Source organism: Pseudomonas sp. F-14 TE3623, assembly GCF_053629015.1.
Genome location: NZ_JBRJHM010000001.1, coordinates 2,988,206 through 3,045,876, shown reverse-complemented (window position 1 = coordinate 3,045,876; position 57,671 = coordinate 2,988,206). Strand labels below are relative to the sequence as shown.

Below are 57,671 nucleotides of genomic sequence, written 5' to 3'. Positions count from 1 at the left end.
AATGGAGGTGGCGACAGGGCCATACGGGAAAATCGAACGAACGGAGAGTAGAACTGGCCCAGTCAGTTGATAGCTGGGCCAGATGAAACAACTACAGCACTACGGTTGAGAGCATGCCTAAAGCCCCCAGGCAAAGCCCGATGAGTGCGCCACGTCCCGGCGCCTCATGAAACAAGTACCAAACCACTATCGGTTCAAGGAGCAATAGCGACGTGACTGAAATCACCGTAACAATCCAGATATCACCCTGTCCCGTCCTGAATAAGGTTTACACCTCCTGAAAAACAGATCAGAAGGTGTAAACCTTATTCAGGACGGGACACAGACAACAAAAAAGGGCCCACCTTTCGGTGAGCCCTTCCAGACCGCCCAGCAGAGCGGATTTTGTTTGGTAGGCGCGATTGGACTCGAACCAACGACCCCCACCATGTCAAGGTGGTGCTCTAACCAACTGAGCTACGTGCCTGCTGTGAGGCGGCATTCTACGGAATTCCGGAGGGGTGTCAACACCTTTTTTTCACCTAACCCTATGAATATGCAAAATATTTAATTTTGCTGCGGCAAAGAAGATTTTCCGCTGGCTGGCGGTCGTTTTTTAACTCGGGTAGGATCGATGCACTCGTAAAATATATTAAACAGAGGCTGCAGGATGGCGAACACTCCCTACCCAGAGTCCTATTACGCCGCATCGGCTAATGGAGCGCCGCCGCGCCCGGCCTTGCAGGATGATGTAGAGACTGATGTCTGTGTCATCGGTGCTGGTTATACCGGCCTGTCCTCTGCCCTGTTTCTGCTGGAGAACGGTTTTCGGGTAACGGTCCTGGAAGCGGCCAAAGTGGGTTTTGGCGCATCGGGGCGCAACGGTGGCCAGATCGTAAACAGCTACAGCCGTGATATCGATGTGATCGAGCGCAGTGTCGGCCCCAAGCAAGCTCAGCTGCTGGGGCAAATGGCGTTCGAGGGTGGACGGATCATTCGTGAGCGGGTGGCCAAATACAACATCCAGTGCGACCTGAAGGACGGCGGTGTGTTCGCCGCCATTACCGCCAAGCAGATGGGCCATCTGGAATCCCAAAAGCGCCTTTGGGAGCGCTTCGGTCACACGCAACTTGAGCTATTGGATCAGCGACGCATCCGTGAAGTGGTGGCTTGCGATCAATACGTCGGCGGCATGCTCGATATGAGCGGCGGGCATATTCATCCGCTCAACCTTGTCTTGGGCGAGGCAGCCGCCGTGGAGTCGCTGGGCGGCATCATCCACGAGCAGTCGCCAGCGGTGCGCATCGAGCGCGGCGCCAATCCGGTGGTGCATACGCCTCAGGGCAAGGTCAGGGCCAAATTCATCATCGTCGCCGGCAACGCTTACATCGGCAATCTGGTGCCGGAGCTGGCAGCCAAGTCGATGCCCTGCGGGACTCAAGTGATCGCCACCGAGCCCTTGGGCGATGAATTGGCCAAGCGCCTGTTGCCTCAGGACTACTGCGTCGAAGACTGTAACTACCTGCTCGACTACTACCGCCTGAGCGCTGACAAACGCCTGATTTTCGGCGGCGGCGTGGTCTATGGCGCGCGCGATCCGGCGAACATCGAGGCGATCATTCGACCAAAGATGCTCAAGGCCTTCCCGCAGCTCAAGGACGTGAAAATCGATTACGCCTGGACCGGCAATTTCCTGCTGACGCTATCGCGACTTCCCCAGGTCGGACGGCTAGGCGACAACATCTACTATTCCCAGGGTTGCAGCGGCCATGGCGTAACGTATACGCACCTGGCGGGCAAGGTACTGGCCGAAGCATTGCGCGGTCAGGCCGAACGCTTCGACGCCTTTGCCGACCTGCCCCACTACCCGTTCCCCGGCGGACAATTGCTGCGAACACCGTTCGCTGCGTTGGGCGCCTGGTATTACGGATTGCGGGACAAGTTCGGATACTGACCGATAGAGGTGAAAAGGGGCCGCTGAATGCGGCTCCTGCGAAAAGCGGTTCACTCAGAAGTCGACGGTTGCCGAAAGGAGGTAGGTTCGTGGAGTCGAGAGCGTCAAGCCAGGCTCGCTGTCATCTGAGGCCCCAGCCGAACTCCAATAGCGTTTGTCCGCCACGTTCTCGACATTGGCACGCAGGGTGATGTTCTTTTCGTCGACCTTGAATGCGTAACGCGCACCTACGTCGAAACGCTCCCAGGAGTCAATTTCCTTGTTGTTGGACTGGTCCAGATACTGCGAGCTGGAATAGAGGCCGCGACTGGTCAGGGTCAGGCCTTGTACGGTCGGCACGTCCCACTCGGCGCCCAGGTTGACGTTGTATTTCGGCGTGGCCGGTGCCCGGTTGCCGTCAAAGGTGCCATTGGTGGTGTCGGTCAACTCGCTGTCGATGTACATGACACCGCCGAGCAGGCGGAAACCATCGAGCGGCTCACCGAACACACTCAGCTCCACACCCGTGTTCTCACGCTTGCCGTTCGGGCCGAAAACCCGCGTCGTGGCGTTGGTCTCATAGGCCGGCTGCTTGATCCGAAACACCGCGGCAGTCACGGCGAATGCACCCGCGTCATACTTGGCGCCGACCTCGACCTGGCGGCTGATGAACGGCGGGAATATCTCGTCCTCGTTCACAGAGGTCGACGGCGCGATCTTGCCCTGGCTCAGGCCTTCCATGTAGTTGGCATACAGCGACAGCTTGTCGGTTGCCTTAAACAGGATCCCGCCCGACGGCGAAACCTTTTCCTCATCGTAGGCTGTGGCGCCTTTGACATTATCCGTCCAGTCGTCAACCTTCACGCGCTGCCAGCGGGCGCCGAGGGTCAGCAGCAGCCGGTCATCGAAGAAACCCAGAGTGTCGGACAACGCCACGCCGCTGAAGCGGTTCTCGGTGTAGACCTTCGAATCGAGTCGAGTGGGTCTCGCAGGTGTTGGTGTTTCCACGGGGTCGTAGAGGTTGCTGCGGGCCGCGGCATAACGGGCGCCGCCATTTTCGAAGTCCATGTAGAAATAGCTGGCGGCCAGATTGACCTCATGGCTCACCGGGCCGGTATGAAACCAGTTGCGCACCCCTGCCGTGGCCGTCCGGACATTTTCGTCACGGGTGAAGTCTCGTGGCTGAACGCTGAAATCGCCAGCATCATTGGTGACCGCAACGGCATGCCGGAGAAAGTCATGGTTGCTTTTACGCGCGCCCACGCCGCCGTACAGCATGACGGAATCGCTGACATCGAATTCGCCGTTCACCGCTCCGAAAGTGTCGTTGGTGCTCGCCTTGCTCCAGGGCTGCGCATAGTTGTCGCGCACATCGTTCGGATTCGGCACCTTCGCATTGGCGCCGACCTGCACGCGCTCCTGCGGGGCGTCGGTATCACGCTCGGTGCGCCCGACGTCCGTTGAGAGTCGCAGACGCTCACCGCGAAAATCCAGGCCCAGCACGGCCATCTCGCGGTCGACACTCTGGTGATCCCATTCGGTGTCGCCGGACTGCTTCACGCCGTTGAAACGAATACCGAACTTGTTGTCTTCACCAAAGCGCCGGCCGACATCCACGGCACCGCCGACCTGATTGTCGGAAGCGTAGTTACCGGTAAACGAAGTGATGGGCTTGTCGGTCGCGCGCTTGGGCACCACGTTGATCCCGCCACCCACACTGCCCCGTGGCGAGATGCCGTTGATGAGCTGGCTCGGGCCTTTGATGATGTCGACGCGGTCGGCCATCTCCATGTCGATCGTATAGGTCGGCAGGACGCCGTAGAGACCGTTGTAGGCGACATCGCTGTTGAACAGGCTGAGCCCGCGAATGGTGAACTGCTCATAACGCCCACCCGCCGGGTTAGTGGCGCGAACCGAGGGATCACTGGCGATCAGGTCGCCCAAGGTACGAGCCTGCAGGTTTTTGACCGACTCGCCGGTATAGGTGGTCATGCTGAATGGCGTTTCCATGAAGTCTTTCGAGCCCAGCAAGCCTTGCGAACCGCGGCGCGCGACCTGGCCGCCGGCATACACCTCACCGCCCGCCTCGCCCGTAGCACCGAGAATCGAAGTGGGGGCCAGTTGCAGGCTGCTACCTTCTGGCGCCGGGGTCAGGATGTAGGCTTGTTCGCCCACCGATTGCAATTGCAGACCGGAACCCTGCAACAGCCGGGCAAAGCCCTCCTCGATCGCGTATTCGCCGGAAAGACCAGGACTGGTGCGACTGCCCACCAGTGCCAGGTCGACCGAGAGATTGACGCCAGACAGACCGGCGAAGCGGGTCAGCGCATCGCTCAGGCTGCCGGCAGGCACCTGATAGCTGCGCCGGGTGGCGTCTTCGGCCCAACTGGCAGTGATGAATAACGGACTGGCACTCAGGCCTAGCATCAGGCTCAGGTGCAACAACGGACGCAGGCGGGAAGAAGCCGGGCGCAGACAGCAAGGTATTACTGCGGGCATTGATAGAGTTCTCTTGATTCGTTCACATGCCTTGAATGACAAGCGAGTCGAAAAAAGGGGACAGGCTTTACACACTATTTTTGCGCGGCAGCAACGTCACCCAATAACGGGTACGTGAATGCACCTCCAGCGGCAGGCTGGCCGCGAGCAACGCGAGGACGCGATCGGTGTCGTCCAGGCGGAAACTGCCGGTGACACGCAACGCTTCAAGTTCCGGCTCCCAACGCAGCACACCCGGTCGATAAGTGCTGAGTTCGCGCAGGAAATCTCCCAGCGGCTGGTTTTTCGCCATCAGCACGCCCTCTCGCCAACCCGGCGCAAGCACATCGAATGGGCTGATCGGCCCGACACCGGCTGCTTGAAGACTGACTTGTTGACCACTGCGCAAAGCCAACACGGGCCCCTGCAAGGGCTGCAATTGCACGGCACCGTTGTACACCGACACGCGGCAACCGCGCGCCTCCTGACGAACACAGACTTCGCCTTGGCTGACGATGATCTGGCCAAACTTCGTTTGGATCGTCAGCGGCGACGCGCTTGGCACCTTCAGCGACAGTTCGCCCTCAATCAGCTTCAAGCGACGGCTCTGCAAATCCACATCGACGGCACTGGCCGTGTTGAGCTGCAAGGAACTGCCATCAGCGAGCTGCAGCTGTTTGCGCTCCCCGGTGGCCGTATGCAGATCGGCTCGCCAGACATCCAGGGGCAATTGTCGGCTAATCAACCAAGCGGCCGGCACCAACGCCACCGCACCCAATGCACGCTTGAGCACCACCCGCCGACCCGGCTCGGGGCGATCCAGACTTTTGAGCGCCAACGCTGAAGGCAGACTGGCAAACCGCTGACGCAAGGCTTGAGCCTTCTGCCAAGCCTGCTCGTGACTGACGCAACTGTCGCGCCAACGCTGCAGATTCGCACGATCCTGCTCACTGGCACTTCCAGATTCCAGCAAGGCAAGCCACTGCGCGGCAGCTCGCACTGCTTGACGGGCATCGGGCACTGGACTGTTCACAGCTCCACCAACAGACAATGCTCATAGGCTTGCGCCATGTAGCGTTTGATCGTGCGCTCCGATACCTGCAGGCGCTCGGCGATTTGCTGATAGTTCAAGCCTTCCAGCTGACTCCAGAGAAAAGCCTTACGCACTGCCGCCGGCAATCCATCGAGCAGTTCATCCAGGGCTTGCAGGGTTTCGAGCAACAACCAGCGCTGCTCGGGCGACGGCACACAGTCTTCCGGCAACGCCGCCAGTGCCGCCAGATAAGCCTGCTCGAGGCTTCGACGCTTATAGAAATTACTCAGCAGGCGTTTGCCCACGGTCAGCAGATAGGCACGGGGCTCTTGCAGATCGGCAATTCGTTGAGAGCTGGCGAGCAAGCGCAGGAACGTATCCTGGCTCAGGTCCGCCGCATCACAGCCATTGCCCATGCGCCTTCTCAACCAGCCTTCAAGCCAGCCACGATGATCGCGGTACAAGTCGTGGAAGGTTTGCTCCTTCGGCATCGCCACATCACTCATCTCAAGAAGCCCTGTGCCAAGGAGTTATCGTAAATGAGAGTGATTCTAATTAATGTCGAAGCTGTGAACCAAGTCCTTTATGCAATTGGGGCGCAGAAAGGTTGGACGGGGAGGACATGAGAGAGGAAAAGCCAAATCGCAGACACAAAAAACCCCGGTCTTTCGACCAGGGTCTTTGCTATCGACTCGAAACAGACACTGGCTTTACCAGCAACTTGCTTCGTAGCTCCAAGGCGTTCAGTGGGCCTTGAGGCAGATATGGCGCAGCGGACGGGACTCGAACCCGCGACCCCCGGCGTGACAGGCCGGTATTCTAACCGACTGAACTACCGCTGCGTATCGCTTTGGACTTTCATCCAAGTAACTCGTCTGACTGGAAAGCTTCGAGGCTTTTCAATCTCGAGGCAGGCAGACCTGACTCGGAAAATATGGCGCAGCGGACGGGACTCGAACCCGCGACCCCCGGCGTGACAGGCCGGTATTCTAACCGACTGAACTACCGCTGCGCGTCGGTGGAGGCTTTTAAAAGCTTCCATCTTGCTTTCGCAAGACTCTCGGAAGTGGTGGGTGATGACGGGATCGAACCGCCGACATTCTGCTTGTAAGGCAGACGCTCTCCCAGCTGAGCTAATCACCCGTTTGCATCTCCGAGGCAGCGAAATTTACGCAGGTACCGAAGCTAAGTCAATACCCCGCTTGAAGTTTTTCTGAAAAAGACAAAATTGTGTCTTAACAGTCAGACCGCTTTCGCGAGCAAGCCCGCTCCCACACTGGATCTGCGGCGGACCACAGGTTTGTGATCGAGATAAATTCAGTGTGGGAGCGGGCTTGCTCGCGAAGACGGCGGCACATTCAACATCAATGCTGGCTATATCCATCGCAGCCACGCTTGGATTTACTCGCTGTAAATCATCTTCTTGGTCATGCCACCATCGACCACGAACTCCTGGCCTGTGACGAACCCCGCGTTCCTCGACAGCAACCACGCCACCATCGCCGCCACGTCCTCGACCGTCCCTACCCTGCCCGCCGGATGCTGCGCATGATCGGCGTCGGTCAGCGGTTCGGCACGCCGTGCCGCCGGGTCTCGCGCGTCGATCCACCCCGGGCTGACCGCGTTGACGCGAATTTCCGGCCCTAAACTGATGGCCAAGGCGTGAGTCAGGGCCAGCAAACCGCCCTTGCTCGCCGCATAAGCCTCTGTGTCGGGTTCCGACTGTGCGGCACGGGTCGAGGCCAGGTTGACGATGGCGCCGCTGTGAGCACGCAGGTACGGCGCACAGTGCTTGGCCAACAGCATCGGCCCGCTGAGGTTCACCGCCAGCACCCGGTTCCAGTAGGCCAGATCGAGGCTTTCCAAGGTGATGTTGTGCGGGTCGGCCACCGCCGCATTGCACACCAGCGCATCCAGACGCCCGAACTGTCCCAGCACCTCGGCCACGCCCAGTGCCACCTGCGCTTCATTCGCGACGTCCATGGCGATGAACCAGGCGTTTTCGCCAAGCACCTTCGCCACTTTCGAACCGCGCTCCCGATCCAGATCGGTCAGCACCACCTGCCAGCCTTCACTGATCAGCCAGGCCGCAATCCCCAGACCGATGCCGCGCGCAGCACCGGTGACCAGCGCGACGCGGCCATGGGTGCCCGTGGTCGGCGTCGACAACTCGATCACAAGGCAGCCAACCCGCGCGCCAGATCGGCCTGCAGGTCTGCCACGTCCTCCAGACCAACCGCTACGCGGATCAGGCTGTCACGGATCCCTGCCGCTTCACGCTCTTGCGGCGCGAGACGGCCATGAGAGGTGGTGCTCGGGTGCGTGATGGTAGTTTTGCTGTCGCCCAGGTTGGCGGTAATGGAGATCAGGCGCGTCGCATCGATAAAGCGCCAGGCGCCCTCTTTGCCGCCCTTGACCTCAAAACTCACGACCGCACCAAAACCCTTCTGTTGACGCAGGGCCAGTTCGTGCTGCGGATGGCTCTTGAGACCGGCGTAATGGACTTTCTCGATACCGTCCTGCTGCTCCAGCCATTCGGCCAGTTGCTGGGCATTGGCGCAGTGCGCCTTCATGCGCAGGCTCAGCGTTTCCAGACCCTTGAGGAAGATCCAGGCGTTGAACGGGCTCAGGGTCGGCCCGGCAGTACGCAGGAAACCGACGACTTCTTTCATTTGCTCGCTACGACCGGCCACAACGCCGCCCATGCAACGGCCTTGGCCATCGATGAACTTGGTCGCCGAGTGCACAACGATGTCCGCGCCCAGTTTCAACGGCTGCTGCAACGCAGGCGTGCAGAAGCAGTTGTCGACCACCAGCATCGTACCCTTGGCGTGAGCAATTTCCGACAGCGCCTTGATGTCTACCAACTCGGCCAGCGGGTTGGACGGCGATTCGACGAACAGCAACTTGGTGTTGGCCTTGATCGCCGCATCCCAGCCGGACAAGTCCGCCAAGGGCACGTAATCGACTTCGATGCCGAAGCGCTTGAAGTACTTTTCGAACAGGCTGATGGTCGAGCCGAACACGCTGCGCGAGACCAAAACATGGTCGCCGGCGCTGCACAGGCTCATCACCACTGCCATGATCGCAGCCATGCCCGTGGCAGTAGCCACGGCTTGCTCGGCGCTTTCCAGCGCGGCAATACGCTCTTCGAACGCGCGCACGGTCGGGTTGGTGTAGCGCGAGTAAACGTTGCCCGGCACTTCGCCAGCAAAGCGAGCGGCCGCGTCGGCGGCGGTACGGAACACGTAGCTGGAAGTGAAGAACATCGGATCACCGTGTTCGCCTTCCGGCGTGCGGTGCTGACCGGCGCGTACGGCCAGGGTATCGAACGCTACGCCTTCGAGGTCGCTGTCCAGCCGACCGGCATCCCAATCCTGACTCATGCTGTCACTCCTTGCCCTGCTCTTGATTTAGAGAGTCTTTAGTAGATACAAAACCGGCCCCTTAGGGGCCGGTAGTTACTCAGTTGTTGTACAGATCAATGATCGCACTGACTGCCTGGGTCTTGACCTTGGAGGCATCGTTGCGCGCCTGCTCGATCTTGTTCAGGTAAGCCTCGTCGACGTCGCCGGTGACGTACTGGCCGTCGAACACCGCGCAATCGAACTTCTCGATCTTGATCTTGCCGCCACCGACCGCTTCGATCAAGTCAGGCAGGTCTTGATAGATCAACCAGTCAGCGCCGATCAGGTCGGCAACGTCCTGGGTCGAACGGTTGTGGGCGATCAGCTCGTGAGCGCTCGGCATGTCGATGCCGTAGACGTTCGGGTAACGCACGGCCGGCGCCGCAGAGCAGAAGTAGACGTTTTTGGCGCCGGCTTCGCGAGCCATCTGAATGATCTGCTTGCAGGTGGTGCCGCGAACGATGGAGTCGTCCACCAGCATCACGTTTTTGCCGCGGAACTCCAGCTCGATGGCGTTGAGCTTCTGGCGTACGGATTTTTTCCGTGCAGCCTGGCCCGGCATGATGAAGGTCCGGCCGATATAGCGGTTCTTCACGAAGCCTTCGCGGAACTTGACGCCCAAGTGGTTCGCCAGCTCCAGGGCCGCAGTGCGGCTGGTGTCCGGAATCGGGATGACCACGTCAATGTCGTGATCCGGACGCTCGCGCAGGATCTTCTCGGCGAGCTTCTCGCCCATGCGCAGGCGGGCCTTGTAGACCGAGACGCCGTCGATGATCGAGTCCGGACGCGCCAGGTAGACGTGTTCGAAAATGCACGGAGTCAGCGACGGGTTGGTCGCGCACTGACGAGTGTGCAGCTTGCCGTCTTCAGTGATGTAGACCGCTTCGCCCGGTGCCAGGTCGCGAATCAGGGTGAAACCGAGTACGTCCAGAGAGACGCTTTCGGAGGCGATCATGTACTCGACGCCTTCGTCCGTGTGACGCTGACCGAAGACGATCGGGCGGATGCCGTGCGGATCGCGGAAACCGACAATACCGTAACCGGTCACCATCGCCACGACCGCGTAACCACCGACGCAACGGTTGTGCACGTCGGTGACGGCAGCGAACACGTCTTCTTCGGTCGGCTGCAACTTGCCGCGCTGGGCCAGCTCGTGTGCGAACACGTTGAGCAGCACTTCCGAATCGGAGTTGGTGTTGACGTGGCGCAGGTCAGATTCGTAAATCTCCTTGGCCAGCTGTTCAACGTTGGTCAGGTTACCGTTGTGCGCCAGAGTGATGCCATACGGCGAGTTGACGTAAAACGGTTGAGCTTCGGCCGAAGTCGAGCTACCCGCGGTCGGGTAGCGCACATGGCCAATGCCCATGTGGCCGACCAGGCGTTGCATGTGACGCTGATGGAACACGTCACGCACCAGCCCATTGTCCTTGCGCAGGAATAACCGGCCATCATGGCTGGTCACGATACCGGCAGCGTCCTGGCCGCGGTGCTGGAGGACGGTTAGCGCGTCATACAGCGCCTGATTGACGTTCGACTTACCGACGATACCGACGATGCCACACATGCGACGCAACCCCTACTTAATGGATCTGAACTGAACACAACTCACTGAGGCGTTTTGGCCGTCGGCAAGAGGTGCTCCTTGAACGGTATATCAGCGGGTACGCTGATTCCGCTGGCAAGCCACTGACTACTCCAACCCAGGATCAGGTTTTTGGACCAGTCTGCAACCAATAGAAATTTTGGCACGAGCTGTGACTCTTGCCACCACCCGTCCTGCTGTACCGGCCCCAGGCTCAACAGCCCGACCGCCACAACCACCAGCAACACGCCACGCGCTGCGCCGAAGGCCATGCCGAGAAATCGATCGGTCCCGGATAGCCCGGTAACGCGAACCAATTCGCCGATAAGATAATTGATCATTGCGCCTACGATTAAAGTGGCGACAAACATGATGGCACAGCCCGCGATCACGCGAGCCGACGGCGTTTCGATGTATCCGCCGAGGTACTCGGACAATGAGCCACCAAACATCCAGGCAACGCCTCCTGCGATGATCCAGGTCAGCAGCGAGAGTGCTTCTTTGACGAAGCCGCGGCTAAGACTGATCAAAGCGGAGATGGCGACGATTGCAACGATCGCCCAATCAACCCAGGTAAATGGCACAGTGCAGCCTACAGACAGATAAGGCGGCGCATTTTAGCAGAGCCCATGGCTATCGGTAAGCTGAGATTGTCAGTGCTTTTCAAATCAGGGCGATAGTTTTAACCGCGCTCAGGCTGGAAACGCACCACAAAACCTTTGAGATTCTGCTGGCGACTCAACAAGTCACGCAGACGATCGGCTTCGGCGCGCTCGATCAGCGGCCCGACGAATACCCGATTCTTGCCATCGGCGGTGCGGATATAGGCGTTATAGCCTTGGCTGCGCAGGGTTTTCTGCAGGCTTTCAGCGCTCTCACGGCTCGCCAGACTGGCCAGTTGCACGGACCAGCTGACCGACAGGCCATTGGCATCGACGCGGCTTGGGGTGGTAGCCGGCTTGCTCGGTGCGGCAGTAATTGGCTGGGTAGGTGCTGGCACAGGCTTGGCGACGGGCACCGGAGGCGTGACCGGTTTGGCAGCCGTCGGCGCTGGTGGCGCTGGTGGCGCTGCCACAGGAGCACTTGGCGCAATCGGTGTCGACGGAGCTTGCTGTGCGGCAATTTCCTCATCGCTTGGCACAGGTTCCTGCGGCAATGCCTGCGGTTCAGGCACCACCACCGGCTCGACCTGCACTTGCGGCACAGCCGGCGCTTGCGGTGCAGCTGGTGCGTCGACCCTCACCTGGCGCTGTTCGTCCTGACGGGAAAACAGCATTGGCAGGAAAATCACCGCCAGCGCCACCAGCACCAAGGCACCGACCATGCGCTGCTTGTACGCCTTATCCAGCAAAGCCATTTGCCGCTTCCTCCGTGGAGTGCCGGGCCAGCCATTCAAGGGCCTCGGCGACACAATAAAATGATCCGAACAACAGAATTTCGTCGTCGCTCGTCGCCTGCGCGCACTGCCCTTCCAGGGCGGCGGCCACGCTGCCATAAGAGGTGACCGAGGCGCCAAGGTTCTGCAACGCCGCATGCAACTGCTCAACGGGCCGCGCCCGCGGCGAATCCAGCGGGGCGACAGCCCAATGCTGGACACTAGCATTCAATTCACCGACAACACCATCCAGATCCTTGTCCGCCAACAACCCGAACACCGCCAGACGCTTGCCTGCCGGTGGCCGACTGGCCAGGCGACGGGCCAGGTATTCTGCCGCATGGGGGTTGTGCCCCACATCCAGCAACACATTCAGACGCTTGCCCTGCCAGTCGAACTGACGGCGATCAAGACGACCGACCACGCGCGTCGCTTTCAGGGCATCAATAATCTGCGCATCTACCCAAGGCAAACCAAGCAGCAGGTAAGCCTGCAGTGCCAGTGCGGCGTTTTCCATCGGCAGATCGAGCAATGGCAGATCATGCAACCCGACTGCACGCCCTTGAGCATCAAGGCCGCGCCATTGCCAGTTGTGATCAGTGATACCCAGATCGAAATCGCGCCCACGCAGGAAAAACGGGCAATTGAGCTCGCGCGCTTTATCCAGCAGAGGTTGAGGGGGATTCAGATCGCCACAGAGCGCAGGCGCGCCCTGGCGGAAAATGCCGGCTTTTTCGTAAGCCACGGACTCACGGGTATCACCCAGATAGTCCGCATGATCGACGCCGATGCTGGTGACCAGCGCGATGTCCGCATCGACCACGTTGACCGTGTCCAGACGCCCGCCCAGCCCCACTTCCAGCACCACCGCATCAAGCCCTGCCTGTTGAAACAGCCAGAACGCCGCCAGGGTGCCCATTTCGAAGTACGTCAGGGAAGTGTCGCCACGACCGGCCTCGACCGCCGCGAAGGCTTCGCACAGCTCGGCGTCAGTGGCTTCGACACCATTGACCTGCACCCGCTCGTTGTAACGCAGCAGGTGCGGAGAATTGTAGACACCGACGTTCAGGCCCTGCGCCCGCAGCAACGAAGCCACGAACGCGCAGGTAGAACCCTTGCCGTTGGTACCGGTGACCGTAATCACCCGAGGCGCCGGCTTGCCCAGTCCCATGCGGGACGCTACCTGTTGCGAACGCTCCAGCCCCATGTCGATGGCCGAAGGATGCAACTGTTCAAGGTAGGCGAGCCACTCGCCAAGGGTGCGTTGGGTCATATGTTGGCAGGCACCGGCGGAACCACGATTGGCTCGATCGGCGCGGCGACGAATTTCGGCGTCGGCAGGCCCATCATTTGTGCCAGCAGGTTACCCAGACGCGGACGCAGTTCCTGACGGTGAATGATCATGTCGATCGCGCCGTGCTCCAGCAGGAACTCACTGCGCTGGAAGCCTTCCGGCAGTTTTTCGCGAACGGTTTGTTCGATAACGCGCGGGCCGGCGAAACCGATCAGGGCTTTCGGCTCACCGACGATTACGTCGCCGAGCATCGCCAGACTGGCGGAAACACCGCCGTAGACCGGGTCGGTCAGTACCGAGATGAACGGAATGCCTTCTTCACGCAGACGCGCCAGCACCGCGGAGGTCTTGGCCATTTGCATCAGGGAGATCAGCGCTTCCTGCATCCGCGCACCACCGGAGGCGGCGAAGCAGATCATCGGGCAGCGGTTTTCCAGGGCGTAGTTGGCGGCGCGCACAAAGCGCTCACCAACGATGGCGCCCATCGAGCCACCCATGAAGGAGAATTCGAAAGCCGATACCACGACCGGCATGCCCAGCAAGGTGCCGCTCATGGAGATCAGTGCATCTTTTTCGCCGGTCTGCTTTTGCGCAGCGGTCAGGCGATCCTTGTACTTCTTGCCGTCACGGAATTTCAGACGGTCAACCGGCTCCAGGTCCGCGCCCAGTTCGGCACGGCCGTCAGCGTCGAGGAAGATGTCGATGCGCGCGCGCGCGCCGATGCGCATGTGGTGGTTGCACTTGGGGCAAACGTCCAGGGTCTTTTCCAGCTCCGGACGATACAGCACCGCCTCGCAAGACGGGCATTTGTGCCACAGACCTTCAGGCACCGAGCTCTTCTTGACCTCGGAACGCATGATCGAAGGGATCAGTTTGTCTACTAACCAGTTGCTCATGCTTTCTTTCTCCAGTACCGGTGGCCCGAACGCTCTGGTTCGCAGCCCCGCGTATGCCCTTGACCTAAATTCATGTGTGTGGCGATGATTGATCGGGTGGCCGGGTCAGCGAGACGTGACCTGCGTACAACCCATCAATCCTCAGCCGTGCCTGCTTATGCAGCGCAGTGCATTTTGGGACGGCGGCAGTCTGCCAGCCGTCACATCAAGCCCCTATAACCGCTTTGATGAATGCCTGAATCTTTGCGTGATCCTTGATGCCCTTGCTCGCCTCTACTCCACCGCTGACGTCCACCGCGTAAGGCCGAACCCGGGCAATCGCCTCGGCGACGTTGTCCGGCGTCAAGCCGCCCGCCAGGATGATCGGCTTGCTCAGGCCTTGCGGTATCAGTGACCAGTCGAAGGCTTCACCGGTTCCGCCGGGAATGCCTTCGACGTACGTGTCGAGCAGGATCCCGCTGGCACTGGCGTAGGCATCGCAAGCTGCTGCGATGTCGTCGCCGGCCTTGACCCGCAACGCCTTGATGTACGGTCGGTGCCAACCCTCGCAGTCGGCCGCGGTCTCGTCACCATGGAACTGCAACAGGTCCAGCGGCACGGCGTCGAGGATTTCCCCCAGCTCGCAACGGCTGGCATTGACGAATAAACCCACGGTGGTCACGAACGGCGGCAAGGCCTTGATGATCGCCCTTGCCTGCTGGAACGTTACGGCCCGCGGGCTTTTGGCGTAGAACACAAATCCGATGGCATCGGCCCCAGCCTCGACCGCCGCCAACGCATCCTCTATGCGGGTAATCCCACAAATTTTGCTGCGAACGGCTGACATGTCGATAGAACCTCAGGACAAATCCGGGAAAGTCCCGGATGGTAACAAAAGCGTTCGAGGGCGTCAGCCGTCAAGTTCCGAGAAACCGGTGAGGAAGTGTGGGCCGATGTAACGCTCGGGCAGTTCGAACTCGTCGCGGTACTCGACCTGCACCAGATACAGGCCGAACGGATGGGCCGTCACCCCGCCGGAACGACGCACACGACTTTCCAGGACTTCCTTCATCCACTCCACGGGACGCTCGCCGGCGCCGATGGTCATCAGCACCCCGGCAATGTTGCGCACCATGTGGTGCAGGAACGCGCTGGCGCGAATATCCAGCACGATCATTTTGCCATGACGGGTGACGCGCAGGTGATGCAGCTCCTTGATCGGCGACTTGGCCTGGCACTGGCCGGCGCGGAATGCGCTGAAGTCGTGGGTGCCGACCAGATACTGAGCAGCCTCGGACATGCGCTCGACGTCCAGTGGACGGTGATTCCAGGTGATTTCATCGTTCAGGTGCGCGGGGCGGATCTGATCGTTGTAGATCACGTAACGGTAACGACGGGCGATGGCCTTGAACCGCGCATGGAAATCAGCGGGCATGACCTTGGCCCAGCTAACGCTGACGTCATGCGGTAAATTGATGTTGGCGCCCATGACCCAGGCCTTCATCGAACGCTCGACCTGGGTATCGAAATGTACCACCTGCCCGCAAGCATGCACACCGGCGTCGGTGCGCCCGGCGCAATGCAGCGACACGGGTGAGTCGGCGACTTTGGACAAGGCCTTTTCGAGGGTTTCCTGCACCGTGGCCACACCGGAGGCCTGACGCTGCCAGCCGCGATAACGCGAACCTTTGTATTCAACGCCCAACGCGATCCGGAAAAAGCCGTCGGCCGCCATTTCGGCGGCCGGATTATCTATATTTGCCAAAGGGTGACAGCCTGCTGATCTACGCAAAGGCAGGCATTATAAGGCCGCCGGACCGGGATGCCAGAGCTGAGTGATCTTCGTGCCCCGCCCGACCGGTGCAATGCCGGGTTTGATGTTGAACGGGATGCCCTCATCGCGAGCAGGCTCGCTCCCACAAGGGGATTAGTGGCAGACACAAATGATGCGAACAACCCGACCAAATGTAGGGGCGAGGCTTGCCCGCGAAGGCGATCCAACAGGCGCCATCGCATCACCACCCAAACAAAAACGGCAGCCTCGATGGGCTGCCGCTTTGTTTATGCCTTACCGATGACTCACGCCAGACGCGAGAGCATTTCCTTGGCTTCGCTCTTCTGACCGGCATCGCCCTCGGTCACTACCTCATTGAGGATGTCCCGAGCGCCGTCGCTGTCGCCCATGTCGATGTAGGCCTGGGCCAGATCGAGTTTGGTGGCGACTTCATCGGTGCCGGAGAGGAAATCGAAGTCCGGTTCATCGGCCGCCGAGGCCAAAGCGTCTTCGGCGGTGAAGCTCGGCTCACCGAGGCTCTGGGACAAACGATCCAGTTCGGCATTGACGTCGTTGAGTTCACTTTCGAAGGCATCAGGCTGATCCGGCGCGGCGGCGTCCATTTCATCGGCCAGTGACAGGTCGAAATCCGCAGGCAACTCCAGGTCGTCGAGCGTCGGCTCGGCCACGGTCGGCGCTTCGGCGGTAGACAAGTCCTTGAGATCTTCATCCAGACTCAGCAGGAAGTCGTCTTCGGCCAGGATTGCCGGCGAGGCATTGCCGCCCAGATCCATGTCCAGGTCGAAGTCCGACAGATCGTCGAGGTTTTCCTTGATTTCAGTCTGTTGCTGCAACACCGACTCAAAACTCAGGTCGTCGTCCAGCGGGAACTCGTCCAGCTCAGCCAGCGCTTCCGGTGCTGGTTCTGGTTCTGGTTCTGGTTCTGGCGCTGGTGCTGGCTCAGGCGCAACAACTGGCGCGATCGGAGTAGCCGCCTCCAGATCGTCCAGACTCAGATCGAAAGCGCTGTCGAAGTCGGACAATGACGGTTCCGGGGCTTGCGGTTCGTCCAGCAACAGGTCCTTGACGTACTGCGCGTCCAGCTCGGCGGCGATCGCCGCAGCGGCCAGTCCACCCGCAACTGCGACTGCCATCGCCGGGAAGCGGCTTTTCAATTCTTCAACCCGGGCGAAGTTATCGCCGTTGGCCACCAGTTGACGCTCCTGAGCGACGAACGCATCGCGGTCGCCCTGCTGACCGTAGACTTCCATCAGCTTTAAACGCAGGTCACTGCGTTGCGGCTCTTGCTTGATCGCGTCTTCCAGCAATGCGGCGGCCTGATTCAGACGACCGCCTGCAATGTGCGACTGCGCCTGAGCCAGTACGTCGTCGGAACGCTCGGCGGCAGGCGATACCAGTGGCGCAGCGATCGGCGGCGTTACCACAACCGGGGCAATCACCGGGGCCGGTGCTGGCGCAGGCGTTGGTGCGGTCGCAAGTTTCACGCTCGGCGGCGGAACTTCCAGACCTTCGAAGCTGCTTTCCGGCAGGTCCTGGTCGACGGAGAACTCTTGTTCCTCCTCCAAGGCACGGGCCATGCGCAGATGCTTCTCGGCCTCTTGCTGAGCTTTGCGGCGACGGGCCAGCAACAGCAGCAAGAGCAGCAGAACCACCGCACCGCCCCCCACCAGACCCAACAGGATCGGATTGGTCAGCAGCTCATTGAATTTCTGATCATCGGATGTCGCAGGCGCTGGCTCGACGGCTGGCGCAGGAGCAGCTTCCGGTGCAGCAGCCTCTGGTGCAGGCACCGCGTCCGCAGGCGCTGCCGCAGGGTTGGCCGCCAGCTCAGCCGACATCGCCGGAGCGCTCGAAGCCGGTGCATCCGCGCCACCTTCGGCCTGCAACTTGGCCAACTGGTTGTTCTTCAGTTCGATCAGGCGTTGCAGCTTGTCCAGCTGACTTTGCAGATCGTTCATGCGGCTTTTCTGTTCAGCGTTTTCACGACGAGCCGCGTCGAGGCTTTCCTCGGTGACGGCCAGTTTGTCGCTCAAGGCTTTCGCATCACCGGCGGCACCTTTGCCACCTTTGCCGGTATCGGCAGAGACCAGGCTCAGTTTGTCTGCGGCGGCTTGCGATGAAGCACCTTCACCCCGAGTGCGTTTGGTGGCGTCGAGTTGCTGCTGACCGGTTCCTGGTTTCGCCACGTAGCGACGACCCTGACGCCACGCGGTGTTCTGCGCGGCGACCTCAGCGACGGCCTTGGGTTGCGGCAGGTTGGTGCTCTGCACCTGATCAGGCAGGCGCAGCACCTGACCGGTTTTCAGTCGGTTGATGTTGCCGTCGATGAACGCATCCGGATTCAGCGCCTGGATGGCCAGCATGGTCTGCTGAATCGAACCGCCGTTACGCGTCTTCGCGGCGATTTCCCACAGGGTATCGCGCGGCGTGGTGGTGTGTTGCGACGGCTTGGTGGCGCCGGTGACTGGCGCGGTCACTGTTTGGGATGGCGCCGGTTGCGCGGCCGCATCGGCGGTTTGCGGCGAGAATTTGGACGGATCGAGCAGCACGCTGTAATCGCGCAGCAGACGACCGTTGGGCCACATCACCTGAACCAGGAATTTCACCATCGGTTCGGACAGCGGTTTGCTGGATGTGACGCGCAGGATGCTTTTGCCGCTGGCGTTAAGCACTGGGGTGAAGGTCAGGTCGTTGAGAAACGCCTGACGATCGACACCGGCTTTGGCGAAATCTTCGGGCGAGGCCAGGCTCGGCACCACTTCGGCAGCCGTGAGGTCCTTGATGTCGAGCAACTCGATTTCTGCAACCAGAGGCTGGTTCAGCGTCGATTTCAGGGTCAATTCCCCGAGCCCGAGGGCATGCGCCATACCGGAGGACAGCGCCGAGGCGGCCGCTATTGCTAACACCAGTTTGCGAACTTGAACCATAACCTCTTCCTTTGTTTGAACATTCCTCGGCCAGCGAGAAGGTGTTGATTGCCGCTGCCGTAAGGCATTGCGCGCGGCGGCGAAGGGTCGTCGCGCGCGATCATTTCATTCATGCAATGGGAAGCCCTGCGGGGTGGCTCACCTTAAGCATTCCGGCCAAGCATGACGCTCGACTGGAATCATTCGATAAATTGTTGCCAAGTATCTTTTACAGCAGGTCTTTTATCAACAATTCAGCCACCTGCACAGCATTGAGCGCGGCCCCTTTGCGTACGTTATCTGACGTCAGCCACATATTAAGTTCCGCCGGCTCGTCGATCCCGCTGCGAACCCGACCAACGTAAACAACATCCTGCCCTACCGCATCACCTACCGGGGTCGGGTAATCACCCGCCTCGACCAGTTCGATGCCGGGTGCCGCTTCCAGGGCTGCGTTGACTTTCGCCAGATCGATAGAGCTCGACGACTGTAAGGTCATGCTAAAGCTATCGCCGAAAAACACCGGAGCTTGAATGCAAGTGACGGAAATCTTTAATGAAGGTAGCGCCATGACCTGACGCAGCTCGCGCACCAGGCGTTTTTCCAGCAGCGTATGACCTTGAGCATCGGGCGTACCGACTTGCGCCAGCAGGTTGAAAGCCATCTGCCGATCGAAGAACGCTGGTTCCAGCGGACGCACATTGAGCAGCTCGGCGGTTTGCCGGGCCAGCTCGGTGACCGCTTCGCGGCCTTGGGCAGAGACCGCCAGACACGCCGTCAAACTGATGCGTTGCAGGTCGAGCAAACCGAGCAATGGCGCCAGCACCACCGCCAGCGTCGCGGCCGAAGGGCTTGGGCTGCTGACCTGGAAGGGCTTTTTCAGGCCCGCCAGAACTTCAGCGTTGGCCTCAGGCACCACTTGCGGCGCCTGATCGGCCGGCAAGGCGCCGGACAGGTCGATCAGCGAGCAACCGGCGGCCGTGGCACGCGGAGCGAAACTGAGGGTCACCGCCGGACCGGCGGCAAAGAACACCAATTGGACTTTGCTGAAATCGAATTCATCGACTTCCCGCACTCGCACGTTCTTGCCGCGAAACGGCACCGAATGACCGGCCGATTCACTGCTCGCCAGCAGGTGCAGGTTACCGACCGGAAAATCCCGCTCTTCGAGAATCTGGACGAGTGTTTCGCCGACAGTACCGGTGGCGCCGATCACGGCAATATCAAAGGACTGGCTCATGGTTCTACCTCTGGCGAAACGGGGGGAGCGGCACTTTACCGGGTGGTTGGCAGTGAGGCAATTCGGCGGAGACCTGCGGCGCCAGTTCCGGCCTCATCGCGGGCAAGCCCGCTCCCACAGGTTTTGTGTTGCTCCCATATTTTGCATACGACCCCAACCTTGTGGGAGCGGGCTTGCCCGCGATGACGGTATAGCTGACAACCGAGTACCCTCAGACTGTCGCGCATAAAAAAACCCGCACCTCTTTCAAGGCACGGGCTCTTTCATTACTTCAATCGATCAACGCTCAAGCAGAATCCGCAGCATGCGACGCAGCGGTTCGGCCGCGCCCCACAGCAGTTGGTCGCCGACGGTGAAGGCACCGACGAACTGCGAACCCATGTTCAGCTTGCGCAGACGGCCAACCGGCACGTTCAGGGTACCGGTAACCTTTGTAGGGCTCAGCTCCTGCATGCTGATTTCGCGGTTGTTCGGCACCAGCTTGACCCAAGGGTTGTGCTGACTGATCAGCCCTTCGATGTCGGCGATCGGCACGTCTTTGTTCAGCTTGATGGTCAGCGCCTGGCTGTGGCAACGCATGGCGCCGATGCGCACGCAGATACCGTCCACCGGGATCGGGCTCTTGAAGCGACCGAGGATCTTGTTGGTCTCGGCCTGGGCCTTCCACTCTTCGCGGCTCTGACCGTTCGGCAGTTCCTTGTCGATCCACGGGATCAGGCTGCCAGCCAGCGGTACGCCGAAGTTTTCGGTCGGGTACGCGTCGCTGCGCATGGCTTCGGCAACACGGCGATCGATGTCGAGGATGGCACTGGCCGGATCGGCCAGTTGATCGGCGACAGCGCCATGGGTCACACCCATTTGCTTGATCAATTCACGCATGTGCTGCGCGCCGCCACCGGAGGCCGCCTGATAGGTCATGGCGCTCATCCACTCGACCAAACCGGCCTCGAACAGGCCACCCAGGCCCATCAGCATCAGGCTGACGGTGCAGTTGCCGCCGATGTAGTTCTTGGTGCCCGCATCGAGTTGCTGATCGATGACCTTACGGTTCACCGGGTCCAGCACGATCACCGCGTCATCCTGCATGCGCAGGCTGGAAGCGGCGTCGATCCAGTAACCCTGCCAGCCGGCTTCGCGCAGTTTCGGGAAGACTTCGCTGGTGTAGTCGCCACCCTGGCAGGTCAGAATCACGTCGAGGGTTTTCAGCTCTTCAATGCTGTAAGCGTCCTTGAGCGGAGCAATGTCCTTGCCCACGGACGGGCCTTGGCCACCGACATTGGAAGTGGTGAAAAACACCGGCTCAATAAGATCGAAATCCTGCTCTTCCAGCATCCGCTGCATGAGCACGGAACCGACCATACCGCGCCAACCGATCAGACCTACACGTTTCATCGCAACTACACCTTCTTAAAAGTGGGCCGCTGCTTTCATGGTTGAAAGTTGCAGCGGGCCAAAGAGATTACAGATTCCGCAGCGCGGCGACTACTGCATCGCCCATTTCCTGCGTACCAACCTTGGTGCAACCGGCCGACCAGATGTCGCCCGTGCGCAGGCCCTGATCCAATACCAGGCTCACGGCCTTCTCGATGGCATCGGCCGCGTCCTGCAGATTGAAGCTGTAACGCAGCATCATCGACACCGACAGAATGGTCGCCAACGGGTTGGCAATGCCCTTGCCAGCGATGTCCGGCGCCGAACCATGGCACGGCTCGTACATGCCTTTGTTGTTGGCATCCAGCGACGCCGACGGCAGCATGCCGATGGAGCCGGTAAGCATCGACGCTTCGTCGGAAAGAATGTCGCCGAACAGGTTGTCGGTGACGATCACGTCGAATTGCTTGGGTGCACGCACCAGTTGCATGGCAGCGTTGTCAACGTACATGTGGCTCAGTTCGACGTCCGGGTAGTCCTTGGCCACTTGCTCGACGACTTCACGCCACAGTTGGCTGGACGCCAGCACGTTGGCCTTGTCCACCGAGCACAGCTTCTTGCCGCGTACGCGGGCCATGTCGAAACCGACACGGGCGATACGGCGGATTTCGGTTTCGCTGTACGGCAGGGTGTCGTAGGCCTGACGCTCGCCGTTTTCCAGTTCACGCACACCGCGTGGCGCGCCGAAGTAAATGCCGCCGGTCAGTTCACGGACGATCAGGATGTCCAGGCCAGCCACGATTTCTGCCTTCAGGCTGGAAGCTTCGGCCAGTTGCGGGTACAGGATCGCCGGACGCAGGTTGCCGAAAAGGCCCAGTTGCGCACGGATTTTCAGCAGACCGCGCTCAGGGCGGATATCACGTTCGATGGTGTCCCATTTCGGGCCGCCCACGGCGCCCAGCAATACCGCATCGGCAGCACGGGCACGGGCCAGGGTTTCGTCGGCCAGCGGCACGCCGTGCTTGTCGATGGCGGCGCCACCGATCACGTCATGACTCAGTTCGAAGCCCAGGCTGTACTTGTCGTTCGCCAGCTCCAGCACCTTGACCGCTTCGGCCATGATTTCCGGGCCAATACCGTCACCCGGGAGAATCAGAATCTGCTTGCTCATGCTTTCCTCATGTCATCAGTCGGCACGCCCGTGGGCGTACCCGGAAAAAGTCTTGGCGCTTATCGTTCAGCCATCAGCACCAGCACATCGGTACTGAACGAACCATCGGCCTCAATCTCAAAATATTCGCGAACTTCATTGCCCATCGATTGCTGCAGCTCGCGGATCGCCGCGCGCATCACTTGCGGCGTACGCATGCGCTCAACCCAGGAGGTGTATTCCAGACGCAGCCGTTGGCGCGTGGTGCTGCGGGTATGCAACCCCGCTTCGCTGACCTGACGCAACCACTCACCGGCAGAATAATCGCGCACATGGCTGGTGTCGCGCAGCACTTCGACGCTTTGCAGATAAGTGTCGAACAACGGGCTGCCCGGTGATAACACATCGACGAACGCCGCCACCCCGCCCGGCTTCAGCACCCGGCGAACTTCCCGCAGGGCCAGCCCGAGGTCGCTCCAATGGTGCGCCGAATAACGGCTGAAGACGAAATCGAACTCGCCGTCAGCGAACGGCAAGCGCTCGGCGGCACCCAGGACCGTGGACACGTTGTTCAAGCCGCGATCGACGGCAGCAGTGGCGACCACGTCGAGCATCTGCTGAGACAAATCGTAAGCCACCACTTCCTTGACCAGCGAAGCCACGTGAAAACTCACATGACCGGCGCCGCAACCGAGGTCGAGCACGCGAGCATCGCCCTGCCCCGCCAGTTCAGCCTGTAGCAGCGCGAATTCAGTGCCTTGAGCGTGGACGGCGCTGCTCAGGTAGGCCGAGGCCTGTTCACCGAATTGCTTTTGTACTACCTGACTGTGCTGGGCGGTGCTGGTCATAGTTATGTCCTGATATTTGTGTTGTCTGATCTGCCGCCTTCGCGAGCAAGCCCGCTCCCACATTTGAAATGCATTCCAATGTGGGAGCGGGCTTGCTCGCGAAGAGGCCGGCCCTACCTACATCAATTTCGGATCAATCACGCGTCGCGAAACAACCACGGCTGGCTCGCGCGGTGTTTGGCTTCAAACGTGGCAATCGCCTCGTGGTCCTGCAACGTCAGGCCAATATCGTCCAGACCATTGAGCAGGCAGTGTTTGCGGAAGGCATCGATTTCGAAATTCAACACTTTGCCATCCGGACGGGTCACGGTCTGGGCTTGCAGATCAACCTGCAACTGATAGCCCGGCGTCGCCTCAACCTGCTGGAACAGCTCATCGACTTCAGCGTCGCTCAGGATGATCGGCAGCAAGCCGTTCTTGAAGCTGTTGTTGAAGAAGATGTCGGCATAGCTCGGCGCAATGATGGTGCGGAAACCGTACTCTTCCAGCGCCCACGGCGCGTGTTCGCGGCTGGAGCCGCAACCGAAGTTCTCCCGGGCCAGCAACACGCTGGCGCCCTGATAACGTTCGGCGTTGAGGACGAAGTCCTTGTTCAACGGGCGCTTGGAGTTGTCCTGATACGGTTGCCCGACATCCAGGTAACGCCACTCATCGAACAGGTTCGGGCCGAAACCGGTGCGCTTGATCGACTTCAAGAACTGCTTCGGAATGATCTGGTCGGTATCGACGTTGGCACGATCCAAAGGCGCGACAAGACCAGTGTGCTGAGTGAAAGCTTTCATGCTGCGCTCCTTTAGATCAATTCACGGACGTCGACGAAACGGCCGTTTACCGCGGCGGCGGCGGCCATGGCCGGGCTGACGAGGTGCGTACGGCCACCGGCGCCCTGACGGCCTTCGAAGTTACGGTTGGAGGTCGACGCGCAATGCTCGCCCGACTCCAAACGGTCCGGGTTCATCGCCAGGCACATCGAGCAACCCGGCTCGCGCCATTCAAAACCGGCTTCGAGGAAAATCTTGTCCAGACCTTCGGATTCGGCCTGAGCCTTCACCAGCCCCGACCCCGGCACCACGATGGCCTGCTTGATGGTCGAAGCCACTTTGCGGCCCTTGGCGATCACGGCAGCGGCGCGCAGGTCTTCGATCCGCGAGTTGGTGCAGGAGCCAATGAATACGCGGTCCAGCTGGATGTCGGTGATCGCCTGGTTGGCGGTCAACCCCATGTATTTCAGGGCACGGACGATGGAGTCGCGCTTGACCAAGTCCATTTCCTTCGCAGGATCGGGAACGTTCTGATCGACAGCCAAGACCATCTCGGGCGAGGTACCCCAGCTGACTTGCGGTTTGATCTGAGTGGCATCGAGCTCGACGATGGTGTCGAACTTGGCATCCGCATCGGAAACCAGGTCTTTCCAGGCTTCGACAGCCAAATCCCATTCCGCGCCTTTCGGAGCAAATGGACGGCCCTTGACGTAAGCCACGGTTTTTTCGTCGGCGGCCACCAGGCCTACGCGAGCGCCAGCCTCGATCGCCATGTTGCAAATAGTCATGCGGCCTTCAACGGACAAGTCGCGAATCGCGCTACCGGCGAACTCGATGGCATGGCCGTTACCGCCGGCGGTGCCGATCTTGCCGATCACCGCAAGGACGATGTCCTTGGCGGTCACGCCGAACGGCAATTGGCCTTCGACCGATACCAGCATGTTCTTCATCTTTTTCGCGACCAGGCACTGAGTGGCGAGCACGTGCTCGACCTCGGAAGTGCCGATACCGTGAGCCAGGGCACCGAACGCGCCGTGGGTCGAGGTATGGGAGTCGCCGCAAACCACGGTCATGCCCGGCAAGGTGGCGCCCTGCTCCGGGCCGATGACGTGAACGATGCCTTGGCGGACATCATTCATCTTGAATTCGACGATGCCGTATTCGTCACAGTTATCGTCGAGGGTCTGAACCTGCAAACGCGAGACCTGGTCGACAATCGCTTCAATGCCGCCCTTGCGCTCCGGAGTCGTCGGAACGTTGTGGTCGGGGGTCGCGATGTTGGCATCGATGCGCCAAGGCTTGCGCCCGGCCAGACGCAGGCCTTCGAAGGCTTGCGGCGAGGTCACTTCGTGGATGATGTGACGATCGATATAGATCAGCGCCGAGCCATCGTCGCGCTGCTTGACCAAATGCGAATCCCAGAGCTTGTCGTAGAGCGTTTTGCCGGCCATCAGACGGTTTCCTCATCAGCTTGTTTCTATGCCCCGGATCTTGAAAATTTCAATAACCCCTTGGCTTGTGAGGTCGATCCTAGGGGGTTACATTAAATAACTCAAATTCATATTTTTCATGCTTTGCATAACCATCTGGAATACAACTGAGACATCATCATGGACCTCGCCAACCTCAATGCTTTTATCGCGATTGCCGAGACAGGAAGCTTCTCCGGCGCCGGCGAACGGCTACACCTGACGCAACCCGCCATCAGCAAGCGCATTGCCGGCCTGGAGCAGCAATTGAAGGTGCGGCTGTTCGATCGACTGGGCCGGGAAGTCAGCTTGACCGAAGCCGGTCGCGCCCTGCTGCCACGGGCCTATCAGATCCTCAATGTGCTGGATGACACCCGCCGCGCCCTGACCAACCTGACCGGCGAAGTCTCCGGTCGTCTGACATTGGCCACCAGTCATCACATAGGCCTGCACCGTTTGCCGCCCTTATTAAGGGAGTTCACTCGACGTTACCCACAAGTGGCGCTGGATATTCAGTTCCTCGATTCGGAAGTGGCTTACGAAGAAATCCTCCATGGCCGCGCCGAACTGGCGGTAATCACTCTTGCACCGGAGCCTCACGCCCTGGTCAAGGCCACGCCCGTGTGGGACGACCCGCTGGATTTCGTGGTCGCCCCGGAGCATTCGCTGATCGCTAACGGTCCGGTCAGCCTGGCGGATATTGCCCTGCACCCCGCGGTTTTCCCCGGCGGCAACACCTTTACCCACCACATCGTACAGCGCTTGTTCGAGGCCCAGGGCCTGACGCCGAACATCGCCATGAGTACGAATTACCTGGAAACCATAAAAATGATGGTCTCGATCGGCCTGGCCTGGAGCGTATTGCCACGCACCATGCTGGACGATCAAGTGGCGCGCATACCTTTGCCGGGCATACAGCTCACTCGCCAGCTAGGCTATATCCTGCACACCGAACGGACGCTGTCGAACGCGGCACGGGCCTTCATGGCTCTGCTGGATGCACAAATCGATCAGCCAGGGACTCGCGGCTAAGCTGTGCTTCTTCTTTTTGTGCTACGCCTATAGAGCCCCAAAACCCTGTGCCTAACGCCCAATTCAGCCCAAGGCCTGTTATCCATGCCCAAATCTGTTGAACGTATGCCGCCGATGCCGCGAATTCAGGCACTTGACCCCAAACGGTCCGAGCAGAGCTGGGAAAGCGCCCCACAGTTGCTGGCAGCCCTCAACGGCGCTCGGCTGGGCGCCTGGTATTGGGACATTGAGCGGGGGCAGATCAGTTGGTCTCGGGGTACTCAGGCGTTGTTCGGCTTCGATCCCCGGCAACCGTTGCCCGAGGACCTGGAATACCTCGACTTGCTGCCCCAGGAGGATCGGGCGAAAGCCATCCGCGCCTTCAATGCAGTGATCGCCGGCGCCCCGCTGGAACAGGCGATGCACCACCGCATCCGCTGGCCCGACGGCAGCCTGCATTGGCTGGAAATCAATGGCAGCCTGCTGCCGGACAAAAACGGTCGGCCGCGAATGATTGGGGTCATTCGTGAAATCACCCATCAGCGCCAACGCGAACAGGCGTTGAGTAGCTCGGAAAAACGCTTCGCCACGCTGTTTCACCTGTGCCCGAACATGGTCCTGCTGACCCGTCAGGAAGACGGCTTGATCAGCGAAGCCAACCAGTATTTCGAAAGCCTGTTCGGCTGGCCGGTGCAGGACGCCATCGGTCGAACCACGCTGGAGCTGGGCCTTTGGGTCAATCCCGAGCAACGTGTGCAACTGGTCAAGGCCACCAAGGCCAAAGGCGAGCTGATCAATATGGAGGTGCAGTTTCGCGCCAGCAATGGGCAGGTTCACGACGGCATTCTCAGCGCGCAAAAGGTCGAACTCGAAGGTCAGCCTTATCTGCTGAGCACGTTCCTTGACACCACCGAACGTAAAATCGCCGAGCACGCCCTCAAAGACAGCCAGGAACGCCTCGACCTGGCCCTGGATTCGGCGCAACTCGGCACTTGGGACTGGCACATTCCCAGTGGCATGCTTTACGGCTCGGCGCGGGCCGCCCAGCTGCATGGGCTAGAGCCCAAACCCTTCCATGAATCCTTCGATGCATTTTTCGAAGGCGTGCCCGGCGAAGAGCGCGACACCATGCGCGACGCTTACCGCAGCTTGCGCGAAGGCCCGGCCGGCAATTATCAACTGACGTACCGGGTGCAACTGCAGGACGGCAGTTCGCGCTACCTGGAAAGCCGCGCCAGACTTTATCGAGACGATCACGGCACCCCGTTTCGCATGGCCGGCACACTGCTGGACATCACAGATCAGGTGGAGCGCGAACAGCAACTGGTGGCGTCGGAAGAGAAATTCGCCACCTTGTTCCAGGTCAGCCCGGACCCGATCTGCGTCACGCGCCAGGACACCGGCCATTTCATCGAGATCAACTCCAGTTTCACCCAGACGTTCGGCTGGAGCACCGTCGACGTGATTGGCCGCAGCGCCGACGAAATCGGCCTGTGGGACGCTTCGGCGAAAAGCCTGCAAAGGATCGAGCGGGTCATCCGCGAACAGGGCCTGAACAATGTGGCGATTGTCGTCCAGCACAAGGACGGGCAGTCCCTGACCTGTGTGATATCGAGCCGGCAGATCAGCGTCGGCGACCAACCGTGCATCGTCACCACCCTGCGCGACATCACCCAGCAGCAACGCTCGGAAGCGGCGCTCAAGGCCAGCGAGGAGAAGTTCGCCAAGGCCTTCCACTCAAGCCCCGACGCCATCACCATTACCGAGCGCGACACCGGACGCTATCTGGAGGTTAACGATGGTTTCTGTCGACTGACTGGCTACCGCGCTGATGAAGTGATCGGCCGCACGGTGTATCAAGTCGGTATTTGGGCCGAAGAAAAACAACGCTCGGCGTTGTTGGCAGAACTACAGATCAAGGGCCGGGTTCACCATCAGGAGATGCTCGGGCGCAACAAACGCGGTGAGTTGCTGACCGTTGAAGTTTCGGTGGAGCCGATCACCCTCAACGAAACCGCCTGCCTGCTGCTGACCGCGCGGGACGTCAGCCTGCTGAAAAATGCCGAAGCGCAGATCCGTCACCTGGCCTACCACGACCCGCTGACCAACCTGCCCAACCGCGCACTGTTGATGGATCGACTAAGCCAGCAGATCGCCCTGCTCAAACGCCACAACCTGCGCGGCGCGCTGATGTTCCTCGATCTCGACCACTTCAAGCATATCAACGACTCCCTTGGTCACCCGGTGGGCGATACGGTACTGAAGATCATCACCGCGCGCCTTGAAGCCAGCGTGCGCATGGAGGACACCGTCGCGCGTCTGGGCGGTGACGAATTCGTGGTGTTGCTCAGCGGCCTGGAAGGTTCGCGCAGCGAGGTCAGCGCTCAGGTCCGGGAGTTGGCGGACACGTTGCGCGAACTGCTATCCGAACCGATGTTTCTCGACGGACAGCGCCTGCAAGTGACGCCGAGCATTGGTATCGCGCTGATCCCCGACCATGGCTCGACCCCGACCGACCTGCTCAAACGCGCCGATATCGCCCTTTACCGCGCCAAGGATTCGGGCCGCAACACCACGCAGATGTATCACAACACCATGCAGAAGGCCGCCAGCGAACGCCTGCGCATGGAAACCGACCTGCGCCTGGCCCTTTCCCGGGGTGAGTTCAGCGTGCAATACCAACCGCAAGTGGATGCCCGCAACAATCGCATTACCGGCGCCGAAGCCCTGGTACGCTGGCACCATCCGCAACTGGGTGCGCAATCGCCCACCGAGTTCATCAAGGTACTGGAAGACAGCGGGCTGATTCTGGAGGTTGGCACGTGGATCCTCGACGAAGCCTGCGCGGCCTTCAAACACCTGATCGCCAAAGGCCTGATCGACCCGCTCGATTTCAGCCTGTGCGTGAACATCAGCCCCCGGCAATTCCGTCAAAACGATTTCGTCGAACGCATCGAACACAGCCTTGGCAGCCATGGCCTGCCCTGCTCTCTGCTGAAACTGGAAATCACCGAAGGCATCGTCATCCAGAACCTGGACGACACCATCAGCAAAATGCGGCGCCTGAAAAAACTCGGCGTGAGCTTTGCCATGGACGATTTCGGTACCGGCTATTCCTCACTGACCTATCTCAAGCGCCTGCCGGTAGACACCCTGAAAATCGACCAGTCGTTCATCCGCGACGCCACCACCGACCCCAACGATGCCGAAATCATTCGCGCCATCGTCGCCATGGCCCGCAGCCTCGAGTTGGAAGTCATCGCCGAAGGGGTGGAAAACCTGGAACAACTGGCGTTTTTGCAGGGGCTGGGCTGCCATTTGTATCAGGGCTATTTGCACAGCCGGCCGCTGCGGGTGGAGGAGTTTCAGAAACTGCTCAAATGAGTGGGACACGGGCACAAAAAAGGGCGCCAGTGGATGGCGCCCTTTTTGTTACTTGGCTCAGTGCTGCAGAGCCGGTTTTTCCGTCCCGTTGATCGGGATGCGTTTGGCTTTCGCTTCTTCCGGAATCACGCGCAGCAAATCGATACTCAACAAACCGTTGCGCAGTTCGGCGGCCTTGATTTCAATATGGTCCGCCAGACGGAACGACAGTTTGAAGGCGCGCTGAGCGATGCCTTGGTACAGGTAAGTGACGTTTTCGTCCGCGTCACGCTTGCCGCCACTGATGGTCAGCACACCTTTCTCCACTTGCAGGTCCAGGTCTTCTTCCTGGAAACCGGCGGCCGCTACGACAATACGGTATTGATCATCACCATATTTTTCAACGTTGTAGGGTGGATAGGTGCTGCCTGGCTCATTGCGCAGGGCGGTTTCGAACAGGTCGTTGAAACGGTCGAAACCTACCGAGGAACGGAACAGTGGGGCCAGGGAAAATGCAGTACTCATGATTCAAATCTCCTGAACATAATCAGCAAGTTTTTTTGTCTCCGCGACCCGAATTCGGCATCGCGTAATCCTTAGATAAGGACCGCTGATTACTTTTCAAGAGATTATTTTAAGATTTTTTCAGGCCGCTTCAGAGACCTGCAGACCCAGTAAACGCGAGACATTATCCAGCTCGGTCTCACGACGCAGGACGGTGAACAGCTCTACCGCTTCAGGATAATTGCGGGTCAGCATCGCCAGCCACTGCTTCAAGCGACCCGGCGATTGACGCGGTGTCATCTGCGCTTTGGCTTGCAACCAGAAGTCCTGAATCAGCGGCAGCAGCTCGGCCCAAGTCATCTCGACGACGTCTTCACCGGCGCGGGCGGCGGCGATCTGCCGGGCCAGATCCGGGCGCGATACCAGACCACGACCGAGCATGATGTCTTCGACGCCGCTGATCTCGCGGCAACGACGCCAGTCCTCGACGCTCCAGATGTCGCCGTTGGCAAACACTGGCACCTTGACCACGTCCTGCACCCGAGGGATCCATTCCCAGTGAGCTGGCGGCTTGTAGCCATCGGTCTTGGTCCGCGCATGAACCACGATGTGCGCCGCGCCGCCTTCGGCCAAGGCCGTAGCGCAGACCAGCGCACCGTCCGGACTGTCAAAACCGAGGCGCATCTTGGCGGTTACCGGAATGTGCGCGGGTACGGCACGACGGACGTGTTCGACGATTTGGTTGAGCAGTTCAGGCTCTTTGAGCAGCACCGCGCCGCCACGGGATTTGTTGACGGTCTTGGCCGGGCAGCCGAAGTTCAGGTCGATGACTTCGGAACCCAACTCGCAGGCCAGTGCGGCGTTTTCCGCCAGGCACACCGGATCCGAGCCCAGCAGTTGCACCCGCAGCGGCACACCGGACGCGGTTCGGGCGCCAGTCAGCAGTTCCGGGCCGAACTTGTGGTAATAGGCAGGCGTGAGCAGTTGATCGTTGATCCGAATGAATTCGGTCACACACCAATCAATACCGCCCACACGGGTCAGCACGTCCCGCAGGATGTTGTCGACCAACCCCTCCATGGGCGCCAAAGCAATTTGCATGAAAAACACACTCAACGAAAAACGTGCGGCAGTTTACTGGATTGCGCGAGGAATCTGCAGAACATCGCAGATTCCTTGTGGGAGCGGGCTTGCTCGCGAAAGCGGTTTAACATTCAACAATTGTGCTGCCTGTCAGTCCGCTTTCGCGAACAAGCCCGCTCCCACATTAGATTTTCGCTGAATCCAACTCCTGCAACGCGGGGCCGTAGCCCTCGATAAATTCCGCCGGCATGCGCTTGGGCTTGCCGGTCGACAGTTCGATGCACACGAAAGTGGTCTGCGCCCGCAGCAACGTGGTGTTGTCGCTGGGGCGTTTCAACTGAAAGTGTCGGGTCATTTTCAGACGCTGATCCCAATCGACGATCCAGGTCGCCAACTGCAACTCGTCGCCCTCATAGGCTGCGGCCAGGTAATCGATCTCGTGCCGTACCACCGCCATCGCCCGATCCAGCCGTCGGTACTCGACCAGGTCCAGGCCCAGCCGTTGCGAGTGACGCCAGGCGCAGCGCTCGAGCCAGGTCACGTACACCGCGTTGTTCGCGTGGCCCAACCCGTCAATGTCCTCGGCGCCCACTTCCAGATCAATGATAAACGGCGTTGCCCGATCCCAGCCCATGCCCCACTCCCGGTCAGATTATTCGACCGGGGCAGTGTAACGGATGCTTAGGCCGATTGGCGCGATTGCAGGCTGCGACCGGTCAGCAGCGAGAGAACGCCGTCGATCACCCGCGGATCGGCTAGCACCCGCTGATGCCCACCCTCTTCCAGGCGCAACAGGCGACTGTCGAACCAGGCTTCGTGGATCAATTGGGATTCCTTGACTGGAACAAAGTTGTCGTCCTCGGCATGGACGATCAGTCCCGGCATGTCGAGCTGATAATGCGCAACATCCAACGCAGCGGCGCGCATGCCGACGTCTTTCTCGACCTGGCGAATAAACGCCGAACGCGCCTTGGGCGGCAGGCGCACATAACGGGCGAAACCGCGCAGCACCCCGATAATTCGCGCTGGAGCAGCGATCGAGACCAGGGTTTCGGTGCGCAAGCCCAACTGGACCGCGAGCATGGCACTGGCGCCGCCCATGGAGTGGCCGATGACCGCTTGCAGCGGTGGCAACTCAGCGGCCGCTTCGAGCATCGCCCGAGCGAACAACACCACATTGGCCTCGTTGCCAGGCGAGCGACCGTGAGCCGGGCCGTCCAGGGCAACCACGGTGTAACCGGCATCGACCAGCGCGGTGATCAGCGCGGCGAACTGTGTCGGCCGGCCTTCCCAGCCGTGCATCAACAACACCGCCGGCCCCTGCCCCCAGCGCAACACCGAGAGGCCGAAGCGCAAGGTGATCCGCTCGGATTTTGCCAGCAGTGGCAACTCCCAATCACGCGGAGGCAATTCCCGCGGGGTCATGAATGCCAGGCGCATCTTGCTCGCCACCAGCTTCGGCGCGAACCAGCCCAAGGTGCCATTAACGCCACGAACCCAGCTCAACGTGTTCATCGCTCATCTCCTCAGGCTGACGCCGTTAGCTCATAGCACCGCCGACTTGGCGGCGCGCAGCAATCGATCGGACAACTCTCCTGGCCCCAGCGCCCGCGCCAGAGCCAAACCACCGACCATCAAGGCCATATCGGCCAAGGCTTTGTCGGTTTCTTCCGGGCTGGCCGCCAACTGCGCGACCATCAATTCAATATGTTCATTCAACACCACACGAAACTCGTCCGGCAGACGGCCCAGCTCGCCGACCGAAGCCGGAATCGGACAGGCCTGCTCGGTGGAATCACGGTGTTTGCGCGACAGGTAGAACGCTGCGACCAACGCGCGACGCTCTTCGCCGGTCAACTCGGCGTCCATGTCGGCGATCAAGCCACGACGATGGCTGAGCAGCTGCTTGAACGCTTCCAGCATCAATGCGTCCTTGCTTTCGAAGTGCGCATAGAAGCCACCGACCGTCAGGCCTGCCGCGCCCATCACTTCGCCCACGCTCGGCTCGGCCGGGCCGCGCTGGATCAGCGCTGCACTGGCAGCCTTGAGGATGCGTTCGCGGGTTTGAGCTTTTTTATCGTTCATCGTTGCCTCCGAATATTACGACTAGAATATTATTCTCATAATAATTTTTCGCAAGTCGTGGATGCGACCGCTGGTCTGAAGAACATTTTTGAGGAAAAAGGAGAGTTGGCCAAACGCCAGAGAAACAAAAGGGCCATTCAATAATTGAATGACCCTTAAAAATCCCGCAGAGCGGGTAATCGTGGCGTCCCCTAGGGGACTCGAACCCCTGTTACCGCCGTGAAAGGGCGGTGTCCTAGGCCACTAGACGAAGGGGACACAAACCCTTCTATACAACTGATCAGTGCTGAGAGCTGATCGATTCAAGGCCGGTGTGGCCAGACCTTGAACTGTAAAATTGGTGGAGCTAGACGGGATCGAACCGTCGACCTCTTGCATGCCATGCAAGCGCTCTCCCAGCTGAGCTATAGCCCCGGATTTTTCGCCTCGCGGCGGAGCGACATCTTGCAACATCACTTCTGTAAAACTGGCGTCCCCTAGGGGACTCGAACCCCTGTTACCGCCGTGAAAGGGCGGTGTCCTAGGCCACTAGACGAAGGGGACACAAACCCTTCTATACAACTGATCAGTGCTGAGAGCTGATCGATTCAAGGCCGGTGTGGCCAGACCTTGAACTGTAAAATTGGTGGAGCTAGACGGGATCGAACCGTCGACCTCTTGCATGCCATGCAAGCGCTCTCCCAGCTGAGCTATAGCCCCTCATCGCTGAGGACGGGGCGAATCTTAATGGCGCATCGGAAGGCTGTCAAACTTATTTTTAACAATTTTCAAAATTTTTTGTCGCCATAACAATCACTTACCGCCCTCCCCCCGTAAATTCAGGGGAAGCGCCGAAGATCGAGATCAAAAGATCGCAGCCTTCGGCAGCTCCTACAGAGTCAAACGCCGTTTAGGCGATATTGCCCAACAGTTTTTCCCACTCCTTGTTTTCCTTCTTCGACACTCCGCCCAGCAGGTCGATAGCCTGGCGCAGACGGAAACGGGTCAGGTCCGGACCGAGGATTTCCATCGCATCGAGTACCGACACCGAACTGGCCTGGCCAGTGATCGCGGCGAACATCAGCGGCATGGCATCACGCAGCTTCAACTCCAGGGATTCGACCACCGCCTGAATCGTCGCGGTGATGCTGTCCTTTTCCCACTGACGCAGGCTTTCCAGCTTCCACAAAATCAACTGCATCAACTGACGAACCTGATCGCCCGAGAGCTTCTTGGACTCGAACAGCTTGGCGTCCGGGTTCACGCCACCGGCGAAGAAGAAGCCGGCCAGCGGTGCGACCTGGCTGAAGGTTTCAACCCGGCCCTGCACGTGCGGTGCGATTTTCATCATGTATTCAGGATTCAGTGCCCACTTTTGCAGACGAGCGGCGAACTCTTCCACCGGCAGGTCACGCAGCCACTGGCCGTTGAGCCACGACAGCTTCTCGATGTCGAAAATCGGCCCGCCGAGGGAGACGCGGCTAAGGTCGAAGTTGTCGACCATTTCCTGCAGCGAGAACTTCTCGCGCTCGTCCGGCATCGACCAGCCCATGCGGCCCAGGTAGTTGAGCATTGCTTCCGGCATGAAGCCCATACGCTCGTAGAAGGTCACCGAGGTCGGGTTCTTGCGCTTGGACAGCTTGCTCTTGTCCGGGTTACGCAGCAGCGGCATGTAGCACAGCTGCGGTTGTTCCCAGCCGAAGTATTCGTACAAGAGGATCAGTTTCGGCGCCGATGGCAGCCACTCTTCACCACGCAATACGTGAGTGATGCCCATCAGGTGGTCATCGACCACGTTGGCCAGGAAGTACGTCGGCAGGCCGTCGGTCTTCATCAGCACTTGCATGTCCATGCGATCCCACGGGATCTCGACGTCGCCACGCAGCAAGTCAGGCACAACGCACACGCCTTCGGTCGGCACTTTCATGCGGATGACGTGTGGCTCGCCAGCGGCCAGGCGGCGCGCGACTTCTTCCTTGGAGAGCAACAGCGCACGGCCGTCGTAACGCGGGGTTTCGCCACGCGCCATTTGCTCGGCGCGCATCTGGTCCAGCTCTTCGGCCGTGCAGAAGCACGGGAAGGCATGCCCCATGTCGACCAATTGCTGGCAGTACTTCTGATAGATGTCGCCGCGCTCGCTCTGACGGTAAGGACCGTGCGGGCCGCCGACGTCCGGGCCTTCGCTCCAGTCGATACCCAACCAGCGCAGGGCGTCGTAAATCTGCTGTTCGGACTCGCGGGTCGAACGCAGTTGGTCGGTATCTTCGATCCGCAGGATGAACTCACCGCCATGCTGCTTGGCAAAGCAGTAGTTGAACAAAGCGATGTAAGCGGTACCTACGTGGGGGTCCCCGGTAGGCGATGGCGCGATGCGAGTGCGGACGGTGGTCATGGCATGTCTCGAAAAGAATAAAAGCGAAGATCAAACAAGAGGCGAATGGTAACAGGCGATAGCCGCCCGGCTCCAGTGAGTGGGGTATTTACCTCTACAGCACTAGCAAGTTGAGGCGAGCTGAAGGGTGGGGAAGTGCTCTGGCTAACAGATTTGGCGTCCGGCCGGACGCCATCGCGAGCAGGCTCGCTCCCACATTAGACCGTGTTTGTGCGGACAACCCGATCAAATGTGGGAGCGAGCCTGCTCGCGAAGAGGCCCTCAAAGACAACACAAAGATCAAACCGCGATCAACCGCTCCCGCAACTTGCCGATTTCGTCCCGAAGCTGTGCCGCAGCTTCGAATTCCAGGTCGCGGGCGAGCTGGTACATCTTTTCTTCCAGCTGACGAATGCGTTTGCTGATCTCGCTCGGCGAGCGCAGTTCGGCCTCGTACTTGGCACTTTCCTCGGCGGCCTTGGCCATACCCTTGCGCTTCTTGCTGCGCGAACCCGGCACGACCGCGCCTTCCATGATGTCGGCGACGTCCTTGAACACGCCCTTTGGCGTGATGCCATTGGCCAGGTTGAAGGCAATCTGCTTGTCGCGACGACGCTCAGTCTCGCCGATTGCCCGCTCCATGGAACCGGTGATGCGATCCGCATACAGAATGGCCCGCCCATTGAGGTTGCGCGCCGCCCGGCCGATGGTCTGGATCAGCGAGCGCTCGGAACGCAGGAAACCTTCCTTGTCGGCATCGAGAATCGCCACCAGCGAGACTTCCGGCATGTCCAGGCCTTCACGCAGAAGGTTGATCCCCACCAGCACATCGAAGACGCCGAGACGCAAGTCACGGATAATTTCGACCCGCTCCACGGTGTCGATATCCGAGTGCAAATACCGAACGCGCACGCCGTGGTCGGCCAAGTAATCGGTCAAGTCTTCGGACATACGCTTGGTCAACGTGGTCACCAGCACCCGCTCTTCCAGGGCCACGCGCTTGGTGATTTCCGAAAGCAGGTCGTCGACCTGAGTCAACGCCGGACGGATTTCGATTTGCGGGTCCACCAGGCCAGTGGGTCGCACCAATTGCTCGACCACTCGACCGGCATGTTCCGCCTCGTAATTGCCCGGCGTGGCCGAGACAAAAATCGTTTGGGGACTGATGTTTTCGAACTCGTCAAAACGCATCGGCCGGTTGTCCAGCGCCGACGGCAGACGGAAGCCGTATTCGACCAACGTCTCTTTTCGGGAACGGTCACCTTTATACATGGCGCCGACTTGCGGCACGCTGACGTGGGATTCGTCGATCACCAGCAAGGCGTCCGCCGGCAGGTAGTCGAACAAAGTAGGTGGCGCCTGGCCGGACTCACGACCCGACAGGTAGCGCGAGTAGTTTTCGATGCCGTTGCAGTAGCCCAGCTCGAGGATCATCTCCAGGTCGAAACGGGTGCGTTGCTCCAGTCGCTGGGCTTCCACCAGTTTGTTGTTGGAGCGCAGGTATTCCAGGCGCTCCTGCAATTCGATCTTGATCCCTTCGGTGGCCTCCAGCAGGGTTTCCCGTGGCGTCACGTAGTGGCTCTTCGGATAGAAGGTGAAACGCGGCAGTTTGCGAATGACCTCACCGGTCAGCGGGTCGAAGGCGGACAGGCTTTCCACTTCGTCATCGAACAGCTCGATGCGGATCGCTTCGAAATCGGATTCCGCCGGGTGGATATCAATCACGTCGCCGCGCACCCGGAAGGTCGCCCGGGCGAAATCCATGTCGTTGCGGGTGTATTGCAGGTCGGCCAGGCGACGCAGCAGCGCACGCTGGTCGAGCTTGTCGCCGCGATCGACGTGCAACACCATCTTCAAATAGGTTTCCGGACTGCCCAGACCGTAGATGCAGGACACCGTGGTGACGATGATCGCGTCCTTGCGCTCCAGCAACGCCTTGGTCGCGGACAGGCGCATCTGCTCGATATGGTCGTTGATCGAGGCATCCTTCTCGATGAAGGTGTCGGATGACGGCACATAGGCTTCGGGCTGGTAGTAGTCGTAATAGGACACGAAGTATTCAACAGCGTTGTTCGGGAAGAACGCCTTGAATTCGCCATACAACTGCGCGGCCAGCGTCTTGTTGGGCGCCAGCACCAGCGTCGGGCGCTGTATCTGGGCGATCACGTTGGCGATGCTGAAGGTCTTGCCCGAGCCGGTCACACCGAGCAACGTCTGGTGCGCCAGCCCGGCCTCAATGCCCTCGACCATCAGGCGGATGGCTTCCGGCTGATCGCCGGCGGGCTCGAAGCGGGTGACTAGCTGGAATTCAGACATACATACCTCTGGATTCGTGCCTGTCCGGTCAAACCGGACAGCAACGAAAAAGACCGCAAACGACCGATGTCGCCCGAGGAAAAAACTGGATTGTGCTCAATGTGGAGCCGATTACCATCGCTTTCAAGGCAAACGTCCTACATCGGACAAATCCTTTGACGACATCACTCGATCAACGATCGAAAAATAATTGGAAAAACTTACCGTAAAAGCCGAATCGCCTGTCGCCATCAATCGTTGATGGCCTCTATACTAGCTCCCCGTTTGTGCACCGCTCTAGTGCATTCGGCTGGAGCGCGACACGTCCCTCCACACTCCATTCAGAGCCGCCGCAATAATGAGCCTGTTCTCCGCTGTCGAAATGGCACCACGCGATCCAATCCTGGGCCTCAACGAAGCATTCAATGCCGATACCCGTACCAACAAGGTCAATCTGGGGGTCGGTGTTTACTGCGACGAGGAGGGGCGAATTCCACTCCTGCGCGCCGTTGTCGAAGCCGAGACGATTCGCGCCGCTCAACACGTTTCCCGTGGTTACTTGCCGATCGACGGCATCGCCGCCTACGACCAGGCTGTGCAGAAACTGCTGTTCGGCAATGATTCGCCACTGATCGCCGCTGGCCGGGTTATCACCACCCAAGCCGTCGGCGGTACCGGCGCACTGAAAATCGGTGCCGACTTCCTCAAGCAACTGCTGCCGAACGCCGTCGTGGCGATCAGCGACCCGAGCTGGGAAAACCACCGCGCGCTGTTCGAAACCGCCGGTTTCCCGGTGCAGAACTATCGCTACTACGACGCCGCGACCCACGACGTTAACCGCGCCGGTTTGCTGGAAGACCTGAACGCCCTGCCGTCCGGCTCCATCGTCGTGCTGCACGCTTGCTGCCACAACCCGACCGGCGTCGACCTGAGCCCGGCGGATTGGAAAAACGTGCTGGAAGTGGTCAAGGCCAAAGGTCACGTGCCATTCCTCGACATGGCTTACCAGGGCTTTGGCGACGGTATCGATGAAGACGCCGCGGCCGTGCGCCTGTTCGCCGAATCGGACCTGACCTTCTTCGTTTCCAGCTCGTTCTCTAAATCTTTCTCGCTGTACGGCGAGCGCGTTGGCGCCCTGTCGATCGTCAGCGAATCGAAAGAAGAAAGCGCGCGCGTGCTGTCGCAAGTCAAACGCGTGATCCGCACCAACTACTCCAACCCGCCGACCCACGGTGCAAGCATCGTCGCCGCCGTGCTGAACAGCCCGGTACTGCGCGCTCAGTGGGAAGAGGAACTGGCAGAAATGCGCCTGCGGATTCGCGGCATGCGCACCCAGATGGTCGACCTGCTGGCGAAAAACGCTCCACAGCGCGATTTCAGCTTCGTCGGTCGCCAGCGCGGCATGTTCTCCTACTCCGGCCTGACGGTTGAGCAAGTGACCCGTCTGCGCAGCGAGTTCGGCATCTACGCCCTGGACACTGGCCGCATCTGCGTTGCCGCGCTGAACCAGAGCAACATCGACGCCGTGACCAAGGCCATCGTTCAGGTGATCTGAGTCGTCGCGTGATTGAAAACGGGAAGCCATATGGCTTCCCGTTTTTTATTTGTCTTTGATAACTCCCAGTTCGGCGACCGGTCGCTCTAGACTGCACGCAGATCAAAAATGTGGGAGCGGGCTTGCTCGCGAAAGCGGTCTATCTGTCACATTGATGCTGGATGTGCCGCCGCCTTCGCGGGTAAGCCCAGCTCCCACAGGTTATGAGTACACCCGAGAATTCTTGAGAACCCACATGAAAAACGATGACCTACGCGCCGACCGCGACGAGCTGGACCACTTTGTGCCCCGCTCCTCGGCCAAACGCGGTAATAACCTGGTGCTGCAAGTGGCTGCGGGCGTGTTCCTTGGCGGCCTGGCGTTGTGGCTGGTGCAACTGACCGCCACGATGCTGTACGCCAAGCTGATGCTCGGCACCATTACCTTCGGCGGTTAGGCCAGTTCGGTTGCACGCTGGCTGGCCGCGTCGTCATAGGCCACATAAAGCGACTCGGCCACCTGGCTTTTGATTGCCTTGGTACTTTCCAGGCCCAAAACAAAACCTTCGGCCTTGCCGCCTGCACGATTCAATTCGTCAGCGCTGCTGGCTTGAGTGATCGCGTCGAACAGTTTCTCGGCGTGCGGGCCAACGCCTTTGGGCAGGCTGATCTGAGCGATGCTCATGCGAACACCCCGCTGTTTTGAGGTGTGAGGGCTGGGTGATTCATGGCGCATACCTTTTCGGCTGAGGGCCGGCAGCGCGTGTCACCACTTCCGGGCGACCATGGTAGACCTCTACCGCGATTCTGGTAACCGCCAATGGCCGATAACCCCCTCTGATCCGATGAAAACATCAAACTGCCAACAGAGGCTTGACTTCTCTTTTTGAATCAGTAACATAGACGACATTCCGCGATAGCTCAGTTGGTAGAGCAAGTGACTGTTAATCACTGGGTCCCTGGTTCGAGTCCAGGTCGTGGAGCCAGACAGCAAAATCGAAAAGCCCCTGAATCGAAAGGTTCAGGGGCTTTTTTTCTGCTCGCCATAAAGTCGAAAGATCGCAGCCTGCGGCAGCTCCTACAGGGGATCGCATCGCACACGAATCCCTGTAGGAGCTGCCGCAGGCTGCGATCTTTGATCTACCTGCTTTTTTACCGGGTACCGCCGTCAGACATGCTCACTGCTTTTCGCATGCGCCGCCCGCGGCTCTGCATGCCCATGCTCTGCCTCCACCACCGGAATCTCATTCCCGTCGCAGTCACGCAGCTTGCCTTCGCTGAAGTAATCCCCTTCCCGCAATGCCGCCAGGTCCTGATAACGCAAGACCCGCTCGGTACCGGCCGCAAACACCGATTGTTGATCCGAATTGCCGGCAGTGAGGTGGTTGAAGGTCAGGTTCAGCACGATGGCCATGATCGCCGAGGAGCTGATGCCCGAGTGGAAGATTGTCGCGAACCAGCTGGGGAAGTGGTCGTAGAAGTTCGGTGCGGCGATGGGGATCATGCCGAAGCCGATGGAGGTGGCGACGATGATCAGATTGACGTTGTTGCGGTAGTCGACCTTGGACAGGGTCCGAATGCCGCTGGCCGCCACGGTGCCGAACAGCACGATGCCGGCGCCGCCGAGGACGGAGGTTGGCACGGCGGCGATGACCCGGCCCATGAAGGGCAGCAATCCGAGCACCACCAGGAACACGCCGCCGGTGGCCACCACGAAACGGCTCTTGATCCCGGTTACCGCCACCAGCCCGACGTTCTGGGCGAAGGCGCTCTGAGTGAAGGAGCCGAAGATTGGCGCGACCATGCTCGACAGCATGTCGGCCCGCAGGCCGTTGCCCAGGCGTTTGGAGTCGACTTTGGTGCCGATGATTTCACCGACGGCCAGAATGTCGGCGGAGGTTTCCACCAGGGTCACCATGATCACGATGCACATCGACAGGATCGCGGCGAAGTGGAACGTCGGCATGCCGAAATGAAACGGTGTCGGGAAGCCGAACATCGGGCCTTGGGTGACGGACGAGAAATCCGCCATGCCGAGGAACACGGCAATGACTGTGCCGATGACCATCGCCAAGAGGATCGACAAACGGGAGATGGTCGCACTGCCGATTTTGCTCAACAGCAGTACCAGCACCAGCGTCACCGCCGCCAGGCCAATGTTCGCCATGCTGCCGAAATCCGGGGCATGGCTGTTGCCACCCATGGCCCAGCGCGCGGCCACTGGCATCAGCGTCAGGCCGATGGTGGTGATCACAATGCCCGTCACCAGCGGCGGAAAGAACTTGGTAATTCGCGAGAACACCGGCGTGATCAGCAAGCCGATCAGCGACGCGGCAATCACCGCCCCGAGAATCGACTGAAAGCCGCCCTCCCCACCACTGCTGACAATCGCCACCATGGTCGCAACGCCGGAGAACGACACACCCTGCACCAGCGGTAACTGACAACCGAAAAACGGTAAACCCAGGGTCTGCAGCAACGTCGCCAGCCCCCCTGCAAACAATGAAGCAGCAATCAACAAACCGATGTCCGCCGGCGAGAGCCCGGCCGCTTGGCCGATGATCAAAGGCACCGCGACGATACCGCCATACATGGTCAGAACGTGTTGCAGGCCGTAAGCCATATTCGCGCCGATCCCGAGATTCTCATCCTCGGGCCGTTGTTGTGAAACATGGGGCGTTTTCATGGTTGGGGGGTTCCCTGGTTTTTGTTGTGCGCACACTGTATTCAATAGTCAGGACAAATGTCTATAGAGTTGTATACAACCAGCCGGTCAGATTATGGACAGATGTTCACACCGCCCTTTAGCCGTAGAGCCCCCAGTCTAAAAAACTCTTGAAATACATCCTTCCTCCCCCTTTCCCTCCCCACCGCTAATCTTTTGCTTTCCAAGCGACCGCCGGTACGGCCGCCTCTCGCTTATACATATAAAGTATGCATAATGAAGTCATTCGAAATTCAGTACCACAAGGCAAAGAACGCGGCCAACAAACTAAAGCATCAAGGCGTCAGCCTCGCAGAGACAGAACCCGTGTTTTATGACGAACGAGCGCTGACGCTTCAGGACCACGCGATGGATCATCATCGGGCTGGATGCCAAAGGTCGACTGCTGGTCGTTGCATACACCTACCGCGACCCGAATTTCGTGCGAATCATTTCCGCGCGCATCGCCACCAAAAACGAGCGTCGCCACTATATGGAGGCTTGACCGATGAAAGATGAATACGACTTCAGCAACGCCAAGCGTGGAGCGGTTGCCTCCAGCAAAGGCAAGACCCGAATCACCATCATGCTCGATGATGTCGTCATAGAGGCAGCGCGTGCGTCGGCAGAAAGCGAGGGGTATGGCTACCAGACAGTGATCAACAATACCTTGCGTCAGGCCTTGCTCAGCGATAAAGGCAAAATGGCGAAGCCCGATCAGAACACTGCTGTGGCAAATGTCGGGCATTTCAAAAAAGGCATCACTGCCTCCGAGCTGAAAAGCCTGGAGAAAAAATTGTCAGAGGCCCTCAGCGAAATCCAGCATGTGATGGAGCTTGAAGTTCGTTCCTAGACACAACACCGACCAAAAGCAAAAGGGGCGAATTGATCAAATCCGCCCCTGTGCGTGGCGCTTAATTTACCTGCGACACAGGCTCAATCAACCGATCAAGCACCCGTTTCAACACTTCCTGCGCCGGCACTCGAATCCCGAATTCACTTTCCAGTAACCCGATCAACTCATCCACATCCGCTACCTCCCGCCGTTCGCTCTCACTGCCCATGCGATGAATGGTAAAGCTGCCGTTAATCAATGTGCGTCGCCATCCCTCCCCCGTCCGCGCCACCATCAGTTGTTTCACGAAGGACGATTCGGGATGGGTCGAGACGTACCAGTTGCCGAGGGTGTAATCGATGTCTTCCTGACGTTGCAGATCGAAAATGTATATCGCCCGCCATTCACCGCCGACGTTGGCACGCAGGGTATAGCCGTCGGCGTGCGGTTCGATGCGATAGGGTTCGTGAGGGGTGAACTGCTCGGCTTCGGTATCCAGCATCAGCGGTGCGGTGGGCACCATGCCGCCGAAGCCGACGTCAGTGATGTAGCGCACGCCGTCGAGGGTTACCAGACTCAAGCGGTGCGTTCGGGCGGTCCATGCGTCTTCGGGCTGACCCATGACCACGCGACCGGTGATGCCACGTGCGTCGAAGCCCAGTGCCTGAAGCAAGGCCAGGAACAGGTTGTTGAGCTCATAGCAGTAGCCACCACGACCGTCGTGCAGGACTTTCTGCTCTATGGACGGCAGATCGATGAGCACCGGTTCGCCCAATAACGTGGTGAGGTTTTCGAACGGGAAGGAACCCGTGTGGCGCAGTTGCAGTTGGCGCAGGGTTTTCAGGGTCGGTGCCGGGGGCGTATCGAAGCCCAAGCGCTGCAGGTACAGCGCAAGATTTGTCAGTCGTGTCTCGCTCATCGCTCAATCCTTTATGCAGAGGTCCGCGGATCGCTCCGCCGATGGGCGCCATGTATAAGGGAAAACACCGTCGGACTGACAATTGATTTAGCCAATCGCCGTACACGCCAAGACTATCGACGCTTGCGCGAACCCAATCGAATCCATGTCGGCGCATGATCGCTGGCATGAGGTTCGTTGCGAACCCAGGCATCGACGCCGGCCTCTTGCAGGTAAGGACTCAGTGCCGGGTTGAGCAGCAGATGATCGATGCGCAACCCCGAGTTTTTCTGCCAGTGCTGACGGAAATAATCCCAGAAGGTGTAGATCCGCTCCTCTGGATACAGATGACGCAGGGAATCGGTCCAACCCTGATCCAGCAACCGCTGATAACACGCACGACTCTCGGGTTGCAGCAGCGCGTCCTTGAGCCAGGAGCGCGGGTTGTAGATGTCCAGATCAGTGGGCACCACGTTGTAATCGCCGGCCAGCACCACCGGATGGTCGCTGCTCTGCAGGTCTTTGGCGTGCGAGATCAGCCGCTCGAACCACGCCAGTTTGTAATCGAACTTCGGTCCCGGCTGCGGATTGCCATTGGGCAGGTACAGACAACCCACCAGAACCCCATGCACGGCAGCTTCCACGTAGCGGCTATGGGTATCGCTGTCATCACCCGGCAAACCGCGCCGGCTCTCCAATGGTTGCGCATCGCGCGCCAGAATCGCCACCCCGTTCCACGACACCTGGCCGTGCCAGACAGCGCCATACCCGGCCGCCTCCAGTTCCGCGACGGGGAATGCGCCGTCGACCGATTTGAGTTCTTGCAAACAGGCGATGTCTGGCTGCTCCCGTGCAAGCCAGGCCAGTAGATTCGGCAAGCGGGCGCGCATGCCGTTGACGTTGAAGGTGGCGATTTTCAGGTTCTTCATGATCCGACGCTCGCAACGGATTGGGCGGTATCCAGTTGTGACCGGGGTGCGTCACGGCAGTTGCCGTGGCGCACGAAACAGGCGACTAAAGGTGCGTGCCCTGCGGCGGAAAATCATCCCTTGATGCCTTGAGCAACGGCAGCAGAGCATACTTGTCCACCGGTCGACTGAGGTAGAACCCCTGCACTTCATGGCACTGGTCCGAGATCAGGAAGTCCAGTTGCTCCAGCGTCTCGACACCCTCTGCGGTGACGGTCAGGCCCATGGCCTTGCCCAGATTGATGATCGCCTGCACCACGGCGCGGTCATTGCTGCCGCTGCTCATGGACGCAATGAAGCGCTTGTCGATCTTGATCCCGTCGAACGGATACGTGCGCAGGTAACCCAGCGAAGAATAACCAGTGCCGAAGTCGTCCATGTTCAGTCGTACGCCCAACTCCTTGAGCGCATTCATGGTCGCCAAGGCGCCATCGACGTCGATGAGCATCACGTTTTCAGTGATCTCCAGTTCCAGTCGACTGGCGGGCAATCGGCTCTGGATCAACGCCTCCCGGACATCCTCGATCACATCGCTACGGGCAAACTGCACCGGCGACAAGTTGACCGACACCATCATCGCACCGGGCCAGGTCAAGGCCGTCTCGCACGCTTCGCGCAACACCCAGCGCCCTAATGGCACGATCAGATCAGTCTGCTCGGCCAGTGGAATAAACGCGTCGGGGTTCAACAAGCCTTGCACCGGATGCTGCCAGCGCAGCAGCGCTTCGACCGAGACGATCTGTTTGCCGTCGACGTGATAACGCGGCTGGTAATGCATCACGAATTCGTTGTTCTTGATCGCCTGACGCAGGTCGCTTTCCAGTTGTCGGCGGTGCTGGATCTGATCGTTCATGTGCGGCGCAAAGTAGCACCAGGTCTTCTTGCCATTGGACTTGGCCTGATACAACGCGATATCGGCGCAGCGAATCAGCTCCTCCGGAAGATGCCCCTGGCGCCGACTCAGCGCGATACCGATGCTCGCGCCAATGTGCAGCGTGTGGTGATCGTAATGGATTGGTTGATGCAGGCTGTCGAGCAAGCGCTCGCAAAACCGGTCGATTTCCGCGTGGCTGTCCATGCCGTGGAGCACCAGCACGAACTCGTCGCCACCCAATCGGGCAACCAGATCGATGTCTCGCGTGCACTCGCGCAAACGAATCGCCACTTCCAGCAATACCGCATCGCCGGCTGGGTGGCCGAGGGAATCGTTGATCGGCTTGAAGTTATCCAGGTCGATCATCAACAGCGTCAACGCCGCCGACTGCTCTTTCAGCGCCAGCGCATCTTCGAGGTAGCGCGCCAGCTTGTTGCGGTTCGGCAAGCCAGTCAGTGCGTCGTGCATCGACAGATGCTGGATCTGCGCATGGGCGGCGACTTCATCGGTAATGTCGCTGGCCGTCCCGCGAAAACCCAGTACCGCACCCTTGCGCTGGATCGGTCGCGCCGACACCCGGCACACTCGCTGTTGCCCCGACTGATCGCGATAGGAACAGCGCAAGTGGCTGACGGCCTGCTCTTCATCGAGTTTATTCAGCCACAGCGACAAGGGCGTGGTATCGCAATTGAGCAGTTGCCCGATGTTCTGCCCCAACCATTGCTGATCGGAAAATCCCGTGACGGTGCTGAAGCGCCCCGACAGATAGGTGATGCAATGCTGGTCGTCGATTTCCCAGATCCAGTCGGACGCGGCTTCGGCCACCGCACGAAAACGCTCTTCACTGGCCTCCAGCGCCTGATTCGACAAATCGAGACTGGTGTAACTGGCGTCCACATGCCCGGACGTGCGCAGGACATAACGAAAGAAGTAAGCCGTCAACAACGCCAGAATCAACAGCGCTCCGCCCAGCGGCGGCAGCAGCGACCAGAGCAATTGGCGACCCGGTCGCTCAAGCCGGGAGACCAGGCTGTAACCGGTGCCGGTCAGGGCGACAGCTGGCTGACCGGGAACAATGCCGTCGTCGGCCGTCAGGCTCAAATTATTCAACCCGTAATCGGCACTCAAGGTATTGAGCTTTTCAGGGTTCAATTGATCGACATATATCAGCACTGAGGTGCTCTTGGGATCGACCGCCGGGCGTTCGTCATTGGGCACGATCGCGGCCGCCGTCAACAGCGCCGGTTTGCCTTCGAACAAGGTGTACCGGCTGACAGGCTCGATGAGGCTCTCCTGGCTCTGAACCTCCTCGATGAGGCTCGCCATCGACGTCGACAGATAGGCCGTCGCTTCGCCCTGCACCTGAAGCCCGCGCACTATGGCGTATTTGGTTCGCTGACGATCGATCACGAAAACGCCATCGTAGTGATCGATAGTGAACAGAGTTTTACCCACGTTCTGATCGACGTAGGCCCACTGCACATCGACTTTGTCGTTCAGGTGGTCGTAGGCGGTCGTCCAATTGGCGTAGCTGGCGATGTAGTTTTTCGAGGCGGTGATGCGGTTCTCAAGTGCGCGTTGCGTGTAGAACGTGGTTTTGCTCAGATCCTGAGCATCGAGCCGTGCGGCAATGCTGAACAGGGCCATCAGCGCGATCAACACCCCAACTACAAACAGCAGGCCGATGACGAACATCAGGTTGCGGGTAATCGGTGTATGACGCGCAGGTGCCGCGGTGGTAATGGCAGTCAAATCCATGCACTTGATCCTGTCGATCGGTCGCCTTATCGGGTGAGGCCGGCGGGGTCTGGTCTGTCGTCATGACAGCCAGGCTCTCCACAGACCATAGCAGCCATGCTCGGTCACCGCTCCTGAATACGCAAGTCATTGCCACACTTGAAAAACCCAGGCTCATTGCCATCCCGTCCCACCACTTGTCATCCAACCGGCACCAACCGCCCCGCCATCGCACCAATATCAGACAACGGCTCATTGTATGGAGACGTAACCCTGATGAATATCAGAATGACCTCACTGTTATTGGCCGGGTTAGTAGTCACGGCATCTGCAAACATCTTTGCGGCGTCCGGAGATGGAGCGGAGGCCACCGGCACTCAGTCGGGCGGCATCAGCAGCTCGACGTTTCCACCCGACAATACCCCCGGCTCGCCTGCGGGCGGGACCAGTTCGGACACCCATGGAAGCGGCACGGGCACCGATGGCGGGGCCAGCGGTTCCGGCTCGGGTGCTGGAGGTGGAACCGGGTCTGCCGGTGGTGGCACCGGCGGTGCTGGCGGTGGGACGGGCAGTTCGACGCATAAAAGCAATCCATGACACTAGCGGTCTGAGCGCATCAGTGCCTCGATGCCGCCTTCCATGGACAACACCGCCGAACGATTTCGCCCCGAATGCTTGGCCTGGTACAACGCCGCATCTGCGCGCTTGATCAACATTTCGGTGCTGTCATGCCCTGTCGGCACAAACGAGTAACAGCCAAGGCTGACCGTCACGTAGCCCGTGGGTGAGCCGCTGTGGATGATGTTCTTGTCCATGACGCTGCGGCGGATCTGCTCGGCGATCGTCAGCGCACCATGGATGTCGGTGTCCGGCAGCAACACCGCAAACTCTTCACCGCCGTAGCGCACTGCCAGATCGGCATTGCGGTGACAGCAACTCTTGAGTGCCCGCGCCACTTCGGCCAGGCAATGGTCCCCCGCCACATGACCGTAGGCGTCGTTATAGCGCTTGAAATAATCGATATCGAGCATGACCAGGCTCAGCGGACTCGACTGACGGGCACCGCGCCCGAACTCCATCTCCAGCGCCCGCTCGAACAATCGACGATTGGCCAACCCGGTCAGGCTGTCGTGGGTGGCGATCAATTCCAGGGTTTTCTGCGCCTTGCGCAAATCCGCCTCGATGCGCTCGCCCGCGCGCACCTGATGAATGAACACCCAACCGAACAACCCCACGCCGAGGACGACCAGAGCGACGATCACACTGGATCGAATCGCCGTGTCGTACCAGTCTTTTAAGATCGCGTCTTTGGAAGATGCCGCCGCGACCACCACCGGATAGGCATCGAGTTGTCGGTAGCCATACAACCGAACGATGCCATCCACCACCGAGTCGATCATGGCGTTGCCGGATGTCGCGCGGGGCAGGAGTTTTTGAAAAATCTCGCCCTGAGCCAATGACGTGCCGATCTGCGATTCCACAAACGGCCGTCGCGCCAGCAGTGTTCCATCAGTCAGAGCCAAAAACATTGCGCCGTTGTTATCGATGCTGAAGCTTTTGAAGAACTGATCGAAGTACGACATTTTGATCCCGGCCAACAACACACCCTGGAAATTGCCGTTCTGGTCGTTGACTCGCCTGGAAACCGGAATGATCCATTCGCCATTTTCCCGACTGCGAATCGCCGGGCCGATGTGCGCCAGGGACGACGCGTTTTGCTGGTGAAACCTGAAATAGTCACGGTCCGCGACACCAGGACCACGGGGCAGGTTTTCGAACGACGTCACGACCCATTGCCCCTGCTTGTCGAACAGAAATATCCCGTGCAATTGATGCAGCGTCTGCACCCGCCGCGCGAAAGTTTTCTGCAAACGTGGCGTCTGGACAGCGTCGAAACCCTCCGCCTGAATCCAGTCCACCAGACTGGTCAGCACCAGATCGGCTTTCATGAAGGTGTCTTCGGCCTGCTGCGCCATGGCCCGGGTCAGGTTTGACGAAGACACCTCGGCCAACGCCAGATCGTGACGGCGCGACTGCTCCAGTTGCAGGTAAAGCAGCCCACAAAGACAGAGGCACACGGCCGCAATAAACAGCACCGCAGCCTTGAGCAGAGGCAGCCGCCTCAAGGCACCCTCGGGCGCGGGGTGCTGATCGGGAATGGGGATAGGCAAAAGCGAGTCCTGAAAGGGTAAGGCATGGGCAGAGGCCCAAAACCCTTATTCTTTGTGAGCTTACTCTACGGGGTTGTGCGGGGCAATTGCGCCTGTTTTACAGAGACCGATTGGCCCGCGCGAGCGAAATACGAAACCCCTCTCTGCTAGGATGAAAAACCTCAGGAGCCTATCGAACGCTTCGATATCGGCTACCGCGCCTGCCCCGACCGTTTACCCATGGAGGAAAAACATGAGCGCTGCGCATCACCCCGCTCCCATTGATACCGTTGTGTTCGATCTCGGTAATGTCCTTATCCGCTGGAACCCCAGAAACCTTTACCGAAAGTTGTTCGGTGAAGACCTGGAGGCCATGGAAACATTCCTGTCAGACGTCTGCCACACCGCCTGGAACGAACAACAGGACCAAGGCAGAACCTGGCAGGAGGCGATTGAGGAAGCCATCGCCCGACATCCGTCCCAGGAAGCATTGATTCGCGCCTACCGCGAGCGCTGGGAAGAAATGCTCGATGGTGCCATAGAGGAGACGGTACACATCCTCGATGAACTGCATGCCAAAGGCGTGCGGTTATTGGCTCTGACCAACTGGTCCGCCGAAACCTTTCCGATCGCCCTTGAACGCTTTGAGTTCTTGCAGCGATTCGAAGGCATTCTGGTGTCGGGTGCCGAGGGGATAATCAAGCCTTCGCCGGAGATTTTTCAGTTACTGCTGTCGCGGTTTGACGTTGATAGCCGCCGCGCGGTGTTCATCGATGATCACGCGCCTAATATTGCAGGAGCACGCCGGGAGGGATTTCATGCGGTCCAGTTCTTCAGCCCGGAACAATTGCGCGAGGAACTGGTGGCGCTGGGGTTGCCCGTACAGCAAGGCCAATCAGCGAGGTAAACCGCTTTTCGCAGGAGCCAGCGGTGCGGCAAGCCTGGCTCCTGCTGGTCCGCCCATTTTCTTCAAGACCGCGGGTGCTTCAATCACATGACGCAAGGCAAAACCGCGTTACCTTGAAGGAGCTACGATTAACTGACATCACGACAGGAAATCGAAATGAGTAAAGCAGACGAACTCGCCGAGAAGCTGAAACAATCCCGGCCAACCAGTACCGACGCGACCATCGCCGATCAGGCCATCGACAGCTGGCCCGCCCAGGTCTACGAGCTGTATCACCAGATTGAAGCCTGGCTGCAGCCACTGATCGAAGTGGGTCTGAAGCTGCGACGCAATTCCACTCACGTGTTCGAGAGGGCTCCGGACGGGGCGAGTTACGATTACGCCATCGACCAACTGCTGATCGAAGGCAACCACCACAGCATCACCTTCGACCCTGTCGCTCGCTTCACCGCCGACGGTGCCGGGCGGATCGAGATCCATTCGATAGGGAAAGAACTCGCACTGTTGCGAACCGTGGACGAACACGGCGAGACGCATTGGTGGCTTCAGGCGATCGAGCAATCCGGACAACAACCGGATGCGATCGCACTGACCGAACACAACTTGCTTCTGGCGGTGCAAGAAGGGCTGGGGCTTTAAAGCTTGTTCTGCCCCACCGCCATCGAGGGAGGCGCCGGTCGCCTCCCGTCCAGCGTTGGCCGTTCCGACGGCAGATTCAGCGCCCGCAACACCGGCTTATCGTACCCATACACATCGGGTTTGAACGTCACTCGCCCGTCAAGACTCAGGTCTACCGTCCAATAGGCCAACAGCACCGGCACTTTCACGGGGAGCCTGATGTTCTCTGTCTTGCCGTTGGCTAACTGCTTTTGAATCCCGGCGCTGTCCCAGCGAACCGGGTCATTGAACAACAGCTCCACTAATTGCAGCGGGTTTTCTACCCGAATACAGCCGGAACTGGTCGCGCGATTGGATTGCGCAAACAACTCGCGATGCGGTGTGTCGTGCAGATAAATCGCATAGTCATTGGGAAAGCGAATGACCACCTGCCCCAGCGAGTTATCCGACCCTGCATCCTGACGTAGCGTAAGGCCACGCGGGTTGTCCCAATCCACGGTAAACGGGTCGAGCACATTGCCTTCTCGATCAATCACACGAATGCGGTTTGCATCAAGGTAACCGGGATTGTTGCGAATCTTCGGCAGCATGTCCTTGACCAGAATGGTCGGCGGCACGGTCCAGGTCGGGTTGAACGTGATGTAGGTGATCTCGGATTGAAAAATCGGCGTGCTGCGATACGGTTTACCCACCTGCACCCGTGAGCGCCATATCAGGTTGCCATCGCGATAGAACGAAACCTTGTACCCGGCGATGTCGACGATGACAAAGGTGCCTTGGAGTTTGTACAGCAGCCACCGCGCCCGCTCCATGTTCACACGGACCTGGTCGATTCGAGCCTCGACCGGCACATTCAGCGCCGCGAGTGTCGCCGGCCCCGCCACACCATCCGCCCCGAGGTATTGCTCGGCCTGATACTTCTTCACCGCCGCCATGACGGTGTCGTCATAGTCGGAGCGCGCGTTCATTTTCGCGGTCAGATACCCCCCCGCCACCAAACGGGCTCGCAACTGCGCAACCGAGGCGTCGTCCATGCCGGGCCTGAGGGTCTGCCCTTGCGGAATCTTCGGCCAGCCGCCACTGTCGCGAACCCTGCGCAGTTGCGCCAGGCCCTGTCGCAACGTGCCATAAATCGCTTCTTGTGGTGGTGCCTGGGCGAACGCGCGCCCGACGTCATGGCTGTCGAGGGCGGCGAAGAAAAGATTAACGTCCTCCCGAGGGTCGATGCCGAGCGGGTCGAAATTCCAATGGATGTCCAGCCGCGAAGGGTCGACCTTGCCGCGCCGCAACTGCAGCAGCGCCGAGATAAACGTCTGGGTCGCCGAGATATCAAAAGCTGCCCGCTGCCCGGGGGTGGGCGCGGTTGCCTGCATCGAGTTTCTGGCCGTGACCAGTTCGGCAATTCGAAAATCCTCAGGGTCCAGCCCATCGATCTCGGTTTCGCTCAGGCTTTTCAATAACTGGACGACATCGTCATCGTCAGTCCAAGCGGCGCGATAACCACGATGGCTATAGAAATCCATTACCGCTCGGTTAACGTCGACCCGTTGATGACGCGGTGAGGTGAGCAACGGGGGAAATGCTGAACTCAATGGCGCCAGCGCCGACTGAATCGCCTGACCGACGTAATCGCCAGGCGCGGCATCCTCGACCACGCTAACGGGAGATGGCGGCTCAATCGGCGAAGTTTCCGCAATTGCCATGCCGCTTATCAGAAAGCCCATAAAAAATATGCGGCTTATGACGAATAACCTTGTTAACTGCCCCATGGATAATCCTTAATCTCCCATTTTCAACCGGCTAGCGTCGTGCGCGCTGCTAGACTCGAAACAATCAGATGAGACTTGCATATGGCCCTAGACCGCTTCGGCTTTTTAATGACGGCCCTGTTGCTGACCGCGTGTACATTACCGGCAGCCTACGCCGATTCGCTTGAAGCCGCGCTGATCAAAGCGGCCCCCAATGCCAACGCCAAGGTGATTGCCCTGGCCGTACGCGCTTCCCAATGCAGCCGTGCCCAAAGTACAGCTCCGGCTCAAAGACTAGCAGTCATCGATTATTCCCTGCCCTCGACCGCGCAGCGTCTTTGGGTATTCGACCTTAAACAACGCAAATTGTTGTTCCATGAACTGGTCGCCCACGGTCGCAACAGCGGCGAAAACATGGCCCGTCTGTTCTCCAACCGCAATGCCAGCTTCGCTACCAGTCTGGGTTTGTACCGAACCCAGTCCAGCTATGTCGGGCAGAACGGCTATTCGTTGCGCATGGAAGGTCTGGAGCCGGGTTTCAACGACAACGCTTTCGAGCGGGCGATCGTTATTCATGGCGCGCCGTATGTCAGCCCGGACCTGGCGCGAGCGAATGGCCGGATCGGCAGAAGCCTGGGCTGCCCGGCGGTGAGGCCTGCAATTGCGCATCAGCTGATCGACTCGATGAAGGATGGCCAGTTGTTGTTTTCCTACTATCCGGATCAGCGCTGGTTGAAGTCTTCTTCGTATATCAATTGCGGTAATGCCACCGTGGCGGACTCGTCCAAGCCGAACAGAAGTCACTAAATACAGCGTGAAACTGTCAAAACTGTAATCTTCGCCTCAGCCTGCTGAAAGGCGCCGCCCGTTAGCCTCCACCTCATTAAGTTCTCCTCCCTCCGTTCAGGATGGGCTTGAGGACTTCATCAGGCTGATGGACGGGAAAAACGGCATGCATTCCAACACCTCAAGACGCACTTTCGTGAAGGGCCTCGCCGCTGGCGGGGTTCTTGCTGGCCTCGGGCTGTGGCGCACGCCTGTCTGGGCGGTCACCAGCCCCGGCGAACCGAACGTGCTGGCCGGTACCGACTTCGACCTGTTCATCGGCGAAACCCCGGTCAACATCACCGGCAACCCTCGCACAGCGATGACCATCAACGGCGGTATTCCCGGCCCCCTGCTGCGCTGGCGTGAGGGCGACACCGTCACGCTGCGGGTGAAAAACAAACTCAAGGACAGTACCTCGATTCACTGGCACGGCATCTTGCTGCCCGCCAACATGGACGGCGTGCCGGGCCTGAGCTTTCACGGCATCGAGCCAGATGGGATGTACGTTTACCAGTTCAAGGTCCGGCAGAACGGCACTTACTGGTACCACAGCCATTCCGGCTTTCAGGAACAGTCCGGGGTTTACGGGCCATTGGTAATCGACGCCAAGGAACCGGAGCCGTTCCAGTACGACCGCGACTACGTGGTGATGCTCACCGACTGGACCGACGAAGATGCCGTCGACCTGATGAGCAAACTCAAGAAACAATCGGACTACTACAACTACCATAAGCGCACCGTGGGCGATTTCATCCACGACGTCAGTGAGAAAGGTTGGGGTTCGACGGTTGCCGACCGCAAGATGTGGGCCGAGATGAAGATGAACCCCACCGATCTGGCGGATGTCAGCGGCGCCACTTACACCTACTTGATGAACGGCCAGGCGCCAAACATGAACTGGACTGGCGTATTCCGCCCCGGTGAAAAGCTGCGACTGCGCTTCATCAACGGCTCGTCCATGACCTACTTCGACGTGCGCATCCCCGGCCTGAAAATGACCGTGGTCGCGGCGGATGGCCAACACGTCAAACCGGTGAGCGTCGACGAATTCCGTATCGCGGTGGCGGAGACGTTTGATGTGATCGTCGAGCCTACCCAGGACGCCTACACCCTGTTCGCCCAGTCGATGGATCGAACGGGTTATGCCCGCGGCACCCTTGCGGCGAAGGCCGGGTTGTCGGCGCCGGTACCACCGCTGGATCCGCGACCGCTGGTGACCATGGATGACATGGGGATGGGCGGGATGGATCACGGCAGCATGGGCAGTGATATGGCGGGTATGGATCACAGTGCCACGCAAGGCATGACGGGCATGGACGGCGGTGATATCCAAGGCATGGACACCATGGCCGGCATGGATCACAGCAGCATGGCCATGGGCGGCATGGCCGGTATGCAATCCCATCCAGACACGGAAAAAGACAACCCGCTGGTGGACATGCAAGCCATGAGCACCTCGCCGAAACTCGACGACCCGGGCCTGGGCCTGCGCGACAACGGCCGCCGCGTGCTGACTTACTCCGACCTGCGCAGCACCTTCGAAGACCCGGACGGCCGTGAGCCCGGCCGCACCATCGAGCTGCACCTCACCGGGCACATGGAGAAATTCGCCTGGTCGTTCAACGGCGTGAAATTCTCCGATGCCGAACCGATGCGCCTCAAGTACGGAGAGCGAATTCGTGTGGTACTGGTCAACGACACCATGATGACTCACCCCATTCACCTGCACGGCATGTGGAGCGATCTCGAAGACGAGAACGGCCAGTTCATGGTGCGCAAACACACCATCGACATGCCGCCGGGATCAAAACGCAGCTATCGGGTCACCGCCGACGCGCTCGGCCGCTGGGCCTATCACTGCCATCTCCTGTATCACATGGAAATGGGCATGTTCCGTGAAGTTCGCGTGGAAGAATGAGGCGCTACCCATGACCAGATTGATTCGCTCTACCCGCCTCGCTTTGGCACTCGCTGGCTTCACGGCTTCTTCGGCCATGGCCGCTACCGGTGATATGCAGGGCATGGACCATAGCCAGATGCCGGGCATGGATCACAGCCTAATGCAGAGCATGGACGACGGCCAGATGCAGCCCGCCACGCCAACCCAAAGCCGCACGCCGATCCCGGCATTGACCGACGCCGACCGCGCCGCCGTCTACGTCAGCCCCGCCGGCCATGCCGTGCATGACACCGCGCTCAACTATTACTTCCTCGCCGACAAACTCGAGTGGCAGGACGCCGACGACGGCAGCGCGTTGGCCTGGGATCTGTCCGGCTGGATCGGCGGCGACATCGATCGCCTGTGGCTGCGCTCCGAAGGTGAACGCGTCAATGGCAAAACCGAAGACGCCGAAGTTCAGGCCCTGTGGGGTCACGCCATCTCCCCGTGGTGGGACGTGGTGACCGGCGTGCGCCAGGATTTCAAACCCGGCGATCCGCAAACCTGGGCCGCGTTCGGCGTGCAAGGCATGGCGCTGTACAACTTCGAAACCGAGGCCACCGCCTTCATCGGCGAAGGTGGCCAGACCGCCGCGCGGCTGGAAGGTGACTACGACATCCTGCTCACCAACCGGCTGATTTTGCAGCCGACCGTCGAGCTCAACGTCTATGGCAAAAACGACCCGCAACGGGGCATCGGCTCCGGGCTGTCCAACACCGAAGCCGGCCTGCGATTGCGCTATGAAATCCGTCGGGAATTCGCGCCCTACATCGGCGTGACCTGGAACCGCACCTATGGCAAAACCGCCGATTACGCCAGGGACGAAGGCGAGGACCGCAGCGAAGCCCGCCTCGTGCTCGGCGTTCGGTTGTGGTTCTAAACGCTTTAACTCAAAAACCTAAAAACCAACCGCTTGAAGCGGAAAGAGGCCTTGCATGCGCATGATTAAAACTACCGCTGTTGCCGTTGGGCTGCTCATGAGCGCACTGGCTCAAGCCCACCCGAAACTGCTCTCCTCCACTCCGGCGGAAGGCGCGGATGGCACAGCACCGAGCACTATCGAACTGCACTTCTCCGAAAATCTCATGACCCAATTCTCCGGCGCCAAACTGGTCATGACCGCAATGCCCGGCATGGCCCACTCGCCCATGCCCATGAAAGCCAAAGTCTCCGGCGGCAGCGACCCGAAAACCATGGTCATCACCCCGCTTTCGCCGCTGCCCACCGGCAGCTACAAAGTCGAATGGCGCGCCGTGTCTTCGGACACTCACCCGATCACCGGCAACGTTACGTTCAAAGTGAAGTGATGGATGAGCGACTCAATCAGCATTGCCCTGCGCTTTGCGTTGTATCTGGATTTGATGCTGTTGTTCGGGGTGGCATTTTTTGGGCTGTACAGCCTTAAAGGGCAAGAACGGATGTCGGGCGCAGTGTTGCCGTTCCGGTCGATGTTGGCGGGGACGGCAGTGCTGGGTGCGGTGTTGTCCGCTGCCAGCATGTTGACGATGGCGAGTGCAATGAGCGGGGAATCGGACTTCGCCGAACTGCGTCCGCACATCGAGATGATGGTGTTTGAGACGGACGTGGGTCTGGCCTGGGTGGTTCGCATTGTTGCGCTGCTGACTGCCGGTTTGGCGGTGATGCTCCGTGCGCCTGGCGTCAGCTTGTGGGTCGCAGCTTTTGCCGGCGGTATCGCTCTCTCTAGCCTGGCCTGGAACGGACATGGCGCGATGGATGAAGGCAGT

General features: G+C 59.6%; 47 protein-coding genes, 9 tRNA genes and 1 pseudogene (1 of these 57 cut by a window edge). 16 read left to right on the top strand and 41 right to left on the bottom strand.

What is annotated here, in order from left to right:
* Window positions 1-389 precede the first annotated feature (389 nt).
* Window positions 390-466 (bottom strand) — tRNA-Val (locus AB7M29_RS14040).
* 183 nt (window positions 467-649) lie between these two features.
* On the opposite strand from AB7M29_RS14040, the gene AB7M29_RS14035 reads away from it, so the two are divergent.
* Window positions 650-1,933: an NAD(P)/FAD-dependent oxidoreductase gene (locus AB7M29_RS14035; protein WP_217857926.1), complete on the top strand. Its 1,284-nt coding sequence runs from the start codon at window positions 650-652 to the stop codon at window positions 1,931-1,933.
* A 54-nt stretch (window positions 1,934-1,987) separates the two neighbouring features.
* Here AB7M29_RS14035 and AB7M29_RS14030 read toward each other — a convergent pair whose 3' ends face one another.
* The 22 genes from AB7M29_RS14030 to leuC all read right to left on the bottom strand — a co-directional run bounded on the left by AB7M29_RS14030 (window position 1,988) and on the right by leuC (window position 25,478).
* On the bottom strand, window positions 1,988-4,411 hold the full coding sequence (locus AB7M29_RS14030) for a TonB-dependent siderophore receptor (RefSeq protein ID WP_454247066.1): 2,424 nt from the start codon (window positions 4,409-4,411) through the stop codon (window positions 1,988-1,990).
* A gap of 67 nt (window positions 4,412-4,478) precedes the next feature.
* Window positions 4,479-5,423, bottom strand: coding sequence for a FecR domain-containing protein (locus AB7M29_RS14025; RefSeq protein WP_454247065.1), 945 nt, complete (start codon window positions 5,421-5,423; stop codon window positions 4,479-4,481).
* Window positions 5,420-5,929: a sigma-70 family RNA polymerase sigma factor gene (locus tag AB7M29_RS14020; RefSeq protein ID WP_217857929.1), complete on the bottom strand. Its 510-nt coding sequence runs from the start codon at window positions 5,927-5,929 to the stop codon at window positions 5,420-5,422. The genes AB7M29_RS14025 and AB7M29_RS14020 overlap by 4 nt, the downstream gene beginning before the upstream one ends.
* Before the next feature lie 259 nt (window positions 5,930-6,188).
* A tRNA-Asp gene (locus AB7M29_RS14015) sits at window positions 6,189-6,265 on the bottom strand.
* 93 nt (window positions 6,266-6,358) lie between these two features.
* Window positions 6,359-6,435: transfer RNA gene (locus tag AB7M29_RS14010), tRNA-Asp, on the bottom strand.
* Window positions 6,436-6,490: 55 nt separating this feature from the next.
* Window positions 6,491-6,566, bottom strand: a tRNA-Val gene (locus AB7M29_RS14005).
* A 258-nt stretch (window positions 6,567-6,824) separates the two neighbouring features.
* Window positions 6,825-7,601, bottom strand: coding sequence for an SDR family oxidoreductase (locus tag AB7M29_RS14000; RefSeq protein ID WP_454247064.1), 777 nt, complete (start codon window positions 7,599-7,601; stop codon window positions 6,825-6,827).
* Window positions 7,598-8,809: an O-succinylhomoserine sulfhydrylase gene (locus tag AB7M29_RS13995; protein ID WP_038980085.1), complete on the bottom strand. Its 1,212-nt coding sequence runs from the start codon at window positions 8,807-8,809 to the stop codon at window positions 7,598-7,600. Before AB7M29_RS13995 ends, AB7M29_RS14000 begins: the two co-directional genes overlap by 4 nt.
* Window positions 8,810-8,888: 79 nt before the next feature.
* The gene (purF, locus tag AB7M29_RS13990; protein WP_007905939.1) at window positions 8,889-10,394 is read right to left on the bottom strand and encodes an amidophosphoribosyltransferase; all 1,506 of its coding nucleotides are present in this window, start codon (window positions 10,392-10,394) and stop codon (window positions 8,889-8,891) included.
* 41 nt (window positions 10,395-10,435) lie between these two features.
* The gene (locus AB7M29_RS13985) at window positions 10,436-10,996 is read right to left on the bottom strand and encodes a CvpA family protein (protein WP_052965529.1); all 561 of its coding nucleotides are present in this window, start codon (window positions 10,994-10,996) and stop codon (window positions 10,436-10,438) included.
* A 98-nt stretch (window positions 10,997-11,094) separates the two neighbouring features.
* Window positions 11,095-11,769: an SPOR domain-containing protein gene (locus AB7M29_RS13980; RefSeq protein ID WP_454247063.1), complete on the bottom strand. Its 675-nt coding sequence runs from the start codon at window positions 11,767-11,769 to the stop codon at window positions 11,095-11,097.
* Window positions 11,753-13,060: a bifunctional tetrahydrofolate synthase/dihydrofolate synthase gene (gene folC, locus AB7M29_RS13975; RefSeq protein ID WP_454247062.1), complete on the bottom strand. Its 1,308-nt coding sequence runs from the start codon at window positions 13,058-13,060 to the stop codon at window positions 11,753-11,755. Before folC ends, AB7M29_RS13980 begins: the two co-directional genes overlap by 17 nt.
* Entirely contained in the window at window positions 13,057-13,977 is a 921-nt protein-coding gene (gene accD / locus AB7M29_RS13970; protein WP_007905946.1) for an acetyl-CoA carboxylase, carboxyltransferase subunit beta, read from the bottom strand. Before accD ends, folC begins: the two co-directional genes overlap by 4 nt.
* A gap of 205 nt (window positions 13,978-14,182) precedes the next feature.
* Window positions 14,183-14,803, bottom strand: coding sequence for a phosphoribosylanthranilate isomerase (locus AB7M29_RS13965; RefSeq protein WP_217857934.1), 621 nt, complete (start codon window positions 14,801-14,803; stop codon window positions 14,183-14,185).
* A 63-nt stretch (window positions 14,804-14,866) separates the two neighbouring features.
* Window positions 14,867-15,691 carry a tRNA pseudouridine(38-40) synthase TruA gene (gene truA / locus AB7M29_RS13960; protein WP_123356302.1) on the bottom strand — a complete coding sequence of 275 codons (825 nt, stop codon included), beginning with the start codon at window positions 15,689-15,691 and terminating at the stop codon, window positions 14,867-14,869.
* A 344-nt stretch (window positions 15,692-16,035) separates the two neighbouring features.
* Window positions 16,036-18,678 (bottom strand): FimV/HubP family polar landmark protein, encoded by a 2,643-nt coding sequence (locus tag AB7M29_RS13955; RefSeq protein WP_454247061.1) that lies wholly within the window; start codon window positions 18,676-18,678, stop codon window positions 16,036-16,038.
* 208 nt (window positions 18,679-18,886) lie between these two features.
* Window positions 18,887-19,897, bottom strand: a complete 1,011-nt coding sequence (locus AB7M29_RS13950) for an aspartate-semialdehyde dehydrogenase (protein WP_217857936.1) — start codon at window positions 19,895-19,897, stop codon at window positions 18,887-18,889.
* Between the two features lie 279 nt (window positions 19,898-20,176).
* A complete protein-coding gene (gene asd / locus AB7M29_RS13945) occupies window positions 20,177-21,289 on the bottom strand; it encodes an aspartate-semialdehyde dehydrogenase (protein WP_007935182.1) in 1,113 nt (370 codons plus the stop codon).
* Window positions 21,290-21,356: 67 nt separating this feature from the next.
* On the bottom strand, window positions 21,357-22,439 hold the full coding sequence (leuB, locus tag AB7M29_RS13940) for a 3-isopropylmalate dehydrogenase (protein WP_008007203.1): 1,083 nt from the start codon (window positions 22,437-22,439) through the stop codon (window positions 21,357-21,359).
* A gap of 59 nt (window positions 22,440-22,498) precedes the next feature.
* Window positions 22,499-23,266: a class I SAM-dependent methyltransferase gene (locus AB7M29_RS13935; protein ID WP_454247060.1), complete on the bottom strand. Its 768-nt coding sequence runs from the start codon at window positions 23,264-23,266 to the stop codon at window positions 22,499-22,501.
* A gap of 137 nt (window positions 23,267-23,403) precedes the next feature.
* Window positions 23,404-24,048 carry a 3-isopropylmalate dehydratase small subunit gene (gene leuD / locus AB7M29_RS13930; protein WP_052965521.1) on the bottom strand — a complete coding sequence of 215 codons (645 nt, stop codon included), beginning with the start codon at window positions 24,046-24,048 and terminating at the stop codon, window positions 23,404-23,406.
* 11 nt (window positions 24,049-24,059) lie between these two features.
* Entirely contained in the window at window positions 24,060-25,478 is a 1,419-nt protein-coding gene (gene leuC, locus AB7M29_RS13925; protein WP_217857939.1) for a 3-isopropylmalate dehydratase large subunit, read from the bottom strand.
* A 159-nt stretch (window positions 25,479-25,637) separates the two neighbouring features.
* Between leuC and AB7M29_RS13920 the strand changes: the two genes are divergently transcribed.
* Window positions 25,638-26,528 (top strand): LysR family transcriptional regulator, encoded by an 891-nt coding sequence (locus AB7M29_RS13920; RefSeq protein ID WP_007905966.1) that lies wholly within the window; start codon window positions 25,638-25,640, stop codon window positions 26,526-26,528.
* Window positions 26,529-26,612: 84 nt separating this feature from the next.
* Entirely contained in the window at window positions 26,613-29,891 is a 3,279-nt protein-coding gene (locus tag AB7M29_RS13915; protein WP_454247059.1) for a PAS domain S-box protein, read from the top strand.
* A 57-nt stretch (window positions 29,892-29,948) separates the two neighbouring features.
* On the opposite strand, the gene AB7M29_RS13910 is transcribed toward AB7M29_RS13915, so the two are convergent.
* The 11 genes from AB7M29_RS13910 to uvrB form a co-directional block, all read right to left on the bottom strand.
* Window positions 29,949-30,395 (bottom strand): Hsp20 family protein, encoded by a 447-nt coding sequence (locus AB7M29_RS13910; protein ID WP_038980071.1) that lies wholly within the window; start codon window positions 30,393-30,395, stop codon window positions 29,949-29,951.
* 120 nt (window positions 30,396-30,515) lie between these two features.
* Complete coding sequence (locus AB7M29_RS13905) at window positions 30,516-31,475, bottom strand: tRNA dihydrouridine synthase (protein WP_038980070.1); 960 nt, start codon at window positions 31,473-31,475, stop codon at window positions 30,516-30,518.
* A gap of 166 nt (window positions 31,476-31,641) precedes the next feature.
* Window positions 31,642-32,091, bottom strand: a complete 450-nt coding sequence (locus AB7M29_RS13900) for an acyl-CoA thioesterase (RefSeq protein ID WP_030132386.1) — start codon at window positions 32,089-32,091, stop codon at window positions 31,642-31,644.
* A 47-nt stretch (window positions 32,092-32,138) separates the two neighbouring features.
* Window positions 32,139-32,972 (bottom strand): alpha/beta fold hydrolase, encoded by an 834-nt coding sequence (locus AB7M29_RS13895; protein ID WP_454247058.1) that lies wholly within the window; start codon window positions 32,970-32,972, stop codon window positions 32,139-32,141.
* 30 nt (window positions 32,973-33,002) lie between these two features.
* Window positions 33,003-33,542, bottom strand: coding sequence for a TetR/AcrR family transcriptional regulator (locus AB7M29_RS13890; RefSeq protein WP_217857943.1), 540 nt, complete (start codon window positions 33,540-33,542; stop codon window positions 33,003-33,005).
* A gap of 182 nt (window positions 33,543-33,724) precedes the next feature.
* Window positions 33,725-33,800: transfer RNA gene (locus AB7M29_RS13885), tRNA-Glu, on the bottom strand.
* A gap of 80 nt (window positions 33,801-33,880) precedes the next feature.
* Window positions 33,881-33,956 (bottom strand) — tRNA-Ala (locus tag AB7M29_RS13880).
* A gap of 53 nt (window positions 33,957-34,009) precedes the next feature.
* Window positions 34,010-34,085, bottom strand: a tRNA-Glu gene (locus AB7M29_RS13875).
* An 80-nt stretch (window positions 34,086-34,165) separates the two neighbouring features.
* A tRNA-Ala gene (locus AB7M29_RS13870) sits at window positions 34,166-34,241 on the bottom strand.
* Window positions 34,242-34,431: 190 nt separating this feature from the next.
* Window positions 34,432-35,913 carry a glutamate--tRNA ligase gene (gene gltX / locus AB7M29_RS13865; RefSeq protein WP_217857944.1) on the bottom strand — a complete coding sequence of 494 codons (1,482 nt, stop codon included), beginning with the start codon at window positions 35,911-35,913 and terminating at the stop codon, window positions 34,432-34,434.
* Between the two features lie 279 nt (window positions 35,914-36,192).
* Window positions 36,193-38,208, bottom strand: coding sequence for an excinuclease ABC subunit UvrB (uvrB, locus tag AB7M29_RS13860; protein ID WP_367372134.1), 2,016 nt, complete (start codon window positions 38,206-38,208; stop codon window positions 36,193-36,195).
* A gap of 337 nt (window positions 38,209-38,545) precedes the next feature.
* Here uvrB and AB7M29_RS13855 point away from each other — a divergent pair, with 337 nt between their 5' ends.
* Together AB7M29_RS13855 and AB7M29_RS13850 are read left to right on the top strand one after the other, a co-directional pair.
* Window positions 38,546-39,742, top strand: coding sequence for an amino acid aminotransferase (locus AB7M29_RS13855; RefSeq protein WP_123720969.1), 1,197 nt, complete (start codon window positions 38,546-38,548; stop codon window positions 39,740-39,742).
* 235 nt (window positions 39,743-39,977) lie between these two features.
* Window positions 39,978-40,178 carry a hypothetical protein gene (locus AB7M29_RS13850; protein ID WP_007905992.1) on the top strand — a complete coding sequence of 67 codons (201 nt, stop codon included), beginning with the start codon at window positions 39,978-39,980 and terminating at the stop codon, window positions 40,176-40,178.
* On the opposite strand, the gene AB7M29_RS13845 is transcribed toward AB7M29_RS13850, so the two are convergent.
* A complete protein-coding gene (locus tag AB7M29_RS13845) occupies window positions 40,175-40,405 on the bottom strand; it encodes a hypothetical protein (RefSeq protein WP_020795513.1) in 231 nt (76 codons plus the stop codon). The genes AB7M29_RS13850 and AB7M29_RS13845 overlap by 4 nt on opposite strands.
* A gap of 225 nt (window positions 40,406-40,630) precedes the next feature.
* On the opposite strand from AB7M29_RS13845, the gene AB7M29_RS13840 reads away from it, so the two are divergent.
* A tRNA-Asn gene (locus AB7M29_RS13840) sits at window positions 40,631-40,706 on the top strand.
* A 182-nt stretch (window positions 40,707-40,888) separates the two neighbouring features.
* Here AB7M29_RS13840 and AB7M29_RS13835 read toward each other — a convergent pair.
* Window positions 40,889-42,406, bottom strand: coding sequence for a nucleobase:cation symporter-2 family protein (locus AB7M29_RS13835; protein ID WP_217858346.1), 1,518 nt, complete (start codon window positions 42,404-42,406; stop codon window positions 40,889-40,891).
* A 255-nt stretch (window positions 42,407-42,661) separates the two neighbouring features.
* On the opposite strand from AB7M29_RS13835, the pseudogene AB7M29_RS13830 reads away from it, so the two are divergent.
* Window positions 42,662-42,929 (top strand): annotated as a pseudogene (locus AB7M29_RS13830) (BrnT family toxin).
* Window positions 42,930-42,932: 3 nt separating this feature from the next.
* The gene (locus AB7M29_RS13825) at window positions 42,933-43,277 is read left to right on the top strand and encodes a BrnA antitoxin family protein (protein WP_217858345.1); all 345 of its coding nucleotides are present in this window, start codon (window positions 42,933-42,935) and stop codon (window positions 43,275-43,277) included.
* 61 nt (window positions 43,278-43,338) lie between these two features.
* Here AB7M29_RS13825 and AB7M29_RS13820 read toward each other — a convergent pair whose 3' ends face one another.
* The 3 genes from AB7M29_RS13820 to AB7M29_RS13810 form a co-directional block, all read right to left on the bottom strand.
* The gene (locus tag AB7M29_RS13820; RefSeq protein ID WP_454247057.1) at window positions 43,339-44,178 is read right to left on the bottom strand and encodes an arylamine N-acetyltransferase family protein; all 840 of its coding nucleotides are present in this window, start codon (window positions 44,176-44,178) and stop codon (window positions 43,339-43,341) included.
* Between the two features lie 113 nt (window positions 44,179-44,291).
* A complete protein-coding gene (gene xth, locus AB7M29_RS13815; protein WP_052965500.1) occupies window positions 44,292-45,086 on the bottom strand; it encodes an exodeoxyribonuclease III in 795 nt (264 codons plus the stop codon).
* 85 nt (window positions 45,087-45,171) lie between these two features.
* Window positions 45,172-47,757, bottom strand: coding sequence for a bifunctional diguanylate cyclase/phosphodiesterase (locus tag AB7M29_RS13810; RefSeq protein WP_217858343.1), 2,586 nt, complete (start codon window positions 47,755-47,757; stop codon window positions 45,172-45,174).
* Window positions 47,758-48,012: 255 nt separating this feature from the next.
* Between AB7M29_RS13810 and AB7M29_RS13805 the strand changes: the two genes are divergently transcribed.
* The gene (locus AB7M29_RS13805) at window positions 48,013-48,333 is read left to right on the top strand and encodes a hypothetical protein (protein ID WP_201059974.1); all 321 of its coding nucleotides are present in this window, start codon (window positions 48,013-48,015) and stop codon (window positions 48,331-48,333) included.
* Window positions 48,334-48,335: 2 nt separating this feature from the next.
* On the opposite strand, the gene AB7M29_RS13800 is transcribed toward AB7M29_RS13805, so the two are convergent.
* Entirely contained in the window at window positions 48,336-49,907 is a 1,572-nt protein-coding gene (locus AB7M29_RS13800; RefSeq protein WP_454247056.1) for a sensor domain-containing diguanylate cyclase, read from the bottom strand.
* A gap of 232 nt (window positions 49,908-50,139) precedes the next feature.
* Here AB7M29_RS13800 and AB7M29_RS13795 point away from each other — a divergent pair, with 232 nt between their 5' ends.
* Together AB7M29_RS13795 and AB7M29_RS13790 are read left to right on the top strand one after the other, a co-directional pair.
* Window positions 50,140-50,793 carry an HAD family hydrolase gene (locus AB7M29_RS13795; RefSeq protein WP_217858341.1) on the top strand — a complete coding sequence of 218 codons (654 nt, stop codon included), beginning with the start codon at window positions 50,140-50,142 and terminating at the stop codon, window positions 50,791-50,793.
* A 156-nt stretch (window positions 50,794-50,949) separates the two neighbouring features.
* Entirely contained in the window at window positions 50,950-51,432 is a 483-nt protein-coding gene (locus AB7M29_RS13790) for an SH3 domain-containing protein (protein WP_217858340.1), read from the top strand.
* Here the strand turns inward: AB7M29_RS13790 and AB7M29_RS13785 are convergent.
* A complete protein-coding gene (locus AB7M29_RS13785) occupies window positions 51,429-53,180 on the bottom strand; it encodes a L,D-transpeptidase family protein (protein ID WP_454247055.1) in 1,752 nt (583 codons plus the stop codon). The two genes, AB7M29_RS13790 and AB7M29_RS13785, sit on opposite strands and share 4 nt — an antisense overlap.
* An 81-nt stretch (window positions 53,181-53,261) precedes the next feature.
* On the opposite strand from AB7M29_RS13785, the gene AB7M29_RS13780 reads away from it, so the two are divergent.
* The 5 genes from AB7M29_RS13780 to copD form a co-directional block, all read left to right on the top strand.
* Window positions 53,262-53,966 (top strand): murein L,D-transpeptidase catalytic domain family protein, encoded by a 705-nt coding sequence (locus tag AB7M29_RS13780; protein WP_217858338.1) that lies wholly within the window; start codon window positions 53,262-53,264, stop codon window positions 53,964-53,966.
* A 145-nt stretch (window positions 53,967-54,111) separates the two neighbouring features.
* Window positions 54,112-55,905, top strand: coding sequence for a copper resistance system multicopper oxidase (locus AB7M29_RS13775; protein ID WP_454247054.1), 1,794 nt, complete (start codon window positions 54,112-54,114; stop codon window positions 55,903-55,905).
* Window positions 55,906-55,915: 10 nt separating this feature from the next.
* Window positions 55,916-56,806 carry a copper resistance protein B gene (locus AB7M29_RS13770; RefSeq protein WP_217858336.1) on the top strand — a complete coding sequence of 297 codons (891 nt, stop codon included), beginning with the start codon at window positions 55,916-55,918 and terminating at the stop codon, window positions 56,804-56,806.
* 55 nt (window positions 56,807-56,861) lie between these two features.
* Entirely contained in the window at window positions 56,862-57,233 is a 372-nt protein-coding gene (copC, locus tag AB7M29_RS13765; protein WP_217858335.1) for a copper homeostasis periplasmic binding protein CopC, read from the top strand.
* Window positions 57,234-57,236: 3 nt separating this feature from the next.
* Window positions 57,237-57,671, top strand: the beginning of a protein-coding gene (copD, locus tag AB7M29_RS13760) for a copper homeostasis membrane protein CopD (RefSeq protein WP_217858334.1). 489 nt of this gene lie beyond the right edge of the window; the window shows 435 of its 924 coding nt (coding positions 1-435); it begins with the start codon at window positions 57,237-57,239; its stop codon lies off the right edge, out of view.

Bases quoted from the DNA above. Each gene is read 5' to 3' on its own strand.
- AB7M29_RS14035 (WP_217857926.1), top strand. From the start codon at position 650: ATGGCGAACACTCCCTACCCAGAGTCCTATTACGCCGCATCGGCTAAT.
- AB7M29_RS14030 (WP_454247066.1), bottom strand. From the start codon at position 4,411: ATGCCCGCAGTAATACCTTGCTGTCTGCGCCCGGCTTCTTCCCGCCTG.
- AB7M29_RS14020 (WP_217857929.1), bottom strand. From the start codon at position 5,929: ATGAGTGATGTGGCGATGCCGAAGGAGCAAACCTTCCACGACTTGTAC.
- AB7M29_RS13995 (WP_038980085.1), bottom strand. From the start codon at position 8,809: ATGAGTCAGGATTGGGATGCCGGTCGGCTGGACAGCGACCTCGAAGGC.
- purF (WP_007905939.1), bottom strand. From the start codon at position 10,394: ATGTGTGGCATCGTCGGTATCGTCGGTAAGTCGAACGTCAATCAGGCG.
- AB7M29_RS13980 (WP_454247063.1), bottom strand. From the start codon at position 11,769: ATGGCTTTGCTGGATAAGGCGTACAAGCAGCGCATGGTCGGTGCCTTG.
- folC (WP_454247062.1), bottom strand. From the start codon at position 13,060: ATGACCCAACGCACCCTTGGCGAGTGGCTCGCCTACCTTGAACAGTTG.
- accD (WP_007905946.1), bottom strand. From the start codon at position 13,977: ATGAGCAACTGGTTAGTAGACAAACTGATCCCTTCGATCATGCGTTCC.
- AB7M29_RS13965 (WP_217857934.1), bottom strand. From the start codon at position 14,803: ATGTCAGCCGTTCGCAGCAAAATTTGTGGGATTACCCGCATAGAGGAT.
- truA (WP_123356302.1), bottom strand. From the start codon at position 15,691: ATGGCGGCCGACGGCTTTTTCCGGATCGCGTTGGGCGTTGAATACAAA.
- AB7M29_RS13955 (WP_454247061.1), bottom strand. From the start codon at position 18,678: ATGGTTCAAGTTCGCAAACTGGTGTTAGCAATAGCGGCCGCCTCGGCG.
- AB7M29_RS13950 (WP_217857936.1), bottom strand. From the start codon at position 19,897: ATGAGCCAGTCCTTTGATATTGCCGTGATCGGCGCCACCGGTACTGTC.
- asd (WP_007935182.1), bottom strand. From the start codon at position 21,289: ATGAAACGTGTAGGTCTGATCGGTTGGCGCGGTATGGTCGGTTCCGTG.
- leuB (WP_008007203.1), bottom strand. From the start codon at position 22,439: ATGAGCAAGCAGATTCTGATTCTCCCGGGTGACGGTATTGGCCCGGAA.
- AB7M29_RS13935 (WP_454247060.1), bottom strand. From the start codon at position 23,266: ATGACCAGCACCGCCCAGCACAGTCAGGTAGTACAAAAGCAATTCGGT.
- leuD (WP_052965521.1), bottom strand. From the start codon at position 24,048: ATGAAAGCTTTCACTCAGCACACTGGTCTTGTCGCGCCTTTGGATCGT.
- leuC (WP_217857939.1), bottom strand. From the start codon at position 25,478: ATGGCCGGCAAAACGCTCTACGACAAGCTCTGGGATTCGCATTTGGTC.
- AB7M29_RS13920 (WP_007905966.1), top strand. From the start codon at position 25,638: ATGGACCTCGCCAACCTCAATGCTTTTATCGCGATTGCCGAGACAGGA.
- AB7M29_RS13915 (WP_454247059.1), top strand. From the start codon at position 26,613: ATGCCCAAATCTGTTGAACGTATGCCGCCGATGCCGCGAATTCAGGCA.
- AB7M29_RS13910 (WP_038980071.1), bottom strand. From the start codon at position 30,395: ATGAGTACTGCATTTTCCCTGGCCCCACTGTTCCGTTCCTCGGTAGGT.
- AB7M29_RS13905 (WP_038980070.1), bottom strand. From the start codon at position 31,475: ATGCAAATTGCTTTGGCGCCCATGGAGGGGTTGGTCGACAACATCCTG.
- AB7M29_RS13900 (WP_030132386.1), bottom strand. From the start codon at position 32,091: ATGGGCTGGGATCGGGCAACGCCGTTTATCATTGATCTGGAAGTGGGC.
- AB7M29_RS13895 (WP_454247058.1), bottom strand. From the start codon at position 32,972: ATGAACACGTTGAGCTGGGTTCGTGGCGTTAATGGCACCTTGGGCTGG.
- AB7M29_RS13890 (WP_217857943.1), bottom strand. From the start codon at position 33,542: ATGAACGATAAAAAAGCTCAAACCCGCGAACGCATCCTCAAGGCTGCC.
- gltX (WP_217857944.1), bottom strand. From the start codon at position 35,913: ATGACCACCGTCCGCACTCGCATCGCGCCATCGCCTACCGGGGACCCC.
- uvrB (WP_367372134.1), bottom strand. From the start codon at position 38,208: ATGTCTGAATTCCAGCTAGTCACCCGCTTCGAGCCCGCCGGCGATCAG.
- AB7M29_RS13855 (WP_123720969.1), top strand. From the start codon at position 38,546: ATGAGCCTGTTCTCCGCTGTCGAAATGGCACCACGCGATCCAATCCTG.
- AB7M29_RS13850 (WP_007905992.1), top strand. From the start codon at position 39,978: ATGAAAAACGATGACCTACGCGCCGACCGCGACGAGCTGGACCACTTT.
- AB7M29_RS13845 (WP_020795513.1), bottom strand. From the start codon at position 40,405: ATGAGCATCGCTCAGATCAGCCTGCCCAAAGGCGTTGGCCCGCACGCC.
- AB7M29_RS13835 (WP_217858346.1), bottom strand. From the start codon at position 42,406: ATGAAAACGCCCCATGTTTCACAACAACGGCCCGAGGATGAGAATCTC.
- AB7M29_RS13825 (WP_217858345.1), top strand. From the start codon at position 42,933: ATGAAAGATGAATACGACTTCAGCAACGCCAAGCGTGGAGCGGTTGCC.
- AB7M29_RS13820 (WP_454247057.1), bottom strand. From the start codon at position 44,178: ATGAGCGAGACACGACTGACAAATCTTGCGCTGTACCTGCAGCGCTTG.
- xth (WP_052965500.1), bottom strand. From the start codon at position 45,086: ATGAAGAACCTGAAAATCGCCACCTTCAACGTCAACGGCATGCGCGCC.
- AB7M29_RS13810 (WP_217858343.1), bottom strand. From the start codon at position 47,757: ATGGATTTGACTGCCATTACCACCGCGGCACCTGCGCGTCATACACCG.
- AB7M29_RS13805 (WP_201059974.1), top strand. From the start codon at position 48,013: ATGAATATCAGAATGACCTCACTGTTATTGGCCGGGTTAGTAGTCACG.
- AB7M29_RS13795 (WP_217858341.1), top strand. From the start codon at position 50,140: ATGAGCGCTGCGCATCACCCCGCTCCCATTGATACCGTTGTGTTCGAT.
- AB7M29_RS13790 (WP_217858340.1), top strand. From the start codon at position 50,950: ATGAGTAAAGCAGACGAACTCGCCGAGAAGCTGAAACAATCCCGGCCA.
- AB7M29_RS13785 (WP_454247055.1), bottom strand. From the start codon at position 53,180: ATGGGGCAGTTAACAAGGTTATTCGTCATAAGCCGCATATTTTTTATG.
- AB7M29_RS13780 (WP_217858338.1), top strand. From the start codon at position 53,262: ATGGCCCTAGACCGCTTCGGCTTTTTAATGACGGCCCTGTTGCTGACC.
- AB7M29_RS13775 (WP_454247054.1), top strand. From the start codon at position 54,112: ATGCATTCCAACACCTCAAGACGCACTTTCGTGAAGGGCCTCGCCGCT.
- AB7M29_RS13770 (WP_217858336.1), top strand. From the start codon at position 55,916: ATGACCAGATTGATTCGCTCTACCCGCCTCGCTTTGGCACTCGCTGGC.
- copC (WP_217858335.1), top strand. From the start codon at position 56,862: ATGCGCATGATTAAAACTACCGCTGTTGCCGTTGGGCTGCTCATGAGC.